56 protein-coding genes, 1 tRNA gene and 3 pseudogenes (1 of these 60 cut by a window edge) are annotated in these 55,482 nt (G+C 45.5%); 20 read left to right on the plus strand and 40 right to left on the minus strand.

Annotated features, from left to right (window positions below):
- The 8 genes from metH to NNC77_RS08140 form a co-directional block, all read left to right on the plus strand.
- On the plus strand, positions 1–761 hold the final stretch of the coding sequence (gene metH, locus NNC77_RS08105) for a methionine synthase (RefSeq protein WP_254970371.1). It extends 2,023 nt beyond the left edge of the window; only the last 761 of its 2,784 coding nucleotides appear in the window; its start codon lies beyond the left edge, outside the window; it ends in the stop codon at positions 759–761.
- Between the two features lie 35 nt (positions 762–796).
- Positions 797–1,417 carry an HAD family hydrolase gene (locus NNC77_RS08110; RefSeq protein WP_254970370.1) on the plus strand — a complete coding sequence of 207 codons (621 nt, stop codon included), beginning with the start codon at positions 797–799 and terminating at the stop codon, positions 1,415–1,417.
- A gap of 108 nt (positions 1,418–1,525) precedes the next feature.
- Positions 1,526–2,386: a type I methionyl aminopeptidase gene (gene map / locus NNC77_RS08115; protein ID WP_153073550.1), complete on the plus strand. Its 861-nt coding sequence runs from the start codon at positions 1,526–1,528 to the stop codon at positions 2,384–2,386.
- A 16-nt stretch (positions 2,387–2,402) separates the two neighbouring features.
- Entirely contained in the window at positions 2,403–3,428 is a 1,026-nt protein-coding gene (gene tsaD / locus NNC77_RS08120) for a tRNA (adenosine(37)-N6)-threonylcarbamoyltransferase complex transferase subunit TsaD (protein WP_117693676.1), read from the plus strand.
- Between the two features lie 5 nt (positions 3,429–3,433).
- Complete coding sequence (locus NNC77_RS08125; protein WP_118085826.1) at positions 3,434–3,946, plus strand: CinA family protein; 513 nt, start codon at positions 3,434–3,436, stop codon at positions 3,944–3,946.
- A gap of 147 nt (positions 3,947–4,093) precedes the next feature.
- Positions 4,094–4,357, plus strand: coding sequence for a 50S ribosomal protein L28 (gene rpmB, locus NNC77_RS08130; protein WP_006849044.1), 264 nt, complete (start codon positions 4,094–4,096; stop codon positions 4,355–4,357).
- A gap of 5 nt (positions 4,358–4,362) precedes the next feature.
- Complete coding sequence (rpmG, locus tag NNC77_RS08135) at positions 4,363–4,551, plus strand: 50S ribosomal protein L33 (RefSeq protein WP_006849045.1); 189 nt, start codon at positions 4,363–4,365, stop codon at positions 4,549–4,551.
- Positions 4,552–4,594: 43 nt separating this feature from the next.
- A complete protein-coding gene (locus NNC77_RS08140) occupies positions 4,595–4,753 on the plus strand; it encodes a DUF4295 domain-containing protein (RefSeq protein WP_006849046.1) in 159 nt (52 codons plus the stop codon).
- 204 nt (positions 4,754–4,957) lie between these two features.
- Here the strand turns inward: NNC77_RS08140 and hrpB are convergent, their stop codons facing one another.
- The 12 genes from hrpB to NNC77_RS08200 form a co-directional block, all read right to left on the minus strand.
- A complete protein-coding gene (gene hrpB, locus NNC77_RS08145) occupies positions 4,958–7,534 on the minus strand; it encodes an ATP-dependent helicase HrpB (RefSeq protein ID WP_254970369.1) in 2,577 nt (858 codons plus the stop codon).
- A 32-nt stretch (positions 7,535–7,566) separates the two neighbouring features.
- Positions 7,567–8,340 carry a hypothetical protein gene (locus tag NNC77_RS08150; protein ID WP_234564493.1) on the minus strand — a complete coding sequence of 258 codons (774 nt, stop codon included), beginning with the start codon at positions 8,338–8,340 and terminating at the stop codon, positions 7,567–7,569.
- A gap of 63 nt (positions 8,341–8,403) precedes the next feature.
- Positions 8,404–9,546, minus strand: a complete 1,143-nt coding sequence (locus NNC77_RS08155; RefSeq protein WP_217756359.1) for a glycosyltransferase family 2 protein — start codon at positions 9,544–9,546, stop codon at positions 8,404–8,406.
- Positions 9,547–9,621: 75 nt separating this feature from the next.
- Entirely contained in the window at positions 9,622–10,779 is a 1,158-nt protein-coding gene (gene lysA / locus NNC77_RS08160; RefSeq protein WP_254970368.1) for a diaminopimelate decarboxylase, read from the minus strand.
- Positions 10,780–10,918: 139 nt separating this feature from the next.
- On the minus strand, positions 10,919–12,241 hold the full coding sequence (locus NNC77_RS08165; RefSeq protein WP_117586361.1) for an aspartate kinase: 1,323 nt from the start codon (positions 12,239–12,241) through the stop codon (positions 10,919–10,921).
- A 27-nt stretch (positions 12,242–12,268) separates the two neighbouring features.
- Positions 12,269–12,985 carry a cell division ATP-binding protein FtsE gene (locus NNC77_RS08170; RefSeq protein WP_022121797.1) on the minus strand — a complete coding sequence of 239 codons (717 nt, stop codon included), beginning with the start codon at positions 12,983–12,985 and terminating at the stop codon, positions 12,269–12,271.
- A gap of 31 nt (positions 12,986–13,016) precedes the next feature.
- Positions 13,017–13,664: a bifunctional phosphoribosyl-AMP cyclohydrolase/phosphoribosyl-ATP diphosphatase HisIE gene (gene hisIE, locus NNC77_RS08175; RefSeq protein WP_117728361.1), complete on the minus strand. Its 648-nt coding sequence runs from the start codon at positions 13,662–13,664 to the stop codon at positions 13,017–13,019.
- A 61-nt stretch (positions 13,665–13,725) separates the two neighbouring features.
- Positions 13,726–14,505, minus strand: coding sequence for an imidazole glycerol phosphate synthase subunit HisF (gene hisF / locus NNC77_RS08180; RefSeq protein WP_118140298.1), 780 nt, complete (start codon positions 14,503–14,505; stop codon positions 13,726–13,728).
- 60 nt (positions 14,506–14,565) lie between these two features.
- Positions 14,566–15,282 (minus strand): 1-(5-phosphoribosyl)-5-[(5-phosphoribosylamino)methylideneamino]imidazole-4-carboxamide isomerase, encoded by a 717-nt coding sequence (gene hisA / locus NNC77_RS08185; protein WP_117728359.1) that lies wholly within the window; start codon positions 15,280–15,282, stop codon positions 14,566–14,568.
- Between the two features lie 16 nt (positions 15,283–15,298).
- Positions 15,299–15,937, minus strand: coding sequence for an imidazole glycerol phosphate synthase subunit HisH (hisH, locus tag NNC77_RS08190; RefSeq protein ID WP_117586359.1), 639 nt, complete (start codon positions 15,935–15,937; stop codon positions 15,299–15,301).
- A 229-nt stretch (positions 15,938–16,166) separates the two neighbouring features.
- Positions 16,167–16,703 (minus strand): FHA domain-containing protein, encoded by a 537-nt coding sequence (locus NNC77_RS08195; protein WP_006846465.1) that lies wholly within the window; start codon positions 16,701–16,703, stop codon positions 16,167–16,169.
- Between the two features lie 106 nt (positions 16,704–16,809).
- Positions 16,810–17,889 (minus strand): SPOR domain-containing protein, encoded by a 1,080-nt coding sequence (locus NNC77_RS08200; protein WP_437183279.1) that lies wholly within the window; start codon positions 17,887–17,889, stop codon positions 16,810–16,812.
- A gap of 178 nt (positions 17,890–18,067) precedes the next feature.
- Between NNC77_RS08200 and rfbC the strand changes: the two genes are divergently transcribed.
- Together rfbC and NNC77_RS08210 are read left to right on the plus strand one after the other, a co-directional pair.
- A complete protein-coding gene (rfbC, locus tag NNC77_RS08205; protein WP_254970366.1) occupies positions 18,068–18,622 on the plus strand; it encodes a dTDP-4-dehydrorhamnose 3,5-epimerase in 555 nt (184 codons plus the stop codon).
- Between the two features lie 45 nt (positions 18,623–18,667).
- Positions 18,668–19,471, plus strand: coding sequence for a DUF4738 domain-containing protein (locus NNC77_RS08210; RefSeq protein ID WP_117586356.1), 804 nt, complete (start codon positions 18,668–18,670; stop codon positions 19,469–19,471).
- Positions 19,472–19,589: 118 nt separating this feature from the next.
- Here NNC77_RS08210 and NNC77_RS08215 read toward each other — a convergent pair whose 3' ends face one another.
- The 5 genes from NNC77_RS08215 to NNC77_RS08235 all read right to left on the minus strand — a co-directional run bounded on the left by NNC77_RS08215 (position 19,590) and on the right by NNC77_RS08235 (position 25,790).
- Entirely contained in the window at positions 19,590–20,738 is a 1,149-nt protein-coding gene (locus tag NNC77_RS08215; protein WP_022121790.1) for a sodium ion-translocating decarboxylase subunit beta, read from the minus strand.
- A gap of 124 nt (positions 20,739–20,862) precedes the next feature.
- Positions 20,863–21,348 (minus strand): acetyl-CoA carboxylase biotin carboxyl carrier protein subunit, encoded by a 486-nt coding sequence (locus tag NNC77_RS08220; protein WP_022121789.1) that lies wholly within the window; start codon positions 21,346–21,348, stop codon positions 20,863–20,865.
- Between the two features lie 5 nt (positions 21,349–21,353).
- Entirely contained in the window at positions 21,354–22,382 is a 1,029-nt protein-coding gene (locus NNC77_RS08225; RefSeq protein WP_117728351.1) for an OadG family protein, read from the minus strand.
- A gap of 223 nt (positions 22,383–22,605) precedes the next feature.
- On the minus strand, positions 22,606–24,300 hold the full coding sequence (locus NNC77_RS08230; protein WP_117693730.1) for a putative transporter: 1,695 nt from the start codon (positions 24,298–24,300) through the stop codon (positions 22,606–22,608).
- A gap of 242 nt (positions 24,301–24,542) precedes the next feature.
- A complete protein-coding gene (locus NNC77_RS08235) occupies positions 24,543–25,790 on the minus strand; it encodes a phosphoglycerate kinase (RefSeq protein WP_022121786.1) in 1,248 nt (415 codons plus the stop codon).
- A gap of 324 nt (positions 25,791–26,114) precedes the next feature.
- Here NNC77_RS08235 and radA point away from each other — a divergent pair, with 324 nt between their 5' ends.
- The 3 genes from radA (at position 26,115) to NNC77_RS08250 (ending at position 29,499) form a co-directional block, all read left to right on the plus strand.
- Complete coding sequence (gene radA, locus NNC77_RS08240) at positions 26,115–27,599, plus strand: DNA repair protein RadA (protein WP_254970365.1); 1,485 nt, start codon at positions 26,115–26,117, stop codon at positions 27,597–27,599.
- 45 nt (positions 27,600–27,644) lie between these two features.
- Positions 27,645–28,298 (plus strand): 7-cyano-7-deazaguanine synthase QueC, encoded by a 654-nt coding sequence (gene queC / locus NNC77_RS08245; protein ID WP_022121784.1) that lies wholly within the window; start codon positions 27,645–27,647, stop codon positions 28,296–28,298.
- A 76-nt stretch (positions 28,299–28,374) separates the two neighbouring features.
- Positions 28,375–29,499 (plus strand): redoxin domain-containing protein, encoded by a 1,125-nt coding sequence (locus NNC77_RS08250; protein WP_254970364.1) that lies wholly within the window; start codon positions 28,375–28,377, stop codon positions 29,497–29,499.
- Between the two features lie 79 nt (positions 29,500–29,578).
- On the opposite strand, the gene NNC77_RS08255 is transcribed toward NNC77_RS08250, so the two are convergent.
- The 5 genes from NNC77_RS08255 to NNC77_RS08275 form a co-directional block, all read right to left on the minus strand.
- Positions 29,579–31,018, minus strand: coding sequence for an HU family DNA-binding protein (locus NNC77_RS08255; protein WP_254970363.1), 1,440 nt, complete (start codon positions 31,016–31,018; stop codon positions 29,579–29,581).
- Positions 31,015–31,305 carry an HU family DNA-binding protein gene (locus tag NNC77_RS08260; RefSeq protein WP_006846479.1) on the minus strand — a complete coding sequence of 97 codons (291 nt, stop codon included), beginning with the start codon at positions 31,303–31,305 and terminating at the stop codon, positions 31,015–31,017. Before NNC77_RS08260 ends, NNC77_RS08255 begins: the two co-directional genes overlap by 4 nt.
- A 57-nt stretch (positions 31,306–31,362) precedes the next feature.
- Positions 31,363–32,664 (minus strand): 30S ribosomal protein S12 methylthiotransferase RimO, encoded by a 1,302-nt coding sequence (rimO, locus tag NNC77_RS08265; RefSeq protein WP_022121781.1) that lies wholly within the window; start codon positions 32,662–32,664, stop codon positions 31,363–31,365.
- Between the two features lie 3 nt (positions 32,665–32,667).
- Positions 32,668–33,621: a signal recognition particle-docking protein FtsY gene (ftsY, locus tag NNC77_RS08270; protein ID WP_117728375.1), complete on the minus strand. Its 954-nt coding sequence runs from the start codon at positions 33,619–33,621 to the stop codon at positions 32,668–32,670.
- 245 nt (positions 33,622–33,866) lie between these two features.
- The gene (locus NNC77_RS08275; RefSeq protein WP_254970362.1) at positions 33,867–37,100 is read right to left on the minus strand and encodes a S41 family peptidase; all 3,234 of its coding nucleotides are present in this window, start codon (positions 37,098–37,100) and stop codon (positions 33,867–33,869) included.
- A 241-nt stretch (positions 37,101–37,341) separates the two neighbouring features.
- Here NNC77_RS08275 and NNC77_RS08280 point away from each other — a divergent pair.
- Together NNC77_RS08280 and rhuM are read left to right on the plus strand one after the other, a co-directional pair.
- Positions 37,342–37,416, plus strand: a tRNA-Arg gene (locus NNC77_RS08280).
- 366 nt (positions 37,417–37,782) lie between these two features.
- Positions 37,783–39,170, plus strand: a pseudogene (gene rhuM / locus NNC77_RS08285) (RhuM family protein).
- A gap of 317 nt (positions 39,171–39,487) precedes the next feature.
- Here rhuM and NNC77_RS08290 read toward each other — a convergent pair.
- From NNC77_RS08290 to NNC77_RS08305, 4 genes are all read right to left on the minus strand, one after another.
- Positions 39,488–39,937: a ribonuclease H gene (locus NNC77_RS08290; RefSeq protein WP_118417154.1), complete on the minus strand. Its 450-nt coding sequence runs from the start codon at positions 39,935–39,937 to the stop codon at positions 39,488–39,490.
- Positions 39,938–39,939: 2 nt separating this feature from the next.
- Positions 39,940–40,620 carry a DNA alkylation repair protein gene (locus tag NNC77_RS08295; protein ID WP_254970361.1) on the minus strand — a complete coding sequence of 227 codons (681 nt, stop codon included), beginning with the start codon at positions 40,618–40,620 and terminating at the stop codon, positions 39,940–39,942.
- A gap of 11 nt (positions 40,621–40,631) precedes the next feature.
- A complete protein-coding gene (locus tag NNC77_RS08300; protein WP_254970360.1) occupies positions 40,632–41,390 on the minus strand; it encodes a carboxymuconolactone decarboxylase family protein in 759 nt (252 codons plus the stop codon).
- 99 nt (positions 41,391–41,489) lie between these two features.
- A complete protein-coding gene (locus NNC77_RS08305) occupies positions 41,490–42,380 on the minus strand; it encodes a helix-turn-helix domain-containing protein (RefSeq protein WP_118417157.1) in 891 nt (296 codons plus the stop codon).
- A gap of 341 nt (positions 42,381–42,721) precedes the next feature.
- Here NNC77_RS08305 and NNC77_RS08310 point away from each other — a divergent pair, with 341 nt between their 5' ends.
- Positions 42,722–43,687: a glycoside hydrolase family 5 protein gene (locus NNC77_RS08310; protein ID WP_118417158.1), complete on the plus strand. Its 966-nt coding sequence runs from the start codon at positions 42,722–42,724 to the stop codon at positions 43,685–43,687.
- A 308-nt stretch (positions 43,688–43,995) separates the two neighbouring features.
- Here NNC77_RS08310 and NNC77_RS08315 read toward each other — a convergent pair.
- Positions 43,996–44,154, minus strand: a pseudogene (locus tag NNC77_RS08315) (thioredoxin family protein); the annotation flags it as partial.
- Positions 44,155–44,586: 432 nt separating this feature from the next.
- On the opposite strand from NNC77_RS08315, the pseudogene NNC77_RS08320 reads away from it, so the two are divergent.
- Positions 44,587–44,937 (plus strand): annotated as a pseudogene (locus NNC77_RS08320) (RhuM family protein); the annotation flags it as partial.
- A gap of 233 nt (positions 44,938–45,170) precedes the next feature.
- A complete protein-coding gene (locus NNC77_RS08325; RefSeq protein ID WP_118415273.1) occupies positions 45,171–45,914 on the plus strand; it encodes a DUF1349 domain-containing protein in 744 nt (247 codons plus the stop codon).
- Positions 45,915–45,922: 8 nt separating this feature from the next.
- On the opposite strand, the gene NNC77_RS08330 is transcribed toward NNC77_RS08325, so the two are convergent.
- Both NNC77_RS08330 and NNC77_RS16705 read right to left on the minus strand, forming a co-directional pair.
- Positions 45,923–46,681 carry a LuxR C-terminal-related transcriptional regulator gene (locus tag NNC77_RS08330; protein ID WP_118415275.1) on the minus strand — a complete coding sequence of 253 codons (759 nt, stop codon included), beginning with the start codon at positions 46,679–46,681 and terminating at the stop codon, positions 45,923–45,925.
- A 487-nt stretch (positions 46,682–47,168) separates the two neighbouring features.
- Positions 47,169–47,474: a hypothetical protein gene (locus NNC77_RS16705; RefSeq protein ID WP_301331569.1), complete on the minus strand. Its 306-nt coding sequence runs from the start codon at positions 47,472–47,474 to the stop codon at positions 47,169–47,171.
- Here NNC77_RS16705 and NNC77_RS16710 point away from each other — a divergent pair.
- Positions 47,424–47,549: a hypothetical protein gene (locus tag NNC77_RS16710; protein WP_006846497.1), complete on the plus strand. Its 126-nt coding sequence runs from the start codon at positions 47,424–47,426 to the stop codon at positions 47,547–47,549. The genes NNC77_RS16705 and NNC77_RS16710 overlap by 51 nt on opposite strands.
- 82 nt (positions 47,550–47,631) lie before the next feature.
- Here NNC77_RS16710 and NNC77_RS08340 read toward each other — a convergent pair whose 3' ends face one another.
- The 11 genes from NNC77_RS08340 to NNC77_RS08390 form a co-directional block, all read right to left on the minus strand.
- Positions 47,632–48,147 carry a pyridoxamine 5'-phosphate oxidase family protein gene (locus NNC77_RS08340; protein WP_118415279.1) on the minus strand — a complete coding sequence of 172 codons (516 nt, stop codon included), beginning with the start codon at positions 48,145–48,147 and terminating at the stop codon, positions 47,632–47,634.
- A gap of 2 nt (positions 48,148–48,149) precedes the next feature.
- Complete coding sequence (locus NNC77_RS08345; RefSeq protein WP_254970359.1) at positions 48,150–48,818, minus strand: AlkZ-related protein; 669 nt, start codon at positions 48,816–48,818, stop codon at positions 48,150–48,152.
- 177 nt (positions 48,819–48,995) lie between these two features.
- Positions 48,996–49,826 (minus strand): nucleotidyl transferase AbiEii/AbiGii toxin family protein, encoded by an 831-nt coding sequence (locus NNC77_RS08350; protein ID WP_117728317.1) that lies wholly within the window; start codon positions 49,824–49,826, stop codon positions 48,996–48,998.
- Positions 49,823–50,449, minus strand: a complete 627-nt coding sequence (locus NNC77_RS08355; RefSeq protein ID WP_117728316.1) for a type IV toxin-antitoxin system AbiEi family antitoxin domain-containing protein — start codon at positions 50,447–50,449, stop codon at positions 49,823–49,825. The genes NNC77_RS08350 and NNC77_RS08355 overlap by 4 nt, the downstream gene beginning before the upstream one ends.
- A 366-nt stretch (positions 50,450–50,815) precedes the next feature.
- Positions 50,816–51,556, minus strand: a complete 741-nt coding sequence (locus tag NNC77_RS08360) for a YczE/YyaS/YitT family protein (protein ID WP_235391223.1) — start codon at positions 51,554–51,556, stop codon at positions 50,816–50,818.
- Positions 51,557–51,796, minus strand: a complete 240-nt coding sequence (locus tag NNC77_RS08365; protein ID WP_134843386.1) for a hypothetical protein — start codon at positions 51,794–51,796, stop codon at positions 51,557–51,559.
- A 14-nt stretch (positions 51,797–51,810) separates the two neighbouring features.
- A complete protein-coding gene (locus NNC77_RS08370; protein WP_254970358.1) occupies positions 51,811–52,104 on the minus strand; it encodes a DUF1294 domain-containing protein in 294 nt (97 codons plus the stop codon).
- 39 nt (positions 52,105–52,143) lie between these two features.
- Positions 52,144–52,443, minus strand: coding sequence for a thioredoxin (trxA, locus tag NNC77_RS08375; RefSeq protein WP_117588276.1), 300 nt, complete (start codon positions 52,441–52,443; stop codon positions 52,144–52,146).
- 2 nt (positions 52,444–52,445) lie between these two features.
- A complete protein-coding gene (locus NNC77_RS08380) occupies positions 52,446–53,246 on the minus strand; it encodes a YqiA/YcfP family alpha/beta fold hydrolase (protein ID WP_254970357.1) in 801 nt (266 codons plus the stop codon).
- A 64-nt stretch (positions 53,247–53,310) separates the two neighbouring features.
- Entirely contained in the window at positions 53,311–53,988 is a 678-nt protein-coding gene (locus NNC77_RS08385) for an ATP-binding protein (protein WP_254970356.1), read from the minus strand.
- Positions 53,939–54,436: an AlbA family DNA-binding domain-containing protein gene (locus tag NNC77_RS08390; RefSeq protein WP_254970355.1), complete on the minus strand. Its 498-nt coding sequence runs from the start codon at positions 54,434–54,436 to the stop codon at positions 53,939–53,941. The genes NNC77_RS08385 and NNC77_RS08390 overlap by 50 nt, the downstream gene beginning before the upstream one ends.
- Positions 54,437–54,870: 434 nt before the next feature.
- On the opposite strand from NNC77_RS08390, the gene NNC77_RS08395 reads away from it, so the two are divergent.
- The coding region (locus tag NNC77_RS08395) for a Fic family protein (protein WP_254970354.1) at positions 54,871–55,482 on the plus strand (612 nt) is incomplete at its 3' end.

Raw genomic sequence — 55,482 nt, forward strand, 5'->3', positions numbered from 1 at the left:
AGTATGCGCTGCGCAAGGGAATCACCGATTTCCTGCAGCAGGATATTGACGAAGCACTTGCCAAATATCCTCATGCAGTAAACGTAATTGAGGGTCCTCTGATGGACGGCATGAACTTGGTTGGCGAACTTTTTGGAAAAGGCGAAATGTTCTTGCCGCAGGTTGTCAAGACGGCTCGCACGATGAAATCGGCAGTTTCTATCCTTCAGCCTCATATCGAGGCAGAAAAACAGGGTGGAGCAACAACTGCCGGCAAGATTCTGATGGCAACTGTGAAGGGCGATGTTCATGATATCGGAAAGAATATCGTCTGCGTGGTTATGTCATGTAACAATTACGAAATCATCGACTTAGGTGTGATGGTTCCAGCCGAACAGATTGTACAGAAAGCTATCGATGAAAAAGTAGATGCAATCGGTTTGAGCGGGCTTATCACCCCTTCGCTTGATGAAATGGTTCATGTGGCCCGGGAAATGCAGAAAGCTGGTTTGCGCATTCCTATCATGGTAGGTGGGGCAACGACGAGCGAACTGCATGTGGCTCTGAAGATTGCGCCTGAATATGACGGACCGGTTATCTGGGTGAAGGACGCATCGCTCAATGCCGGAATATGTGCCCGCTTCCTCAACGAGGCTGAATGCCCTAAGTTTGAGGCGGAACTGAGGGAACGCTACGAGAAACTTCGCCAGAACTATCACGAAGAGCAGGCTAAGATAGCCTCGCTCTCGGAGGCAAGAAAGAACAAACTGGAGCTGTTCTGACAAGATAAAGAATACAACGTTTTTAGGATAATTATATGATTAAAACTGTGATTTTTGATATGGGTGGTGTCATCATCACCCTCGACGAGAATGAGGCAGGCAAACGTTTCATTGAGTTGGGTATGAAGGAGTTTGCGGAGAAGATGGACCCTTATAAACAGGTTGGCTTAAACGGTCAGTTGGAAGAGGGCAAGATTTCCGAGGAGGAATACCGTCGGGAAGTGTGCAAGAAGATTGGCCGCGAGGTAACCTTCGAGGAACTGCAGCATTGCTGGCTGGGCTACATGAAGGAAATTCCAGAACGCAATCTGGTTACTCTCCGCAATCTTAAGAAGCAGGGCTACCGTGTAATCTTGCTCAGCAATACCAACCCTTATGTATCAGCCTGGGTAGACAGCGAGGCGTTCTCCGGCGACGGTCATCCTATCGGCGATTATTTCGATGCGATGTACCGTTCCTATGAGGCAAAGTATATGAAGCCGGATGAGAATTTCTTCCGTTATGTCCTTTCTCAGGAGAAGATTATGCCAGAGGAGTGTCTGTTTATTGATGATGGTCCCCGTAACTGCTGTGCAGCCTCAGAACTGGGACTGTTTACTTATTGTCCACAGAATGGCGAAGACTGGTGCGATAAGATTTACGAGCATTTGAAGTAATTATTTGTGGTGATTATTTGCACTAAAATGCAAATAATTGCCATTTTATTTTGTGCTCTGCAATAAAAAATGTACTTTTGCAGTCGCAAATATTAAATACATAATACAATGATTAAGAAGAAAAGATGGCATTGCTTGCCAGGTCAGCCTCTTACAGAGCTCGACAAGCAGGTAATGTTTTGGGAAAACAAGGGTAAACTTGTTCCTACCCGTGACTTGATTAAAACTCCAGAACAGATAGAAGGCATCCGCAAGAGTGGTGTCGTAAACACCGGTTGTCTTGATGCGGTAGCCGAGATGATCCGTCCGGGAATCAACACCCAGGAGATTGATGATCTCTGCATGCAGTATTGTAAGGATCATAATGCCATTCCTGCGTGTCTCAATTACGAAGGCTATCCTAAGAGCGTTTGTACCTCTATCAACGAAGTGGTTTGCCATGGTATTCCTAAGGAAGAGGATGTGCTCGAAGAGGGCGATATCATCAATGTGGACATGACAACCATCGTAGATGGCTATTACGCTGACGCCAGCCGTATGTTCATCGTTGGCGGCAAGACTACTCCTGAAAAGGAGCAGCTGGTTCGCGTAGCCAAGGAATGCCTGGAAATCGGTATGGAGGTTGCCAAGCCATACTCGTTTGTAGGTGATATCGGTCATGCTATCGAGAAGCATTGCAAGAAGTATGGTTATGGTGTGGTTCGCGATCTTTGCGGTCATGGCGTAGGTTGCCAGTTCCATGAAGAGCCTGAGGTTCTTCACTATGGTCATAGAGGCACGGGCATGCTGCTCGTTCCGGGCATGGTATTCACCATCGAGCCAATGATCAACATGGGCACCTGGCAGGTATTCCTCGATGCGGACGATCCGTACGGTTGGGAAGTAATCACCGGTGATGAGAAGCCATCTGCGCAGTGGGAGCACACGCTTGTGATGACAGAGACAGGTGTGGAGATTTTGACATATTAACGTTAAATGTTAAGAAATGAAGGATATATATATATTAGGTATAGAGAGCAGCTGCGATGATACCTCTGCCGCAGTGCTCAAGAATGGTGTGCTGCTGAGCAATGTTACCGCCTCTCAGGAGGTTCACAAGGCTTACGGCGGTGTTGTTCCGGAGTTGGCTTCCCGTGCCCACCAGCAGAATGTGGTTCCTGTCGTTGACCAGGCCATCGCGCGTGCCGGCATCAAGAAGGAAGATCTTTCTGCCGTAGCCTTCACCCGTGGTCCGGGTCTGATGGGTTCGCTCCTTGTGGGTGTAAGCTTTGCCAAGGGATTCGCCCGTTCGCTCAATATTCCGATGATTGATGTAAACCATCTGCAGGGTCATGTGATGGCTCATTTCATCAAGGAGAGCGATGATGACCAAAGTGCACCTCCATTCCCGTTCATCTGTCTTCTCGTGAGCGGTGGAAATTCGCAGATTGTAAAGGTGAATGCCTACAACGATATGGAAGTGCTGGGACAGACCATCGATGATGCGGCTGGCGAGGCTATTGACAAGTGCGCCAAGGTGCTGGAGTGGGGCTATCCTGGTGGTCCTGTCGTAGATAAGTATGCACGCCAGGGCAATCCGAAGGCTTTCAGTTTCTCTGAGCCTCATATTCCGGGTTTGAACTACAGTTTCTCAGGCTTCAAGACAAGTTTCCTCTACAGCTTGCGCAAATGGGTGGCTGCTGATCCTGACTTTGTTGAGAAGAACAAGTACGATCTGGCTGCCAGCATAGAGTTTACCATCGTTGATATTCTGATGAAGAAACTCCGCATGGCTGTCAAGCAGACCGGTATCAAGCATGTGGCTGTAGCTGGAGGTGTGAGTGCCAATAATGGTTTGCGCAACGCTTTCCGCGATCATGCCAAGCGCTTCGGCTGGACTATCTATATCCCTAAGTTCAGCTATACTACCGATAATGCAGCGATGATAGGCTGCGTGGGAACCTTCAAGTATCGTGATGGTGAGTTTGCAACCATCGACTTGCCAGCCTATAGTAAAGTAACATTTAAGTAAGAAATATGGAATTTGAAACAAAGATATTGAGCAAGGGCATCCAGGAGATGCTCTACAACAGTGACAAGACAGTAGGCACAGCAGAGAGCTGTACTGGCGGACGTATCGCCGAGGCGCTGATTTCTGTGCCAGGTGCCAGCAATTACTTCAAGGGTGGTGTAGTAAGCTACACCAACGAGGTAAAGGAGAATCTTTTGGGCGTGAGCCATGAGGTTCTTGAGGAGCAGACTGCCGTTTGCGAAGAAGTGGCTAGGGAGATGGTGCTCGGCACAATCAAGACCCTGAATGTAGACTTCGCCATTTCAGCAACGGGTGTGGCTGGTCCAACGGGTGGAACTCCAGCCATTCCTGTGGGCACAATCTATGTAGGTTATGGCGATAAGAACGATGTTCGCGTGGTAAAACTCACCGAAGATTTCGGACGCGACATCAACCTTGCAATTGCCACAAATACAGCGCTTAAAGGCATGCTCGAATTCTTGAAAGAACATGCTGAAGAACTTAAAAAAGAGGCTTAAATTGCTAATTTGAGGCTACTAAATATTAATAATCCTTAAAAGATAGCGTTCTTTTAGGGATTATTTTGTTATTACCAAATTATTTTGTAATTTTGCACTCTGTTTGGAATAGGTATCAATTAACGAATTACAAAATTAAAGATAGAAATGTCTAAGATTTGTCAAATTACAGGTAAGAAGGCACAGTTAGGTTGCAATGTGTCTCACTCAAAGCACCGTACAAAGAGAAGCTTTGATGTAAACCTCTTCAGCAAGAAATTCTACTATGTAGAAGAGGGTTGCTGGATCAGCCTCAAGATCAGTGCTGCTGGTCTTCGTCTTATTAATAAGGTAGGTCTCGATGCTGCTTTGAATCAGGCAGTAAAGAAGGGCTACGTAGATTGGAAGGACATTAAAGTTATAGGAGAATAAATATCATGGCAAAGAAAGCAAAAGGTAATAGAGTACAGGTTATCCTCGAGTGCACTGAACACAAGAACAGTGGTATGCCAGGTACAAGCCGTTACGTGACTACAAAGAATCGTAAGAACACTCCTGAGCGTCTTGAGTTGATGAAGTACAACCCAATCCTTAAGAAGATGACTCTTCACAAGGAGATTAAGTAAGCTTAGCTTACAAGTTTAATAATTTTATCAATTTAAATAGACTATGGCAAAGAAAGCGGTCGCTACCCTCCACGAAGGTAACATGGATGGTCGCGCATATACAAAGGTTATCAAGATGGTTAAGAGCCCTAAGACTGGTGCATACGTTTTCGATGAGAAGATGGTACCAAACGAGGCTGTTAAGGATTTCTTCAAGGATTAATTTCCTTGCAGATGATGCATCGTTGAATTTAGATTACATCAAAATTCAAATATAAAGATAAAGGTCGCTACCCAATTAGGGTAGCGACCTTTTTTCTTCTTTTTCTTTTCTAAGGTCAAGAAAACAGCTTTTGGCCTTTTACAATACTACTTGAAGCTTCTTTTATCGTCTCTTACGAATCTTCTTAGCGTTTGCTTCCTCTTATCATCGTTTGACACCTCTCACGGCCTGGCTCTCTAACGGATTCTCCGGCCAGAAATGCTTAGGGTATCGGCGCTTCAGTTCTTTGCGGACTTCGAAATAAGTGCCTTGCCAAAAACTTGCGAGATCCTGAGTAAGCTGAACGGGCTTGAAGCCGGGAGATAACAACTCAAGCAGAAGAGGCTGTTTGCCAGCATCGACAGTGGGAGTTGATGTCATTCCGAAACACTCCTGAAGCCGCACACTCAGAACCGGGGCTTCTGCTCCCTGGCGGTAATCGATGCGGATGTTGCTGCCCGATGGTACACGGATGTGGGTGGGAGCAAGGCGGTCTATCTCCTGCTGAAGCTCATAAGGAAGGATGTTCCAAAGGATTTCGCACAGGTTGAGTTTCTTCAGCTCTGTAACAGAAGTCTTCATCTTACCACCTTCTTCGAGATAGAAAGGGAGCCACGCTCGGGCTGTTGTCAGGAGATGCTCCGTTGAAAGGTCGGGAATCTCCAGTTCCGGATGCCACTCAGCTACTTGCGCCACGCGCTGTTGCAGACGATGAACCGATTCGTTCCAATCGAACATGCTGAGTCCGTCTTTTCTGGCAGCTTCGCAGATAATGTCTGAAACTGTCTCTCGGCTGGCATTCTGTATCGGCTTGCTGTCTATGACGAGTGCTCCTATCCGTGTTTCCTGTTGCATCTTTACTGCCAGCGCTTTGCTGTCCCATGAAATATTCTCGCAGGTTTGTGCCGGCAAGTTCTTCCAGTTGACGGGGGCTGAGAGAAATACTCTTCCTTTACGTCTCTGTGCGGGATTGGATGATGAGGTTGAAGCGAGGTTGAGTGATGCGATGGCAAGCCATTCGTTTGCTGCCATGCTGTCGCACGGGTCGATGAAAATCGTGTTGCCATTCGACATCTTGAAGTTGCCCGCATGGTCGGTGGCATGGGCGATGCGCTCAGGGTAGGCTAGGGCGATGAGATGGCCCACTTCCTCAGCATCAATTGGCTCGTTGTCTTCCCTGATACGCAGCATCTTCCTGTATTCCTGGGCAATCTGAGCGATACGGTTCCAACGTCCCAGATTCTTCTTGCAGCGTGCGGAACGTAGGATAGAAAGGCGGAGCGTCATGTCTGAATCCTCATTTTCGCCCATCGGGTCTTTCTCTTCCAGCAGAGCTGCAATGTCGCAGGCAAGGGCTTGGCTCGCCGGAGAATCGCTGCTGATCATCATCTTGGCAATGCGCGGATGACAAGGAAGTTGAGCCATTCTGCTGCCTTCTGCGGTGATGCTGCCACTGAGAGCGTGAGTATCATGATCAGGAGTGAGGGCGTTGAGCGACATAAGAAGTTGCTGTGCCAATACGAGGTTGCCCTTGGGAGGAAGGGTGAGCCAAGGCAGCAGTTCCGGTTTGTTTTCGCCGAAAGCTGCAATGTCGAGAACCATCGAAGAGAGATCTGCATCCAGTATTTCGGGCAGCCGCTGTTCTGGCATCAGATGTTCCGAGGTCTGTGTCCAAAGCCGGTAACATACGCCTGATGTTATTCTGCCCGCACGTCCCCTTCGTTGCACAGCCATGTCCTGGCTGATGCGAACGGTTTCGAGATGACTCAAGCCTGTACGGGCATCATAAACCAGTTTTCGGCAGAGTCCGGAATCCACAACGATTCGTACCCCTTCGATGGTGAGAGAAGTTTCGGCGATAGGAGTGGCCAGTACGATTTTTCGTTCACCCGGTTTGGAAGGAGCGATGGCGAGCCGCTGCTTTTCAGGCGAGAGGTTACCGTAGAGTGGATAGATTTCCGTTGAAGATAAGGCAGAACGAAGCAGTTCTTCGCATTTCATGATTTCTCCCTGTCCAGGCAGAAAGGCAAGAATGTCACCTTCCTGGTTTCTGAAAGCCTGACAGATAGTGGCTGCCATTTCCTGCGCTACCTGATATCTGTCGATGTCGTGGTCTGCATAAATGGTTTCTATCGGAAACATTCTGCCTTTACTCTCGATAAGCGGAGCCTGAAGTGCCTGGCAGATGATAGAAGCATCGATTGTTGCTGACATGATAATGAGCTTCAGGTCGGGGCGGATGATTTCCTGTGTTTGCCGGGCCAGCGCTAACGCCAGATCGGAATTGATGCTGCGCTCATGAAACTCATCAAAGATGAGGCACGAAACGCCTTCGAGTGTAGCATCATTGACCAGCATTCGGGTGAGAATGCCCTCAGTAAGGACTTCGATGCGTGTATCATCCGAAACCTTGCTTTCGAATCTTACCCGATAGCCGATGGTTTTGCCCACGGGTTCTCCCAGAATCTGTGCCATCCGTTCGGCAATCTGGCGAGCAGCCAGACGACGCGGTTCGAGCATCAGAATCTTACCCTGACTTTTAAGATGATCATGGATGAAACCTTCCAATGCCTGATCACTCATGCCCCGCAGAATGGTGAGCGGGAGAAGGGTAGATTTACCGGCTCCAGGAGGAGCTGTAATAACAAGGTTAGCCGACTCCATCAATGCTTCATTGACAGAGTCGGCTATCTGGTAAGCTGGCAGATGACCAGCCTGCTGTTCTATTCTATCTAAGTTCATTTCTTCTTATTTCGCAAACTTCAGAATCTTTTTTATTTCACAAATTTCAGAATCTCTTTACTCTTTCTGCCCTTTTTGGCAGGAATCGGCATGAAGCCTTCTGTGAGTCCTGTTTTATCTGTCATGGTCTGGAAAACGGAGGCGGCATAGGAAGAGAGTTTCTTCTCTGCCAGTTCTTGCTTGATAGCATCCTCATCATAATCATCAGCATAGAGGAGTGTGTGTAAATCGTCAAGATATTTTTGCGGAATGTTCTGATGCGGCATGCGGCTTTTTATCTGCATGATCTGTGCGATGATTGCCTGTTTGGTTTGGGCAGCGATGGCTTCTGCCTTTTGCTGCTCGAAGACTGCCAGCGTCTCCTCATCCGTCTCCTGCCAGTTTTGCATCATGGCTTCAGTGTTGGTAAGATGACTGTAGCCTGCATAGCGAATCAGGGCGATGCGCTTGTTCCAACCTTTCTTTTCCAGATAGTTTTTCTCCATAGGGGTAGTAGCTACTATGAGGTTGGCTTTGGCGTACATGGCTTTCTGATACATAGACTGTTGCAGTGAACGCTTCAAGTAAGGGTTCTTGCAGTTTCTCTCAGAAATATCACCTAGTGGACAAACGATGTAGGGAATGTCCATCTGCCTTGCTTTCTTGGCTATCTGGGCTCCCTGCCATGTCCATGCTCCTATAATCAACACAATGTCGGCATCAACCAGGTTGTTGGTGATGTCGAGCTGTTTATTCAAGGCTTCGATGTATGGAAGATACATCTTCAGCAACTTCTTATGGTTGGAAATGAACAAATATACTTTCATCGTTCTGTCGGTTATTTTTAACTGTTATTATTCAGATAGACTGTTACTTCCTTTTTACCCTGTTTAGAGTTTATGAGAAGTGAAATCGTTTTTGTCAGCCCGCCAATAGCGCAATTTGGTAGCCAGATTTCTCCAGATAATTCCATATTCGAAGAATGGCAGTTTGAACATCGCTATTCCGTCATCAAAGTGTTTGATGGCCTTGTTGGCTATCAGCATTCTCACGATGAACAGCAGGAGGAAACTGAAACCTGCGCATCCTGTAAGAATCCAATTCTTCATGAGGATAGAGTAGGCTGCAACGGCCAGTGTTGCTATCAGGCTGAGATGTGGCATGAGATGGTCAAAGAACATGAGGGTTCGCATGGAACCGGCTCTTTCCAAACTCTTGCGTGAAGCTTGCAGATAGAGGTGGGCATTGTGCCAGCTCTTGTTCGATGGTGCTTCGCGGATGAGCCATGCATCGCAATCCAGTTCTGTAGCTGTATCTCCACAATGTGCATACTTGTTGACGAGAAAATCGTATTCGCCGCGAACATATTCCAGGTTGCCCTGATAGCCCTGTTCCTTCATGAAATCGCTCTTGCGGAACGCTACGTTTGGCATGTGACTGCGATAGCCGTAGGTCTGTTGGGCACGGCGCAAAACATAGTAAGCCTTGCGGATGCTGTCGAAACGGCGTACGCTCTTGGTTTCCTCATCAAGGGCTACATATCCCAATACCAGATGGTTTGGGTCCTGGCATTGACGGACCATGGTTTGCAGCCACTTGTCGTTGCTTGGGCGGCAATTAGGTTCTGTCAGAATAATCCATTCATGTTTGGCTGCCTTCACACCCAGTGTAATCTGCAATTTCTTGCGGCTCATGTAGCGTGAACTCTCAGGAATATAAGTATAATACAGATGAGGGTTCTCGGCTGCTGTTCGCTTCAGAAAATCCTGCGTCTCGCCATCTGTACTCTGGCAGACTACGATTACCTGATAGTCGGCAGCGTACTGCTGACGCAGGAACATAGGGAGATTCCTCTCCAATTCAGCAAGATTATCGTGTGCGGTAATGAGTATACTGACAGGAGGTTGATTCTCTGCCGTTTCTGTCTTTTGAAAGCGCAACGAGCGCAGAAATGGATTTATCAGCGATCCGAGAACCGCCAATAAAACCACCACTGCGCCTGCTATTATAGTAGTTGTACTAATGATCATCATATTCTTTTTCTCGTAATATAGAAAGCTAGAGAAAGGAGAATCCTATAAACTCTTAACTTTTAACTTTCAGCTATATTAAAAGTCTTCTGTAATATACCCCTTTGGCAACTGGCGACAGTTATACTGGCTCGCCATGATCTCACCATAGGCTCCGGCTGAGCGGAGGGCGATGAGGTCGCCGCGATGGGCTTTGTTGATGTCGACAGCCTTGCCGAAGACATCGCTTGATTCGCAGATAGGACCTACTACGTCGTAAGTTTCTACAGGTTCATCGCTTGAGATGTTCTCAATCTTATGGTAAGCCTGATAGAGTGCTGGACGGATGAGGTCGGTCATTCCTGCATCCACAATGGCAAACTGCTTGGCTGTGCCCAGCTTGATGTAGAGTGTCTTGGTGATGAGAGAACCCATCTGACCCACTACGGCGCGACCCAACTCGAAGTGAAGCTTCTGACCATCGCGCAACTTCAGTTTCTTTGCGTATGTATCGAAATAATCCTTGAAATTAGGGATTGGCTGGCGGTTTGGATGATTGTAATCAATGCCCAGTCCGCCGCCCACATTGATGTTCTTCACAACGATGTGATGCGCTTCAAGCTGGTTCTGAAGTTCGTTGATACGGTTGCAGAGTGCCTCGAAATCACCCATATCGAGAATCTGGCTTCCGATGTGGAAGTGCAGTCCGAGGAACTGGATGTTCTTCATCTTGGCAGCCTCTTCGATTACGGCTTCCATGTCGCGCATGGCAATTCCGAACTTGTTTTCTGCCAGACCTGTTGTGATGTTAGCGTGCGTATGGGCACCGACATCCGGATTGATGCGGAAACAAACCTGCGCAATCTTATTCTGTTTTTCAGCCAGCTCGTTGATGATTTCCAACTCCGGAATGCTTTCTACATTGAAGCAGAAGATGCCTTTCTCCAATCCGAGGTTGATTTCCCAATCGCTTTTGCCTACACCAGCGTAAACAATCTTGCTGGCTGGAAAACCGGCTTTGATGGCTGCCTGAATTTCTCCTCCGCTCACACAGTCGGCTCCTAAACCAGCCTGACAGATGATATTGAGCACCTTAGGGTTGGCATTTGCCTTTACGGCATAGTGCACTTCAAATCCCTCGTGCTTGCCAGCCTCTTCATTGATGGTTTTCAATGTCTGGCGCAACACATTGGTGTCGTAATAGTAGAACGGAGTCTGTATCTCCTGAAACTTATCTATCGGAAATGTACCTTTCATTTCGCTTAATCTTAAATTAATACCTTATTATAGTTAAATCAGAATATCCAATTTATAGTAAATCAGAATATCCAACGAAGAGTGGACAGGAAGCATTACATACGAATTCTTCACTTTTCACTCTTCGTTTTCATTTGCATTACTTCTTCTCGAACAATACGTTGCTCAAGTTCTGCAATGCCTGCTTCTTATCTTTCTCTCTGATGAGGAATGAGATGTTGTAGTTAGAACCGCCATAAGAAATCATGCGTACAGGAATGTTCTTCATCGCATCGGTAGCGATGGTCTCGAAGCCAACGTTGCTCCAGTCCAAATCACCTACAACGCAGATGATGCACATATCAGAATCTACAGTTACTGTACCATATTTCTTCAGCTCGTTTACGATGTCGTTAAGATGAGAATCATTATCAATACTCATGCTGACACCCACCTCAGAAGTGGCAATCATATCAATTGGAGTCTGATAGCTCTCGAAGATTTCGAATACCTTGCGTAAGAAACCTGTAGCGAGCAACATGCGGCTACTCTTGATTTTGATGGCTGTGATGTTGTCCTTGGCAGCAACAGCCTTGATCTTGCCGCGTACGATGACATTGTCGATGATTGTACCGTCGGCCTTAGGATCCATGGTGTTCTTCAAGCGTACAGGGATGCCTGCATACTTAGCTGGCTGAACACAGGTAGGGTGGAGAATCTTGGCACCGAAGTAAGCCAACTCAGCAGCCTCCTCGAAGTTCAACTGGCGGACAGCTTCAGTGTGCTCTACGACACGAGGGTCGTTGTTGTGCATTCCGTCGATATCGGTCCAGATCTGAATTTCGTCAGCTGGGAGAGCTGCACCGATAAGAGATGCGGTGTAGTCGCTACCGCCACGCTGCAGATTGTCAACCTCGCCGTATGCGTTGCGGCAGATGAATCCCTGAGTGATGTAAATCTGATAGCCCTGGTTCTGCTCCATGATAGCAGCCAACTTCTCCTTGATGTACTGAGGATCCGGTTCTGCGTTCTTATCAGTGCGCATAAAGTCTAATGCGCTGAGCAATACGGCCTTTACACCCTGTTCCTTCAAGTAGTTTACAACCATGTTGGTGCTCATCATCTCGCCCTGAGCCACGATGCTCTTCTCCTCGAAAGAAGTGAAGAGGTCTTTGGTGAATGAGCGGAGATAGTTGAATTCGCCCTGCAAGAACTCACGAGTCGTATTTTTCATCTCCTCGGTAGAGTAGAGTTCTTCTACATGCTGCATGTATTTCTTCTCCAAGTTGTTGATTACCTCGTTGGCGCCCTCTGGATTCTTCTTGTAAAGATAGTCAGAGATCTCAACGAGAGAGTTTGTTGTACCGCTCATCGCAGACAATACGATGAAAGTTGGTTCACCTGATTCTGTAACCAAAGAGGCTACTCCCTTCATGCGCTCTGGTGAGCCTACAGAAGTACCTCCGAATTTCATTACCTTCATAGTCGTAATTTTATTTAATTATTTTACTTAATTATCTTCTCCATCCTCTGTGAGGTCGATGTGGTTGTACTCGTTGGTTACGTCGTAGAGCACACCTTCCTTACAGCGGTAAACGATGCCTGGGAATTTGTCGAGCATCGGGATGTTATGGGTTGTCATCACAACAGCTGTGCCTTGTTTGGTGATGTCTTTTAGCAGACTCACGATGTTGCTGGCAGTCTCTGGGTCGAGATTGCCTGTAGGCTCATCGGCGATGATGATTTTTGGATTATTGAGAATGGCGCGGGCGATGGCTACACGCTGCTGCTCACCACCTGAGAGCTCATGAGGCATCTTGTCGATTTTATCAATCATGCCTACTTCGTTGAGCACCTCTTCGATACGCTTTTCTCTGTCTTTTTTGTTTTTCCAGCCTGTTGCCTTGAGTACGAATTCAAAGTTCTTGCGAACGGTGCGGTCGTGTAGCAGCTGGAAATCCTGAAAGATGATTCCCAATTCCTTGCGCAGAGCCGGAATCTCCTTTCGCCTGATAGTTTTGAGGTCTCTGCCGAGAATTTCAGCCTTCTCGGTTTCGCCTTCTACAAGGTCTAGTTCGCAATAAAGTGTCTTTAATAGCGAACTTTTACCAGAGCCGACTTTTCCAATAAGGTAGGCGAATTCTCCTTCGTCAATATGGAAATTGATGTTTTGGAGCACGCACTTGTCGGCCTGATATATGCTGACGTTCTGATAATCTATTAACATCTTCTATTTTTTTCTCCTTAATGTTGGTTTATTATTTCATTTCGCCCTTACTCTTGGCAACGCGGCGTTTCTTATCCCATTCCGGATCGTGACGCATCTGAAGTTCTTTCACTACATCTTCTATTCTCAAGCCTTTGCTTGTGAGCAGTACGATGAGGTGATAGAGAAGGTCTGAACTCTCGTAAACGAGTTTCTCGTTGTTTCCGTTTGTGGCTTCGATAATGGTTTCAACAGCTTCTTCTCCAACCTTTTGTGCCATTTTGTTAACGCCTTTCTTGAAGAGGCTGGTAGTGTAGCTTCCCTCTGGCATTTCTTCGTGGCGCTTGTTGATGAAGTCCTGAAGCTCTGAGAGGAAGAGGATTGGGTTGAGTGTATTCTCTTCTGCCCAGCAGGTGTCTGTACCTTTGTGGCAGGTTGGACCATCTGGGTGAACCTTAACCAGCAAGGTGTCGTTATCGCAGTCGTTCTGAATGCTAACGAGATTCAGGAAGTTACCTGATGTTTCACCTTTTGTCCAGAGGCAGTTGCGTGAACGGCTCCAGAATGTTACCTTTTTGGTTGCTATTGTCTTATCGTATGCTTCCTGGTTCATGAAACCAAGCATCAAGACGTTCTTTGTAACTGCGTCTTGGATGATGGCAGGAACCAGTCCGCCTAATTTTTCGAAATCTATTTCCATTTTATCTTGTTTTTATTTTCTTACATTATTATATTCACGTGTCTCAGTATCCTTACGTGTTCTATATTCTCACGTTGATTCCTTCTTCTCTCAGGTATTTCTTGAGGTCAGGAATGGCAATCTCGCCAAAGTGGAACACGCTGGCTGCCAGGGCAGCATCTGCCTTGCCTTGGGTGAAAGCATCGCGGAAATGCTCCATCTTTCCAGCACCTCCTGAGGCGATGATAGGAATGCTTACTTCTTCAGCAAGACGGGCGAGGGCCTCGTTTGCGAATCCCTGTTTCACACCGTCATGATCCATACTGGTAAAGAGAATTTCACCGGCACCCCGGTCGGCCACTTCCTTAGCCCAGTCAAACAATCCTAGTTCCACCCGTTCTCTTCCGCCTTTTACATAACAGTGCCAGCCGTCAGAATCGAGACGTGCATCAATGGCGCATACGCAAACCTGTGAGCCATAATGGTTGGCAATTTCATCGATGAGCTCCGGATGTCGGATGGCAGCACTGTTGATGCTAACCTTGTCAGCTCCTGCGTTGAGCAGGCGGTCAACATCTTTGAGTTCGTTGATTCCACCTCCCACAGTAAATGGGATATTGATTTCGGCAGCCACACGGGTTACCATATCCGTAAAGGTTTTGCGCTCTTCGAAACTCGCTGTAATATCAAGGAATACGAGTTCATCGGCTCCAGCATCGCTATAAGCTTTTCCCAGTTCTACCGGGTCACCAGCGCTGCGAAGGTTTACGAAATTGGTTCCCTTTACCGTCTCGCCGTTCTTTACATCAAGACAAGGAACGATTCGTTTAGCTAATCCTTTGTTACTTTGAACTTTGACCATTGACCATTGAACTTTATGATTACTTAACTCCTAACTATAAACTTTTTGACTGTCAACTATTTAACTATTAACTAGTTTCTTAACATCGATTTTCCCTTCGTAGAAAGCTTTTCCAAATACTACGGCAGGAATTCCTGCAGTTTCCAATGCTTCGATGTCTTCGTTGCAACTCACTCCGCCTGAGGCGATAAGATGCAGTTGAGGATAGGCAGCCATTACTTCTTTGTAGAGTTCTATGGCAGGTCCCTGCAGCGTTCCGTCTTTGCTGATTTCTGTGCAGAGAACATAGCGTACTCCTTTATCGATGTACTTTTTCAGGAAAGGAAGGAGATCTTCAGAAGAATCTTCTTTCCATCCGTTGATAGAAATCTTTCCGTTTCTTACATCGGCTCCCAGAATCAGGCGGTCGGCTCCATACTTGTCTAGCCATTGCATGAAGAGTTCAGGATTGGTGACGGCAATACTGCCCACTGTAACCATGCTTGCTCCCGCAGCAAAAGCTTTCTCAATATCTTCTTCGGTCTTGATTCCGCCACCGAAATCTACCACGAGAGAGGTTTCTGTGGTAATAGCCTTCAACACCGCATCATTTACGATGTGCTTTGACTTGGCTCCATCGAGGTCTACTACATGAAGGCGTTTGAAGCCCATCTGCTCAAACTGTTTTGCAACCTCGGCAGGATTGTCATTGTAAACCTTCTTCTGGTCGTAATCGCCTTTGGTAAGACGAACACACTGGCCATTTATCAAGTCGATAGCTGGAATTAATTCTATCATATTAGTATTTCCTCTTTTATTTTATCTCTAAAAAGTTCTTTAAAATCTGTTCTCCCACTTTTCCGCTCTTTTCCGGATGGAACTGGCAGGTATAGAAATTGTCTTTGTGGAGCGATGCGCTATAAGGAAGAATGTATTCTGCCTTGGCAATGGTCTCCTCGCAGAGTGGCACATAATAACTATGTACGAAATAGGAGTAGGGATGAAGCAGCGCATCAGCGGTAGACTTGTCTGAGTCAGAATCCATTCTGTTTCCGAACCCCTTATAAAGGTCAGTCTTCAAATCATAGATTTCATTCCAGCCCATAGCAGGCACCTTGTCTTCGTGTTTCTGAGGCTGGAATCGCTTTACATCTACATCAAAGATTCCGATGCAATCTACGTCACCTTCTTCCGAATGGCGGCACAAGAGTTGCTGTCCTACACAAATGCCCAGGACGGGTTGCTTCAAGTTCTTGATTACTTGATCAAGCTGATGAGCCTTCAGATATTCCATTGCTTCTCTTGCCTGGCCTTGTCCAGGGAAGAGAACGCGGTCAGCCTTCTGGAGCATTTCTGCATCATCTGTAAGTACAGGTTCGATGCCTAAACGCTTCATGGCGTTGACTACGGAATAGATATTTCCGGCATTATATTTTACGATTGCTACATCCATAACCTAACGTAATTCATTTCTATTTCTTATATTCCGATGCAAAGGTACACATTTTCTTTTAATTTAAAGAAAATAAAAGCAAAAAGATTACGAAATATAGTAGATTTCTTTCAGAAAGTTAGAAATATGGCGGGATTTTACGTTTTCGTTAAGTGAAAAAGGAGCAATTGGATGTAAACCAACATCTAATTGCTCCTTTTGAAGTGTTTATTTTGATAATCGAAACTTCTTAGTTTTCTTCTTCACTGTCTGCTGTGCGGAGAATGATAGAAGTTGCTCCGATGGTGAACAGGGTTCCGTCTTCGATAACGCGGCGTTCTCTGTCGCCCAGAATTTCATTGTCAACGAAAGTTCCTGTATAACTTGGTCCATCACGGAGTACGTATTTCAATTTGCCTTTCTTGTCGCGGCTAACATTGATTACGCAATGGTTCATGTCAACGCTTGGGTCTACGGTTTCGATAGGGCAGTTGATTCCGCTGTTCTTCATGTAGCGGCCGATGATGTTGTCGCCTAACTGCAGCGGGATGACCTGTTTGTAAGCGAATACGTTCTCGATGACAACGATAGAACCGTATCCCTTCTCGTTGGCATTCTCGTCAAGTTTTTCCTCCTTGCGAGTTTCGCGGAGCTTGGAAACTCCCATTCGGATGCCAAACTGCTTATTGCAATTAGGACAAACGAAAACGAGACTCTGACCTGCCTGATACTTGGTCTCATCGAAGGTGATAAAATTATCGCATTTAGGACAACGTACTCTTTTCATATTCTTTTTCTTACTTTTCTGTCTTTATTATAATAATGTGTTGTAGAAGTTTCCGATACTCCTTGCTCTTTGTTCTAGCTATAAACTATAAACTCTTAACTATCAACTATTCTTTCACTTTCGTAATCCAGCCGTCAGTAAAAGCATCATAGTTGTGTAAACGGTTGAGAGCAGTATAAGCTTCGCCCTCGGTAGAGTATGTTCCGTATATAACTTTCACATTATTATCCGTAATCAACACCCTAGCTTCCTTGAATCCTTTGTTCTGGAGGAGTTCAGCATAGCAGGCTGCATTGCGCTTGGTAACACGACTTGCCAAAACGATGCTGTAGTAAGAAGAAGCTGTTTGCAATTCGTTGTCCTGAGCCATGTTGACAGACTTGGCAGGAATGCTCTCTTCTGCCTGTGATTCTGTACTAAGAACCAGTTCTTGAGGTTGAGCAACTTTATTGATCTCCTTAGGCATGATGCGGTTCAACATACCTGTGTCAATTTGGCTCTTCTGAACGGTTGGGGGTCCCAATGGAGAAGAGTAGGTGAAGAATGCAATGAGAGCGATGCAGGCTGCTGCAATATTGCGCAACCAGCTCTTCTTGATGCTGATGAATTCGGCATTTGATTCTTCTTCTTCTTCGTTAACGAACACAGAATTGTTGACAGAGAGTCTACTCTCCATCTTCTGGTTACTATCCTGATTCTTGACTTCGCTTTCTGTACGATTGTTTTCTACTGTCTTTGCTGGCATTTCAATGATTGAAGCAGCAGAATCTTCAGTCTTCTGAACCTCTTCTGCAGAAATCTGTGCGAGTGGGAGCATGTTTAAGCCGCCCAAACCATACAACTCAGGAGTAAGAATGCCCGCCTCGCATGGTTCGAAGGTATAATTTCCGTCTTCGTTCAATATGATGGTGCCAATATCATTCAGTTCAAATTTTCCTGAATTCTCCAGAGTCTGACGCATCTCTGTCACCTCATCAGCAATGCGGTTCAAAGCTTCCGGATAGCTGATGTCGTATGCTTCAACATACGAAAGTGCAAGGAGAGAATCGTTCATCTGGAGCTGTGGGTTAAAGCCAATAGTTCTCAGCGGTGGCAAAAACATGCTGTCTCTGCCATCGTAACGCGCATCTACATGATGAGCCATGAAGCCACCAAATCCTGGGACAATCACGCAATCGTTGCTCAAAAGTAGGATCTCTATATGTCTTTCTAGTCTATTCACGTTTGCAAAGGTAGTGATTTTTTCGGAAATGACCAACAGAAAATAGAGAAAATTTTCGATGAAATCATAAAAAGTCTAATTTGTTTTGTCGTTTCGGGAAAAAGTATTACCTTTGTGCCTAAAATAAATAAGGTATAAATCAATGAAATATACAGAGACAGAAATTGAAGGAGTCTGGCTGATAGAACCTCGGGTATTTGATGATGCTCGCGGCTATTTCTTTGAAGCATGGAAGCAGGCTGACTTTGATGCTCACGTTGGAGGGCATGTGGAGTTTGTGCAAGACAATGAATCTATGTCGGCTCGTGGTGTGCTCAGAGGTTTGCATTATCAGAAAGGTGAATTCTCGCAGGCTAAGTTGGTGCGTGTCATCAAAGGCCGCGTGCTGGATGTAGCTGTTGACTTGAGAAAGGGCAGTAAGACTTTCGGTAAATATGTAATGGTTGAACTGAGTGGAGAGAACAAACGACAGTTTTTCATTCCTCGCGGTTTTGCCCATGGTTTCCTGGTACTGAGTGACGAAGCCATCTTTACTTATAAAGTAGATAATGTTTATGCTCCTGATTACGAAGCCGGTATTCATTGGGATGATCCTACTATCGGAATAAAATGGCCTATTGAAGGAGTTGAGGTGCTTACGTCAGAAAAAGACAGAACCAAAGCAAAGTCTTTCGATGAGGCTGATTATTTCGAGTAGAATTGGCATCAGCTTTTACCGATTAATTTATTTAAAGAACTCATCATGAAAAAGATAGTTAATTTATGGCTGCTCAGTTGTATCTTGACTCTTGTTGCTTGTGGGCAGAAGGCCGAAAAGCAACAGGAAGTGAAGGAAGATACTGCGGCTAAGAAGATGTTGCAAGGCATTTGGCTGAACGATGACGATGAGGATGATGTGGCGTTCCGCGTAAAAGGCGATACGATTTATTATCCTGATTCAACCAGTCAGCCTGTCTACTTCTACATTGCTGGCGATACGCTTGTAATGAAGGGTGCTAATATTGCAAAATATCCGATCGTAAAACAGGCTGAGCATATTTTCCAGTTTAAAGTGCAGAATGGGGATGTGGTTAAGCTGGTGAAGACGGAAGATAAGTCTTATTTGCAGCAGTTCATCCACAACCATGCTTCCGTGGCGCTGAATCAGAATACGCTGATTAAACGTGATACGGTGGTTGTAAGGGGCGATGAGAAATATCATCTCTACGTACAGGTTAACCCAACAAGTTATAAGGTCTACAAGAGTTCTTATAATGATGATGGTGTTGAGGTAGACAATGTTTATTATGATAATATTGTGAACTTGCATGTTTATCATGGTGCCAACTGTCTGTTCTCTCGTGATTTTCATAAGAAGGATTTCGATAAGCAGGTTCCTGCTTCTTTCTTGGACCAGTCTATATTGAGCGACATCGTATTCAATAAGATAGATGAATCTGGCATTCATTATCTTGCTGTTCTGGCAATGCCTGACAGCAGTTTGAGTTATCAGGTTGAGGTTATCATTTCCTTTGAAGGAAAAATGAGAATGCGGGTTAAGAGCTAAAAAAGAAATAAAAAAGTCGCCCTGAAAGGGAAAGCATTGGATGTAAGATGCTTTTGTCCTTTCAGGGCGATTCTTTTTTATGTGCTTATCCTGGAGGGATAGCTTGGTGGCTCAACTTTTAATTGAAGAATCCCAGCAAAGCTCCGGCTGCAACGGCAGAACCGATGACTCCCGCAACGTTTGGTCCCATGGCGTGCATGAGAAGGAAATTGTGGCGGTCGTATTCCAGACCTAGGTTGTTGGAGATGCGTGCACTCATTGGTACGGCACTCACTCCGGCGTTTCCGATAAGTGGGTTCAGTTTCTTGCCTTTTGGCAAGAAGAGATTCATCAGCTTGACGAATAAGATTCCGCTTGCCGATGCGATGATGAAAGCAAGAGCACCGAGAGCAAAGATTTTGATGGTGTTTAATGTCAGAAACTCTGAAGCCTGGGTAGAACAGCCTACGGTCAGGCCGAGGAGGATAACGACAATATCATTCAAGCTGCTGCTTGCAGTCTTGGCGAGTCGGGTTGTCTTTCCACTCTCTTTCAGAAGATTTCCGAAGAACAGCATTCCTAATAATGGCAAACCGGATGGAACGATGAAGGTGGTGAGAAGCAGACCGATGATAGGGAAGAGAATCTTTTCGGTCTGTGAAACCTGACGTGCCGGTTTCATCTTGATGACGCGCTCTTTCTTGGTTGTAAGCAGTCGCATCAAAGGTGGTTGGATTACAGGCACCAGTGCCATGTAAGAGTAGGCGCAAACCGCAATGGCTCCCATGAGGTTCGGACTCAGTTTGCTGCTCAGGAAGATGGCGGTTGGTCCGTCTGCTCCTCCGATAATGGCAATGCCGGCTGCCTGGTTAGGTTCGAATCCCAGAGCCAGTGCAATCATGTAGGCGCCGAAGATTCCAAATTGGGCAGCGGCTCCAATCAGGATGAGCTTCGGGTTGGAAATGAGCGCAGAGAAGTCGGTCATGGCTCCAATGCCCAGGAATACGAGTGGCGGGTACCAGCCCTGTTTCACTCCCTGGTAGAAGATGTTCAGAACGGAGTTGTCTTCGTATAAACCTATTTCGAGTCCTGCATCGGCACGGAATGGAATGTTGCCAAGAATGATTCCCAATCCGATAGGAACCAGGAGCAGCGGCTCAAAATCTTTCTTGATGGCGAGCCAGATAAAGAGTGCTCCCACCAGTATCATGATGAGGTTTCCTGCCGAGGCGTTGGCAAAGCCCGTAAAGGTAAGAAACTCATTGAAGTTTTGTATGATGAAATCCATAATTTACTTTGAACTTTGAAAGTTAGACATTGATTTACTTTGAACTTTGAAAGTTGAACATTGAACTTTATGATTAGTCTTTTGATTGGAAGAGTAATCTTTAGCTTTTTGTCTAAACAGCTTATTACGCGATCGTAACAAGCGTGTCTCCTTCCATTACTGCGTCTCCCTTGTTCACGTTGATGCTGGTAATGGTTCCCGAAGTTTCTGCATCGATGTTGTTCTGCATCTTCATGGCTTCGAGAACGACAACAGTATCGCCTGTGTTCACCTTGTCACCGACTTTCACCTTGATTTCGTTGATAGTGCCAGGCAGAGGGGCTACCACTGGCTTGCCTGCAGCAGGAGTTGCCTGTTTGCTTGATGAAGCAGAATCAGAACTTGCTGCAGAACTTGAACCTGCAGCAGAACCTGCGCTTGCAACAGAGCTGGCAGAAATGTTGTTTTGTCCATCAGTTAACTTTACTTTCTGCTTACTGCTCTTAACCGGCTGTTTCATTTCCACTTCGAATGGAATTCCATTCACGGTTACATTGGCGATATTGCCTTCAATATCCTGTATTTCAACGACGTAATCTACGCCTTTAACCTTATATTCGTACTTTGCCATAGTTTCTATATTTTAACGTTGTTATTGTTGTTGTTGAATTTCGGAGCATTCCATCTGGTCTGTTTTGGCTTGATGGTGATAATGCCTGGTTCTACATCGTGAACATCTTCCAGATATTCCTGTAGTGCAAGGGAGATGACTGCCATGTAAATCTCCTTATCAATACCCTTGGTTTCTAAACCATCTTTCAGAATCACGTTGGTCTTATGACTGAGGTCTTGAGTAACCTCGATGGTCTTCTTTCCTGTCTTATATAATAAGGTGGCGTGCTTCTCAGTAGCACGGGCGATGCGCTGTTTATGTTTCATGTAGGCTCCGAAAACCCAGAACACGATGAAGAGGAGAGCAAGGCAGGCAAATACGATTCCCATTGAAAGTACGGCGATTCCTATTCCGTATGGGTCGCTTTTCTTCAATTGCTGGGCTTTACTCAAACCTGTGTTTTGAGGCAGATAGCCTGGAGTTACTGATCCGGCAATGGCTTTCTCCCATGTCTTGAAGTCCTTACTCAGTTCAAAACTCTCATCGGCAGCCAACACTGGTACGCTTACGGAGTCTATCAGGTCAACGGCATTTCCGTCATAGAGTGCTATCCAGTTGGGCATCTTTTCCTGTAGAATAAGATTGAGATGAAAAGGTCCCGAGTTGGAAGAATTCTTTGCCTTCCAATGTTGTCCGTTCCTGCCATCCTGGTACCAGGAACTGCTGTCGAAGATAACGATGCTCTTCTTGCCTCCCAGTGTGGTTCGTGGTTCATTGTTAGGCAATGGGCACATCAGCTGTCGGCGAGCTTCAGGCGACATTTTCTTGTCGAGAACCCTTCGGTCGGTGGTTAGGAACATACCACGCACATTATACGTGGTAAAGGAGGAATTGCTCAATTCCACCCATGGTTTGTGCTGCCCGTACTCATCTACAAGATTGGTACGGTTGTCGGTCATCACCTCCGTAATACGGATACTTTTGGCTCCTTGACTCCAAGCGGGCAAGGACGTGATGACTAGCATGGTTATCAGAAATCCCAATTTCTTCATACGCTTACTAACGTTTATAGGGTTATTGTTTCATATTTCGAAAAAATCTGCATCATATAGGAACGATAGCTGTTCCTAGTAGATTCATTAGGTTTGTTTCTTGTGCTCAAAGGTACGAAGAATTTCTGAAAAGACAACAAAAAAGGTGCACAAATTTTTGTCTTTGTGCACCTCTTTTATAATTTATAACTATTTCCAGTTGTTTTGTTAACTTTTGTAAGTCTTACGCTCCGCAGAAGAACAGCACCACTATCTGGGCTGTAAAGATACGGAGGAACATGCTCAATGGATAAACCGTAGAGTATCCTACAGCTGGAGCCTCCTTTGAGCAAGAAGCATTTGCATAAGCCAATGCAGGAGGGTCTGTGTAAGTACCGGCGAGCATACCCATGATGGTGAAGTAGTTGAATTTAAACTTCAGCCGGGCAATCGTACCGATGATGAGGATAGGAATAACGGTGATGAGGAAACCACATCCCACATATTTCAAACCGTCACCCTGTACTACTGTGTCCCAGAATCCGGCACCAGCCTTGATTCCCACACTCGCCAGGAAGAGTACAAGTCCTATTTCTCGCAGCATCATATTAGCCGAAGTCGTCGTATAAGTTACCAGCTTCATGCGATAGCCGAAACGGCCGATGAGGATGGCGATGATAAGCGGACCTCCAGCAATACCCAACTTCAAAGGCACCGGCATTCCCGGAATGGCAAATGGGAGAGAACCGAAGATAATACCTACCATAATGCCTACGAAGATAGTGGCAATGTTAGGCGCATCGAGGCGCTTTACAGAGTTACCCATGATTTCAGCCACACGGTTCACATTCTCTTCAGGACCTACAACCAGAATCTTATCACCTACGTGGAAGTGGTGGTTTCTGCCTGCAAAAATGTCCATTCCCTGACGGGAAATACGGGTTACGTTAACGCCGTATACGCTGGAGAAGTGCATCTTACCCAAGGTCTTACCGTTCATTTCCGGACGGGTAACGATGATACGGCGAGAAACAAAGTGCTGTACTTCATCCTTCTCGCGGTCCCATTCAGCTTCAACCTCTGGTCCGATAAAAGCCTTGATGGCTTCAGCATCAGCCTCTGCACATACAACGAGCAATTCGTCTCCAACCTCAAACTTAGTCTTGCTGTTAGGAATGCTCACCTCGCCATTGTGGAGCAGTCGTGAACATACAATGTCACGGTTCAAGAATTCTGAAACTTCTCTCAGCGTTCTGCCTGTAATATAAGCATTTTCCACGCGTAAGTGCATGTTGTGGGCCTTAGCGTGTGGGTTTGCAGCATCTTCTTCGTTAAGCTGTTCTTCCTCATCAGCAGTATTAATCTTACAGATGTACTTGATAAGGATAGTAGCACCGATAATGCCCACCACACCAAGAGGATAAGCACAAGCATAACCATTGGCAATACTTGGAGCACCATTAGGGAAGACGCTGAGCAAAGCCTCGTTGGCAGCACCAAGACCCGGAGTATTGGTAACCGCACCATAGAGAGTACCTACCATCATAGGCAAGTTGTTAGGGTTGCTCGTATCAAAGAAGAGATAATAGCAACCAAACATCACGAGGATGTTGAGCAGAATAGCGCTAGCCGAAAGCATGTTGAGCGTAACACCACCTTTCTTGAAACTCTCGAAGAAGCCAGGTCCTACCTGGAGACCAATCATGAAGACGAAGAGGATCAAGCCGAAGTCTTGCACGAATGTGAGAATTTCCTTTGGACCGGTGAAGCCAACGTGGCCAGCCAAAATACCTGCGAAGAGAACGAAGGTGACACCTAACGAAATGCCGCCAATCTTTATTTTTCCGAGGTAAACACCAATAGCTATCACGATAGCGTAGAGTAGGGCGATGTGAGCCACCGACTCGGTATTGGTGAAGAGATTAACAATCCAATCCATGTATTCGTTTTAAAATCAGAAAATTATATTCCTTGTAGTTTACCAAATAATTTTAGAATTTATGTTTTCTGTTGCTTGTTTTAATTGAAAGATACAGTTCTGTTTATAGAGAGAATCTGTAGATTATTAGGGATTCAGTTAAAACTGAAAATTGGAGGACATCACATAGGATGCCCTCCAACCTATTTTTTCTTGTAAAAAATCAAGCCCTTTTTGCAAATGGCTTTCTTTTTGACATGAGATTACTTCTCGATAGCTGCTACACCTGGCAATACCTTACCCTCGATAGCCTCGAGGAGAGCACCACCACCTGTAGAGATGTAAGATACCTGATCAGCCAAACCGAACTTGTTGATACAAGCTACAGAGTCACCACCACCGATGAGTGAGAATGCACCTTCCTTAGTAGCCTCAGCGATTGCGTCAGCAATAGCCTTAGAACCACCAGCGAAGTTGTCGAACTCGAATACACCTGCAGGACCGTTCCAGAGGATAGTCTTGGCACCCTTGATGGCAGCTGCGAAAGCCTTGCGAGTCTCAGGACCTGCGTCCATACCCTCCCAACCGTCAGGGATGTTGTTAGATGGGCAAACCTGAGTATTGCAATCGTTCTTGAAGTCGTCACCGCAGATAGAGTCTGTGCCGAGTACGAGGTTTACACCGTTCTCCTTAGCCTTCTTGATTACGTCGAGAGCAACGTCAAGCTTGTCATCCTCGCAGATAGACATACCGATCTTGCCGCCGAGAGCCTTAGAGAATGTATAAGTCATACCACCGCAGAGAATCAGGTTGTCAACCTTAGTCAACAGGTTCTCGATGATACCGATCTTAGTAGAAACCTTAGAACCACCCATGATAGCTGTGAATGGGCGCTTGATGTTGCCGAGAACTGCGTCAACAGCCTTAACTTCCTTCTCCATCAAGAAGCCGAGCATCTTGTGATCCTTGTCGAAAGAATCAGCGATGACAGCTGTAGAAGCGTGCTTGCGGTGAGCTGTACCGAATGCGTCCATTACATATACGTCAGCGTAAGAAGCCAACTTGGCAGCGAACTTCTTCTGACGCTCCTTCATCTCAGCCTTTGCAGCATCGAATTCTGGAGTACCCTTCTCTACGCCAACTGGCTTGCCTTCCTCTTCTGGATAGAAGCGGAGGTTCTCGAGCAAGAGAGCCTCACCTGGCTTCAAGGCAGCTGCCTCAGCATCAGCGTTACCGCAGTCCTTAGCGAACTTAACGTCTACGCCGAGAGCGTCTGATACGTTCTTAACAATCTGAGAGAGAGAAAGCTCTGGTTTAACCTTGCCCTTTGGCTTACCCATGTGGCTCATCATGATGAGCGCACCGCCGTCTGCAAGTACCTTCTTCAATGTAGGAAGGGCACCGCGGATACGAGTGTCGTCTGTTACATTACCATTTTCATCCAATGGCACGTTGAAGTCAACGCGCACGATTGCCTTGTGACCGGCAAAGTTAAAATCTTCAATTTTCATTTTACCTAAATTTTATTTAGTTTATGTACTAATTTATTGTTCTAAACCTTTCTGCTGGTTTCAAAAACCGAAGGCAAAGATACAAATTATATTTGAATCAGCAAAATATAGTAGCGGTTTTTATGATTTTTAGTAGATGAAATCGTCTGTTTGCTATATCGGGTTTGCAAAATTCGTGTTTTGCGCTTCCTTCTGCCTGATTTGTTAAACAAAATGGAGAGAAATGAAATATATTCTTAACAAATTACTTTTTTTTTGGATTTTTCGATAATAAATAGTACCTTTGTGCGCAGTTAAAACGTTATTACATATAAATGAGATAAAATGGCGAAAGATAAGATTGCTTTTGTGTGCAGCAATTGCGGACAGGAAAGTGCCAAATGGATGGGCAAATGTCCTAGCTGCGGACAATGGAATACATTTAAGGAAATTCGTATTGCTGCCGATTCCGGATCGCAGGCTGCGAAGAATGCCGGAATGACCATGCGTCATGGTGGGGCTGCCACGATGTTTGGCGGGCAGCACAGCGAGCATGACGCTGCGCCGATGAAGCTTCGCGATATTTCTGCGATTGATGAACCGCGCATCGATATGAGGGACGAGGAGCTGAATCGTGTGCTGGGTGGCGGAATGGTTCCTGGCAGCATTACGCTCCTGGGCGGTGAACCGGGAATCGGTAAGAGTACGCTCACCTTGCAGACTATTCTGAACATGACTGACCGCCGCATCCTGTATGTGAGCGGAGAGGAAAGTGCTCATCAGATTAAACTCCGTGCCGACCGATTGGCTAAAGGACAGGCGATGCTCAGAGAGGGTTCTTCTGCGGACACACAGAAAACGGTTTCTCTTTCATCAGAAGGAGCCTTTGATCATATTACGGTTCTCTGCGAAACGCAGTTGGAGAAAATCTTCAGTCATATTCAGGAAGTGGCTCCACAGCTGATAGTTATAGATTCTATCCAAACTGTTGCTACGGAAGAAGTAGACAGTTCGCCGGGTTCTGTTTCCCAAGTTCGCGAGTGTGCAGCCTCCCTGCTCCGATTTGCCAAGACGAGTGGTATTCCGGTTATTCTGATAGGACATATTAATAAGGAGGGAACGCTTGCCGGCCCAAAGATTCTGGAACACATCGTAGATACGGTGATTCAGTTTGAGGGCGACCAGCATTATATGTACCGCATCTTGAGAAGCATCAAAAACCGATTCGGAAGTACTTCTGAGTTGGGAATTTACGAGATGATGCAAGGCGGACTTCGACAGGTGAGCAATCCTTCAGAGTTGCTGCTTACTGAAGATCATGACGGGCTTTCGGGTGTTGCCATCAGCGCAGCCATCGAGGGTGTTCGTCCGTTCCTGGTAGAGACGCAGGCTTTGGTTTCAACAGCAGCCTATGGAACTCCGCAGCGTTCGGCAACGGGTTTTGACCAACGCCGTTTGAACATGCTCCTGGCGGTTCTAGAGAAACGTGTGGGGTTCAAGCTGATGCAGAAGGACGTGTTCCTGAATATTGCCGGAGGATTGAGAGTAACCGATCCAGCCATGGACTTGAGTGTGTTGGCAGCCGTATTGAGCAGCAATGTTGACACGCCTATCGAGCAAGGCTGGTGTATGGCAGGCGAGGTAGGTCTGAGCGGTGAAGTCCGTCCGGTGAGCCGCATCGAGCAGCGTATTGCTGAGGCTGAAAAACTGGGATTCCAGCACATTATCATCCCGAAATACAACAATCATGGTTTCGACCATAAGAAATATAAGATAGAAATTCATCCCGTAAGGAAGGTGGAAGAAGCATTCCGCTGCCTGTTCGGGTGAAGTAAAAAGTAATCATACAGTTCAAAGTTAAAAATTCAAAGTAAAATGAAGGATTCAGTAATCATTGTGAGCGGCGGCATGGATAGCATCACGCTGCTCTACGATAAGAAAGACGAGATTGCACTCGGCATTAGTTTTAACTATGGAAGTAATCATAACGAGCGTGAAATTCCTTTCGCCAAGATGCATTGTGAGCGTTTGGGAATCAAGCATATTACGATAGATTTGGGGTTCATGCATCAGTATTTCAAGAGTTCTCTTCTTGAAGGTGCCGATGCGATTCCTGAAGGTCATTATGCTGCTGATAATATGAAGAGTACGGTGGTTCCTTTCCGTAATGGAATCATGCTGAGCATTGCCATCGGCATTGCTGAGAGTAATAATCTGAAGAAAGTTTTCATCGCGAACCATGGTGGCGATCATACGATTTACCCAGACTGCCGTCCGGAGTTTATCAAGGCGATAGATGAGGCTGCTGAAGCAGGAACGTTCGTCGATGTGCGCGTGGTGGCTCCTTATACGAATATTACCAAAGGGCAGATTGCTGAGATAGGTAAGAAGTTGGGCATTGACTATGCTGAAACCTGGAGCTGCTATAAGGGCGGAGAGAAGCATTGTGGCAAATGCGGAACCTGCGTAGAGCGTAAGGAGGCTTTGGCCGAGGCGGGTATTGAGGATACTACTGAGTATGAAGAATAAGGATGGCGACGAACCAGGCGTTCTTCGTTCCCTATATATAATAAGGTGTAATCAGAATAAATATAATAAAAGAAAAATGAAAACAGCGATTTTATCTGCGGCGTTGATGCTTGCATCAACTGTTGCGATGGCTCAGAAGAGCAACTTCCAGTTGAAGGTGGATTTGAAGAATTTCAATTCCGATTCTGTACTTGTTTACAAGGGCAGAAATGTTAAGATGGATACGGTTTTGGTGAAGAATGGCAAGTTTACCTATTCTGCAAACCTTGATAAGGCAGCCGGATACGTTTTCCTCTCACCTGAAGCTTATCGTGGCGCAGGTCAGTTTATGTTCAATCTGCCTTGTGTTCCTGGCGAGAAGGCTGAAGTTAAGGGCGATGCAAAGACCCGCTTCGATATTTCGGGTTCTAAGTTCTATCAGCAGTATCATGAAGTAGATGTTCTGCTGGAGAATGCTAATAAGGAGTTGAGAGATTACGAAGCTTCCCTGAACCAGAGAATCAAGAATGGTGAGACCCAGCAGACCATCATGGCTGAATATGAGCAGAAGGCTCCTGCCCTGCAAAAGGCAAAGGACGATAAGATTTTCGATTTCGTAAAACAGCATCCTGATTATGAGGCTTGTGCTACTATCATAGAGCAGTTTGATGATGTCAGCAAGATGGAGAAACTGCTGGGCTTGCTCTCTGAGAATGTAAAGAACGGCAGAATGAAGGCTTTCTACCAGCCAATGATTGATATGGCTAAGAAGCGTGCTGAGGCTGAGGAGAAGGCAAAGAAGATGCAGGCTGCCGGTGTTGAGGCTCCTGACTTCACGCTGAAGGATATTAAAGGAAATGATTTCAAGCTTTCCAGCCTTCGCGGTAAGATTGTAGTTCTCGATTTCTGGGGTTCATGGTGCGGATGGTGCATCAAGGGAATGCCTAAGATGAAGGAGTATTACGAGAAGTACAAGGGTAAGTTTGAAATTCTTGGTGTAGATTGTAATGATACAGAGGCTAAGTGGAAGGCTGCTGTTGAGAAGCACCAGTTGCCATGGATTCATGTTTACAATCCGAAGGACAGCAAGGTTCTCAGCGATTACGCTGTTCAGGGTTTCCCTACAAAGATTGTGATTGATGCTAATGGTAAGATTATCAAGACCATCGTTGGCGAGGATCCTGCTTTCTACACTTTGCTTGATGAAGTGTTGGGCAAGTAATGTTACATAAAACAATGTCGCCCTGTAAGTGCAAAATTATATTTGCTCTTACAGGGCGATTTTTTGTTTGTTCAGTATTTTACTTCTTTTTCTTTTTCAATTCCAGTTTCGGAATCTTGATTTTCTGTCCGGCCTTTACGGTGCTTGTACCATTCAGGGCTTCTACGTAGCATTCCATGCCAGAACCTAAATAGCGGGTGCTGATCTGTTCGAGGGTCTGACCGGCGCCAACCGTAACGGTTTGGGCAACTCCTATGATTCGGTAAGCTCCCGTGCGTACGCGAGCATCCTTGTCATACTGGGATGATGCTATTTTCGAAGTAGCCTTTTCTTCGGCTTTATCTTTAGCCTTTTCTTTCGCTTCAGCCTTAGCTTTTGCTTCAGCCTGCTTAGCTTTTTCAGCGCTAGCACTTTCCTCATCCGATTTTTCAGCCAGTTTTACTGCTTCTGCAGTTTTAGCCATACGGATGCTGTCTTCCATCGCTTTCTGGCGGAGTTTCTGTTCCTGAGAGAGTGGGGCGGCAGCTGGTTTGGCTGGGACTTTCTTGGCTGGAGCCTGGTGATACTGGTTTAGCTGCATGGCTAGATGATCGCGCTGGGCAGTCATCTGACCATAGTTGAAGGCAAACCATCCCATTCCGCCAATCAAAGCTACTACGATGAGACAGACTGCAACAACCAGATAGCGAGGAATAACAATATGATGAGAATTGGGAGATTCTTCTTCCTCCTCTTCTTCTTCAGATTCATCTGATGCAGGTACTGCAGGTTCAACAACTGCTTTCAGGGCTTGCTGTTGCTGGGCTAATTCAAGCTTCTCTTGCTCCAGTCTTTCCTGCTCCAGCCTTTCCTGCTCCAGCCTTTCCTGCTCCAGCCTTTCCTGTTCCAGTCTTTCCTGTTCCAGTCTTTCTTGTTCCAGTCTTTCCTGCTCTTGCTTTTCTTTTTCAAGCTTTTCTTTCTGTATTCTTTCCTGCTCCAGTTGGGCTTGTTTTAATCTTTCCAGTTTAGCTTGTTCAATAGCAATTTGCTTTGCCAGTTCGTCTTCGGCTTCTTTTTCTTTTTCCTTTTCAGATCCGATTACGACAACCTCCGGATTTGGAGTTGCAGTTTTTTCTTCGTCCAGAAAATCGATTACTTGTGCAGGAGCATCTTCTGTCTGTTCTTCTCCAAACTTCTCATCTATTTCATCGAAATCTACGCCGTCATTTACCACCACCGTTTCAAATTGGGCGAATGGCTTGTTCACGATTTCTTTCAGGATGTTGTCAGGCGTGAAGGTGAGTTTGTCTCTGCCTTCAATGGTGAAGCGCTCGCCCGTGTTCACATTGATGCTTTCACGGTCTTTCGTGGCCTGTACCTTAAAGGTGCCCAGCCATTTTATCTTCACCTGCTTGTCGGCATCTAGTCCCTGGTTGCACACATCAAACATCTTCCGGATGAAGAGTTCTGCTTCCACCTGGCTCAGCCCGCTTTTATCTGCAAGCAGTTTTCCGAGTGTATTTAAACTGAATTTGCTCATTGCTCATCCCCTCCATTCTTTAGTTTTTCCTTGACCGAAGCAACCGGTCGGAAACCCAACACCAACTTAGGCGGCACCAGCTGGCGCTTCTTGGTAGTAGGATTAACCACCACTCGCTCCATGCGCTTCTTCACTTCGAAGGTGCCAAAATTGGGGATAGAGACAGCTTCTCCATCCTCAAACTCGGCAATCATAGCGTCTATCGCCTTGCGCACCAACTTTTGGGTGTCTTCCTGCGAATAGCCGGTTTGCTGAGCCAGTTCAGCGATGTATTCCTTATTGTTCATATTTATTTAATATGTAGTCAATTTTTCTAAAACTCCAGGCTATGGGAGAGAGAAAGATTATTTCACCACCTTGCCATAGAGGTCAAACTCTTCGCTTGCAGTAATTTCTACCTGGTAGAAACAGCCCACGCGCAGACGCTTCTCATCGGCACGGATCAGAACCTCAGGGTCTACTTCCGGAGAGCAGAACTCTGTTCGTCCGATGTAGTAATCGCCTTCCTTGCGGTCGATGATAACGGTCATGGTTTTGCCCACCTTATCTGCCTCAATCTCAGAGCTGATGTCTTGCTGCAGAATCATCAGTTCGTCCAGCCGGCGCTGTTTTACTTCGGCAGGCACATTGTCTTCGTAGTGGGTGGCGCTGTAGGTTCCTTCTTCCTCAGAGTAGGCAAAGGCGCCCATGCGCTCAAATCTCTGTTCGCGTACGAAGTCGAGGAGCTCGTGGAAATCCTCATCTGTCTCGCCTGGGAAACCAACCATCAGCGTAGTGCGGATGTGAATGCCTGGCACGCGTTCGCGGATAGCCTTCAACAGATTGATGGTTTCCTGCTTCGTTACGTGGCGATGCATGCTGGTGAGCATGTGGTCGCTGATGTGCTGGAGGGCAATGTCGAGATATTTGCATACGTTTGGCTTCTCGCGCATCACGTCCAGAAGATCCATAGGAAACTGGTTTGGATAAGCGTAATGCAGGCGAATCCATTTCACGCCCGGAATATCAGCCATCTCGCTGATGAGTTCGGTAATATGATGCTTGCCGTCAATATCTACGCCGTAGTAGGTGAGTTCCTGAGCGATAATCTGAAACTCCTTTACGCCTTCAGCTACCAGTTCGCGCACCTCCTGCAGAATCTCTTCCTTCGGACGGGAAACGTGCTTGCCGGTGATGATAGGAATGGCGCAGTAGGCACAGTGGCGGTTGCAGCCCTCAGCTATCTTGATGTAGGCATAATGGCGCGGTGTGGTGAGATGACGCTGGCCGTTGCAGGATGAAACTTCCGCCTTGCCGAGTTCCTGCAGAAGCTGCTTGTAGTTGAATTTGCCGTAGAACTTATCCACTTCGGGCATTTCTTCTTCCAGTTCCTTCTGGTAGCGCTGCGAGAGGCAGCCCATTACGTAGAGCTTTCTGAGTCGGCCTTCTTCCTTAGCCTGGATAAACTCCAGGATGGTGTCTATGCTTTCCTGCTTTGCATCCTCGATGAATCCGCACGTATTGATGACGGCTATCTCGCCCTGAGGGCGCTTGGAATCGTGAACACAATGGTAGCCGTTTGCCTCAAACTGCTTCATCAGCAACTCGCTGTCTACGAGATTCTTCGAGCAGCCCAGGGTAATAATATCTATCTGATTTTTCTTCATTTTCTAATTTTTAAAGAGCGAGTCTACGAATTCTGTCTTGTTGAAGAGCTGCAGATCTTCCATACCTTCGCCCAGTCCGATGTATTTTACAGGCACCTTGAGCTGGTCGCTGATGCCGATGACAACGCCGCCCTTAGCGGTTCCGTCGAGCTTGGTGATGGCGAGCGAGGAGATGTTGGTTACTGCAGAGAACTGCTTAGCCTGCTCGAATGCATTCTGCCCGGTACTTCCGTCGAGCACGAGCATTACCTCGTCTGGTGCCTCAGGCATTACCTTCTTCATCACTTCCTTTATTTTCTTGAGCTCATTCATCAGGTTCACCTTGTTGTGCAGTCGGCCTGCCGTATCGATGAGCACCACGTCGGCGCCGTTTGCCTTGGCGCTCTGCAGGGTGTCGAACGCCACGCTTGCCGGGTCGCTTCCCATCTGCTGTTTCACTACAGGCACACCCACGCGCTCGCCCCAGATGCAAATCTGCTCTACGGCAGCGGCACGGAAGGTGTCGGCAGCTCCCAGAACAACCTTCTTGCCAGCCTTCTTAAACTGGTAAGCCAGCTTGCCGATGGTGGTTGTCTTGCCCACGCCGTTTACGCCTACTACGAGGATAACGTAAGGCTTATGGTCGGCAGGGAGATCCCAGTCTGCCAGGTCATCGCTGTGATTCTCGGAGAGGAGAATGGCGATTTCCTCGCGCAGAATGCGGTTGAGCTCGCTGGTTGAAACATATTTATCGCGGGCCACACGTTCTTCGATGCGGCGGATAATCTTGACCGTGGTTTCTACACCTACATCTGAGGTGATGAGTACCTCTTCGAGATCGTCGAGCACATCATCATCGACGGTAGACTTTCCGGCAACGGCGCGCGCCAGTTTGCCGAACACACTCTCCTTGGTTTTTTCAAGTCCCTTATCGAGAGTTTCTTTCTTTTTGTTGCTGAATAATCCGAATAATCCCATAATCTTGTTTTTTATCTTCTGCAAAGATACTCATTTTTTTTTATTTTATGGCTTTTTCACTTGCTTTTTCGCCCTTTTCAAGAAAAAAAGTAAAGATTTAGAGGGTTTTATGTCATGACAGAAGGGTTTTCGCCGATATTGTGGGTTAATAAGGTTTAATAAATAATGTTGTCAGATACAAAAACAATTCGCCCTGCAAAGGGACAGAAGCGGTTTGGCTTCTGGACCCTTGCAGGGCGTTCTGTTTATTTCTTCATCATTTCCTTTACGGCTCTTTCGAGCTGGGTATCATGGCCATTGATGAAATCTTCCGGACTGTTGTAAACCTCGATGTCTGGGTTCAGCTGGGTGTTCTCGCCGAACACGCCACGCATGTCGCGGCAGCCTACCTGAGGAATACCGAATACCAGCGTGTTGTCCATCAGCGTTTCCCACCATACGGCTGTCATGGTTCCTGCTACAGGAGCACCAATCAGCTTGCCGATTCCGAGTTCCTTGTAAACCCATGGGAAACCATGACCATTGCTGTAATCATTCTCGCAGATCATGACGCAAGATGGCTTCACCCATTTGTTGAACGGATCGCGGCCAACGACCTTGCCGTGAGGCACAAACTCCTGATACTGCTTGCCGTTGAGCAGGGTGCAGAGATCATCGTGCAACCAGCCGCCACCATTATGGCGCTCGTCTACGATTACAGCGTCTCTGTTTCGGTTCTTGTCGCTCAGCAGTTCGCTGTAAACGGTGCGGAAACTCTCCGAATCCATCGCCTTAACGTGAACATAAGCGATGCGTCCGCCCGAAATGCTGTCAACGAAAGCGCGGTTGCGGTCTACCCATCGCTTGTAGAGCAGGTTGTTGAGTTTGCCCTGAGAGATAGCCTTCACCGTAACCTCCATCTTCTTGCCCTTGGCGTTTCTGATGCCGAGTCGTACATTCTTGCCAACCTTTCCGTCTAGCAATGGGAAGTAGTCCATTCCAGCTTTAATCTCCTCGCCGTCGATGCTCTCGATGATGCTGCCGGCTGTAACGCCCGTATTCTTCACATCGAAAGGACCACGCTTGATAATCTCCTGAATCTTCAGGCCGTCGCCCTGATACTGAGGGTCGAAGAAGACACCCAGATTGGCGGTGGTAAGCGCGCTGTTCGAAGCGTAGTAGCGGGCTCCTGTATGCGAAGCGTTCAGCTCGCCAAGCATTTCGCTCAACATCTCCTGGAAGTCGAAATTGTTGTTGATGTAAGGCAGGAACTTCTCATAGGTCTTGCGGTAACCTTCCCAGTCAACACCATGAATCTTAGGGTCGTAGAACTTGTCTTTCACCTGTCGCCATACGTGGTCGAAGAGATACTGGCGCTCCTCGGCTGGCTTATAGTTGAAGTTAGCCTCAAAGCTGATGTTCTTGGTGCTGAATCCGCTCAGATCCACCTTCTTGATGCTGCTTCCGTTGCAGATAAAGAGGTTCTTCACATCCTTGTCTGTCTGCAGGTTGCCCTGGCCTACGCCCTTCATCACGAGCTTGGTAGAGCCGTCCTTCAGGTCGTGCTGCCAGAGGTCGTAATCATCCTCGAAGGCTGCCTGGTAGTAGAGTTTGTCGCCGTCTTTAGAGAGGACAGCATCGCCCATGTGCGAAGAGTTTGCGGTGAGGCGTACGATTCTGTCGCGGCAGTTTTCGATGTCCAGCTCCAGTGGCTTCACTTTTTCCACCTCTATCTTTCCGGTCTTCTTCTGCTTTTCGTCAGCCTTCTTTTTGGCCTCTTCCTTCTTTTCGTCTTCCTTCTTTTCCTTTTCGTCCTTGTTGGCGTCAGCCAGTTCTATTTCTTCCTTGCTCATGTTGAAGCGGTTGTAGGCGTCCAGGTCGAAGAACATGATGTAGGCGTCGTCTTCAGCTCCCCAGCTTCCATGACTGCGGTAGCCGGCTCTGTCGCTCTGGAAGAGCATTGCCTTGCCGTCGAGCACCCATTTGCCGTTGCTGTCGCTGTAGCCGGAATTGGTCAGGTTGTGAACCTCTTTGCCGTCAGCCTTTACCAGCGCAATATCCTGGTTGTTCCAGCCGCCGTTGCCGATATAGGTTGAAAGGAGCCATTTGCTGTCTGGTGACCATTCGAAAGCGATGTCTCCATCGCTGTAAGAGTAGACGTATTTGCCATCGAGCACGGTGCGGATTTCCTTCGATTTCAGATTGACGATGCGGAGTGCAGCGCGGTCTTCGAAGAAAGCCACTTCCTTGCCGTCAGGAGAGTATTGAGGATACTGCGATGTAATGCCTGTTTTCACCAGCTGCTCTTCCTCGATATCGGTAGCGTAGGTGAAGTTCTTTTCTTTCTCGTTCTTGATCTTAGACAGGTAAATCTGCCATACGCCGTTGCGCTCGGCTGCATAGACCAGGGCTCTGCCGTCTGGCGAGAAGCTCAGGTCGCGCTCCTGCTGCGGTGTGTCGGTAATGCGCTTGGTAGTGGTGTATTCCACAGAAGTTACGTATACGTCGCCATGCATCACGAAAGCTACTTCCTTGGCGTCTGGCGAAACGGAAATCTCTGTTGCTCCCCAACTTTTAATCTGACGTACGAGGCTTGGAGCATCGTTATCTGTTGTAATGGAGATGTTCACCTTCTGAGGCTCTCCACCTTCTTTCACGGTATAGATTTCGCCATCATATCCGTAGCAGAGCAGGTCGGCGCTGGATGCAGTGAGGAATCTTACCGGATTGCCTTTGTGGTGGGTAATCTGCTTGTCGCTTGAACTGTTGAGGCTGCGGCGGTAGATATTGAATGTGCCGTCCTGTTCGCTCAGATAGAAGAATGATTTCTCGTCTGATGTCCATACTGGCGAGCGGTCTTCGCCGGCAAAGGTAGTCTGCTTGGCAAACTTTCCGTTACTCTTCAGCCAGATGTCGCGTGCGATAGGTGATTTCTGGTGTTTGCGCCAAGGGTCTTCGTATCCCTTTTTGTCGTGGTAGAGAATGTCGCCGTTCTTGGCGATGCTGATATTCTCCATGGTGAGGGTAGAGAAGAGTTCCGGTCTTCCGCCCTTGGTGCTTACCTTATATACTTGTGGAAATGTGTTGTCGCCGAAGATGATGCTCTGGGCTGTAGGCTGCAGACTGGCTGAGTAGAGCACATGGTCGTTGTCAGCAAAGGCGATAGGTGTTTCGCTGCCGCTGTTGGTAGTGAGTCGGGTAGGAGCACCGCCTTTTGCATCGATTACGAAGATGTCGAGACTTCCTTCGCGGTTAGACTGAAAGGCAATTTTCTTGCTGTCAGGGCTCCATACAGGATGCGAATCGAAGGCTGCATGGGTTGTGAGCTGTCGTGATTCACCGCCGTTGACAGAAACACTGTAGAGGTCGCCCTTATAAGCGAAGGCAATAGTTGTGCCATCGGGCGAGATGGCAGGGTAGCGCATCCAGAGCGGATGGTCTTCTGCGCTGGCAGAGAGTGCTGCCGAGAACAGAGCTACCGAAAAGATTAACTTTTTCATTTGCGTATGTTTTATGTTTCAATATGCGTTATAAAAATCTCTTTTTCTTTAGGAGCTAGAATGCTGTTCTTGCTTCGTACGGATGCAAAGGTAGTTATTTTTTGCGATATTTAAGCATAAAAAAAGAAAAAAGTGAGAAAAAGTTTGGTGTATTCAAAAAATATATGTACCTTTGCAGCCGCAAATAAGAAAAGTGGCTGATTGCGTTATTGGTTAGCTGTTTTGCGATTTGAAAAGTGTTGGTTCCGTAGCTCAGTTGGATTAGAGCAACAGCCTTCTAAGCTGTGGGTCTTGGGTTCGAACCCCAACGGAATCACAAAATAGGCAAAATGAAACTTATTTGTACAAAAATAGCGTGAGAGAACAATAGTAGTAAGTTACTTATTCATAGGTACTTATCTCTGTTGTTCTTTTTTTGTTTTTAAATATATTTTATCACTTATTCCTCTTTTATGTACTCTTTTTGTAAATAGCTGTTAATCAATATGTTATGAATTTGACGTGTTGAGAAATCATCCATGTGTGTTACAAATGTGTTATCAAAAAGCGCTAATGTCGGCTCTCGAATAAACACTACCATGTGAAGTGATAACGTTTTACAGCCGCCCGGCGCAAGTCCATAGGAGGTGATCATCGTGATAAGTACCTCGGTGCCTGTTTCCCTGATGATAATGTGCCTGACATGCGTCCGACATTCGAAGAAATTCGGAAAGTGGATGATAACGGGAAAGAATACTGGAGTTCACGCGAACTTTGTAATGCGATGGGCTATTCGGGATATTGGAAATTCCAGAATGTAATAGACAAAGCAATCAAGGTTGCCAGTGAAAAAGGTATGGATATAGATGACCAATTCAACCACGTGGTTGAAATGGTTAAGCTGGGTAGTGGATCGTTTCGCAAGGTCGAAGCTTTCCATCTATCCCGTATGGCCTGTATGATTATTTCTGAGAATGCTGATTCAAGGAAGTTATTGGTGAAGCAGGCAAGAGCCTATTTTTCTCAATCCGTATCTACAACCGAACTTATGCGGAACTCACTGGAATCCAATATCTTACTGTATAAAACTGCACAGGGTGAGACTCGCATTGAAGTGATTTTCAACAACGAAACTTTTTGGATGTCACAGAAAAAGATGGCTGCTTTATTTGGTGTTGATAGAGCAACTATCACTTATCATATTTCTCAGATTTATGAGTCTGGTGAATTGCAAAGAGAGGCAACTTGTAGAAAAATTCAACAAGTTCAACTGGAGGGAGAGCGTGATGTTGAGCGTGCTCCATTGTTCTACAATCTTGATGTTATCATCGCTGTTGGTTATCGAGTGAACAGCTATCAGGCAACCCAATTCCGTATATGGGCAACTTCTGTATTGAAGGAGTTCATCATTAAGGGTTATGTCTTGGATGATGAACGTCTGAAACAAGGTAAGCACTTCGGCAAGGATTATTTTGACGATTTGCTGGAACGTATCCGTGAAATCCGCACTTCTGAACGCAGATACTACCAGAAGATAACTGATATTTATGCAGAGTGTAGTGCAGATTATGATGCAAAGGCTGAAAGTACCAAACTCTTCTATAAGATGGTGCAGAATATGATGCACCTGGCGGTTACCAATCATACGGCAGCCGAGATCGTCTATGAGCGAGCTGATGCGGAAATGCCTCACATGGGCTTGACTACATGGAAGAAAGCACCGGATGGAAGAGTTCAGAAATCTGATACGATATGGCAAAGAACTATCTTTCTGATGAAGAATTGTCTCAGCTCAACGCAATAACAACAAGTTTCCTGGATCTCGCAGAATCTCGTGCAAGACGACACATTGTTACTACGATGGAGGATTGGAAGAATCGCCTGAAGCTGTTGCTTGAAACTATGGACTATGATGCTAAGAGTAGTGCAGGTAAGGTTTTGCAAGAAGAAGCCAGAGAAAAGGCTTATTCTGCGTATGAGAAATATAAGGTTATTCAAGATCGTTCCTATATCTCGGATTTCGACCGATTCAATAGTGGAAATGATGATGATACTCCATTGCTTCCATTTGACATTGATCCAAAAGAATAGGGGTTGAGTATGGCGCTTGAATTATGTCATAGTAGTACTGTCTTATCTTATATAAGAAAATTAACGCAATGAAATGCTCCAAAAAACATATAAGATGAAAATGTAAAAAGTTACGGAAAATGTGAATTATCTCCGTAACTTTTTACATAAACCGCTCACTTTTGGTGTTATTGAGTTTCCCTCAGTTCTTCTATGAGCTTTTCAAGAATATAATCATCGCTCATTAGCTGTAAACTATATTTGGGGTCAGACATCTTGAATAACCGGAAATCCTTAATGACCTTAATGACCGTGACCTTAATGACCGGAAAAAGCCTCTAAACATTCATTTGTTTTTTCTGATGAAACTCCTTTCTTGTCTTAGCCATAGCTTCCGTAGCCCTATCGTGGGTCTCTATCAGCAATGGACTCTTGTGATATTGCACAATCTTGACTCCAACAGAGTTGTGCCTTTTCTTTTCCTCGATGCATTGAATGATCAAGTCTGGATTGGCAGACTTTGAGGTTGGAGTCTTGTCAAAGTTCTGAATATAGGCAGCATTGGTCAGGAAGAGAATGTCGGAACCTTCCGGTATTTCCTGCATTACCTTCACCATGAGGGTTAGCATCATGCGGAACTCAGTGGTGTGTAGGTCGCTGATTACATCACGAATGATGATGTTGCTGTTATGCTCAATTACTACGGCAGCACCACCAGCTCGCTCTTTATGGCCATAATCACATGAGCCACCTATCCAAACGTAATATGTAGAAGTATCTTGTGTCATAATTATTTTATCTTCAATGTCCGCAGATATTCCTTCTGCTCGGGCGTGATTCTGTAGCTCTCGATGGCCTTCTGGATGGTCTTGTTGTGCGTCCAGGGAGCAAGGCGGTTTTGCTCGATGTAGGGAATCGCCTGGTCCCATTGCTTGGCAAGGGCGGTGGCGAAGAACCAGGCTACCATCATCTTTACGTAATACTCTTCGCTCCTTACTGATGCTGGAATTTCAAGATATTCTGCCTTGAAGTCTTTATCCAGGTAATGAGACATAAGTGTCTCTATTCCAAAGCGACAAGTATAAACGTGTGATGATTTACTCCAAGTCTTGATCTTCGCCAATAGTTCCTCTTTGTGTTTGGCAAACACCTTCGGAGACATGATGTCGCAAACAGCCCAGTTATCCACGAAAGGCAGGAATTTCTCTGTAAGACGAATGCATTCCTCGTAGTCCTTCACCTCGGAAATGAGGAGACCATGGAGCATATTCTCATCGTAGTACTGGTGAGGAAGCTGATGAAGGAATTCCTTGCATTCTGCTTCCTTTGTAAATTCTTTTGCGAACTTGCGAAGCACAGGCACACGAATGCCTATGAAACTCTCCATAGGCACTCCCGGTGTCAGTTTGGCCTGGAAAGCAGCATACTGCTTATCCTGCATGGCGAACAGTCTTTCTTGAAGTGAAGTCATAAATCTTATTGTTATTTTAACTTATCATATTCCTCATCGGTCACAGGCTCCAGCCACTCGTTGGAGCTGTTCTCGCCAGGTATTTCAAAGGCGAGGTGGGCAAACCAGCTGTCTCTTGCTGCACCGTGCCAATGCTTCACGTTGGCAGGAATGTGGATGACTGTGCCTGGGAGAATCTCCTGTGCAGGCTTGCCTTCTTCCTTATACCAGCCTCGTCCGGCTACGCCTACCAGCATTTGCCCGCCGCCCTTTGTGGCGTGGTGCGTATGCCAGTTGTTACGGCAACCAGGCTCAAAGGTTACGTTTAAGAAAGGTATCTGACTGTCGGATATTTGTGCCAGATAACTGTTGCCCTTGAAGTACTTGGCATAAGCGGTGTTAGGCTCACCGATAGGGAAAATCATCTCGCGCTGGAATGCAGCTTTCGCATCGTCGCCTTTTACATCCTCGCTCCACACTTCCTTAGCCAGATTGAATGCTGCCCAGGCTTTTGGCCAGCCGGCGTAGAAGGCGATGTGGGTGATGATCTCTGCCGCTTCCGTGCGAGTAATTCCATTGTTCTTTGCTGACTGCAGGTGATATTTCAGCGAGCTGTCGGTGATTCCTTGACTGATGAGCGAAGTGATGGTTACCAAACTGCGGTCACGCAATGAAAGCAGGTCATTGCGGCTCCATACTTCTCCGAAGAGGATGTCGTCGTTGAGGTGAGCGAACTCTGGGGCAAACTCACCCAGTTGGGTGCGCCCTGCTGTCTGTACTATTTTCTTCATTGTATCATTTTTTTAATTCTTCTCCATATTTTCAAATTCTTCTCCAGGAAACATCTTCGATGTAAAAAAAACAGTTATTCTATATATGCTTCATTATATTTAAGCAGTCTTGCGGTACTCGCTTGGAGTCTTTCCCGTCTGTGCCTTGAAAAAGCGGACGAAGTGCTGAGAATATTCAAAGCCGAGGCGCTGGCTGACTTGCGTAATGGTTAAGGTTTCATCTACAAGTAGTTGGCGGGCTGCTGAAAGTAGTCGGTCGTTGATCATACTCTTAGCGGTTTTGCCAGTCTCTGTCTTGACTAATTCACCGAAATATTTGGTAGAATAGCAGCATTTGTCGGCAAAGTAGGCTACGGTAGGCAGCCCTTCATGCTCCGCTTTCCGGGCAATGTATTCATCGAGCAGAGAGATGAACTTCTTTACCACCGAATGATTAATCTCCTCGCGAGTGATGAACTGGCGGTCGTAGAAGCGCAGACAGTAGTTCAGCAGCAACTCGATGTTAGAAACGATGAGTTCACGCGAATGCCTATCTATAGGATGCTCGAGTTCCTGTCCAATCATTGAGAGTACATCACGGAAGATGTTTACCTCGGCAGCGGATAAATGTAGTGCTTCGTTGCTTGTATAGTCGAAGAACTCATAGCGGGAGATGTTCTTGCCAAGCTGGGTGCGGTTGAGCAGCTCGGGATGGAAAATCAATACCGTATATTTGGCTATCGGAACTCCTGGAATGGGTTCTACTTTAATCGATTGTCCCGGAGCAAACGAGGTGACGGTCATCTCGTCAAAGTCATATTCTGTTCTGCCGTATGACAATTTACATCCCTTGTTTTCCTTCAGGAAGAGGGCGTAAAGTCCGTAATGGTGCACAGCCTCCTGTATAGGAGAGGTGTTCTCTACACGCGCAATGCTTACCAGAGGATGAAGTGTTTTCACCCCTATGAAGTCATTGAACTCCTGTATGGTATTAAAGAATAATTCCTTCATAATCCTATGCTTTAAATTTCTAAAACGTTCTAATTCATTTTTTACGGGTACAAAGATACGCACATTATCTATATTTCTTTATACCTGAAATTCGGAAAGTATTACCAGTAATGTGGATAAGCGATGCTCACTCCCATATTGGCGAAATATATCTGCAAAAATACAAAAAATAATCAGAAAAGTGATTATGTGGATGGATTTTGTTTGCAGGGCTAACTTGATTTAACCTTTATTCAAGCTTCGCAAGTGAATAGTTACTTTTTTATTTTTTACTTCTGTATCTTTTGAAGGTCTAAATATTGTTAGTACGACAAATAATATAAAAAAGAAACAATAGCATTATGAGAAGATTATTTATAAGTCTGATGTTGACTTTGACAGCATTTATCGTTAACGCCCAACCTTCTGCCATCGCTCCATGCGATTATCAGCAGATGCTGAAGAAGGGAATCGATGTTGATTGGTGGGGAAGAAGTGAGAAAAATAAATATGGTGCCTATTCGGAGACGGCAGTTAAGAGATTTGCACAGCAAGGTATCAAGCATGTAAGATTCCGTTTGCATCATTATCATTTTACAGATGAGGATTTCAAGAGACTGTTTTCGCAGATAAATACCTGCATGCAGTATGAGCTGATTCCGATTATAGCCTTCTCAGCCAAGCCTTACAAGGAGAATCCGAATGCTGGGGAGCATGAGAAAGTAGTAGAGTGGTGGAAGAGAATGGCAGAAAAATGTAAGAATCTCTCACCATTGGTTTCGTTTAATCTGATTGTAGAGCCTTCGGGTCAAGTAAAAAAAGATGTGGCGGAACTCAACTCCCTTTATGAGGATTGTGTTACGGCTATTCGCAAGACTAATCCTAAGCGAATCGTCTTTATAGCACCTCCGAAACTGTCTCATCCAGAAGGTCTTAAAGATTTGAAGATTCCTTCGATGGGAAATGGTTATCTGATGGCTGAATGGCATTTCTATGCTGCTGGTCCCAGCAAGTCAAACGACAAAAAACGCTGGATTACTGGCACGGCAGAGGAAAAGCAAAAGATAAAGAAAAGCATCAAGGTGGCAGTTGATTGGCAAAAGGAAACTGGTATTTACACCTGGGTTGGGGCTTGGATGCCTGGCGCTTATAACAAAGACGATAATTACAGTGTAAAAGAACAGACTGAATTTGCATCATTCATGACCCAGCAGCTTGATAAACATGGAGTTCCTTTCGCCATTAATGCCGATCATCATTTTTATGATTATAAGGCTGAACAATGGATTCCCAAATATAAAGATTTGTTGAATACAATATTTATGTGATATTTAAATGAATCTTTTTCGTAAAGAGCGGCCTTCAGGTCGCTCTTTTGAATCAGCTCCATCATGCCTGTTGCTGAATATATTTCAGGAAAATTCATGTTCATTTATTTTATCCTTTGTACTTAAACACTTTCACCATATCCTTGTCGCCACCCCCTTCCAATAAATCCCATTCTTTTTAATGCTCATATACTAAGTTATTTATTTTGTTATTAATTCATGTGCAAATACGCCATCAGCGCAATCTGTATCAGCAGAATATGTAATGTATTTATGCTCATTTTCCTATTTTACTCCTTTATTCTGTTCTTGTCCACATCCACCTTGATGATTCGGATGCGGTCGCCCAACACACTCTTCACCTGTTCCAGAATGGGGTACATCGCCTTACAAGGTTGGCACCAGGTAGCAAAGAAATCGACCAGAACAAGCTGGCCACTGTTTATTACATTATTGAATGTCTCCATAATTATTTGTCTATTATCTGAATAAATCTGCCATCGTCAGCTGGCATTGGATGTCATCAGAATAGCCGCCCGGCGCAAGTCCATAGGAGGTGATCATCGTGATGAGTACCGTTTTCTCGGTGCCTGTTTCCCTAATGAAGGTCTCCCTTCGGTTGCGGATGCGGTTGTCCTCTTCTTCTGTAATAACGTAAGGGACGCTGGATTATTGCATTGTCTTGATAAGTGCTAAAATTAATATATTCTGACATGTTTCTTTCTTTTTGCATAAATAACATTAAAAATCATACTTCTTATAAATGATTAGTGGCGATTTCATCTTTTTTTGTATTTTTGCTATTCAATATTGTTGAACGTCAATACAAAAGAAACGGAAAAGATATGGATGAGAATAATGTGCCTGACATGCGTCCGACATTCTAAGAAATTCGGAAAATGGATGATAACGGGAAAGAATATTGGAACTCACGTGATCTTTGTAATGCGATGGGCTATTCGGGATATTGGAAATTCCAGAATGTAATAGACAAAGCAATCAAGGTTGCCAGTGAAAAAGGTATGGATATAGATGACCATTTCAACCACGTGGTTGAAATGGTTAAGCTGGGTAGTGGATCGTTTCGTAAGGTCGAAGCTTTCCATCTATCACGTATGGCGTGTATGATCATTTCTGAGAATGCTGATTCAAGGAAGCTGTTAGTGAAGCAGGCAAGAGCCTATTTTTCTCAATCCGTATCTATAACAGAACTTATGCAGAAATCCCTGGAATCCAATGTCTTACGATTCCACTTTATGAAGAAATCTATCTGCATAAAGACCGGACATATTGGAAGCAGTTGGAGCAAGAGGCTGCGAAAATGGCGCAGGAGGCTCAATGCAAGTATGTGGACAATAAAAAATACGCACATTCTCCAAAAGAGTTCTACAGCCGTGCGTCATCTTCAATTGGTTATAAATGACTATTGTCAGAACTGCAGATAATACGTACCTTTGCAGCGCGAATTAAAACAATAAATAATATGACATTTAAATCATTTTTACCAATGGCTGCCTTATGCGTGCTAGCATCGTGCAGCAACTCTTCAAAGCAGGAGAAAGCAGACAGTTCTTCAGCTGATTCTGTTCAGACACCTGTCATGAGTTTTCAGAATTGTGACCTCACGCTTGGCGGTATTCACTTCACCAAGATGCTTAATGAAGCCGACAAGCAGGTGAGCGAGAAGGCTGGTGTCATCACTTTCGTTGCTCCTGAGAAAACCGATTTGTTCATCGACCCCAACGATGCAAAGCTGACCGCCAATACGGCAAAGGTGCTTTTTACGGAGGTTGACAACACCAAGCCCTTTACATTCTCTGCCAAAATGAAGCCGGGCTTTACTCCTGATGGACTCTATAATGCAGCAGATATTGTTGTGATGGCCAACGACACACTCTATCAGAAATTCTGCTTCGAACAGGATGAACGAGGCAAGCACCGTGTGGTGACCGTGCGCACCGTGGGGACGAGCGATGATAACAACCATGAGGTTGTGAATCAGAATTTTATCTATTATAAGATAAGTTCTGACACAAGAACCATCGCTTCCTATTATTCGTTGGATGGCAAGGAATGGCAGATGGTTCGCCTTTACCGCAACAACTATCCCAAGAACCTGAAGGTGGGCATCAGTTCTCAGGCTCCTCAAAAAGGAGTATGTGTGAGTGAATTCTCAGAGTTGCGCCTATCAACCGAGACGGTGGGTGACTTCCGAATGGGAGAGTAGAAACCGAGTCAGAGTAATCCCATCACATGTGCCAGTTTGCATGCTTCGATGGCACGATCTACCTTCAGTTTCTGGAGAATGTTCTGGCGATGGCGGTTCACGGTGTTGATGCTGATGCAGAGATTGTCTGAAATCTCTTTCGACAGCAGTCCCTGGTCGATAAGACGGAGCACTTCCATCTCCCGTTTAGAAAGTATATTTTCGTAATCCTTATGCGTCAATATCCGCACCTCTCCGGTTCGGGTATTGGCGAATTTTGCTTTCCTGTCCTCATCAGTTGCCAGCGTATAGATGCAGGCGCAGAGCAGCAGGCAACCGTTCTTATCGGTGGCAAGCGGAATCATTCGATGCTTCACCCAGCGGTATTCTCCGCAGGCATCTTTTACCCGCAGGTAGTTGCAGAGCACATAATCACGATAGTGCTGGGGGGTAGAGTTGCCGGCGATGTAGCGAAGGAAGGCAATCTCTTCTGCATGGCGCCTGCTGAGATCATCGGGATGGCAACGGTCGAAGATGAAATTCTCGTAAAGCGAAGGCAGCTGGCTGACCCGTTCCTCCGGCGAAATGCCCAGCACGTCGGCCACTCCGCCGAAGTAGCAGTAACTGCAGTTTCTGCGGTTGTCTCCCATCGAGACCACTGCATTCTCTGCCAGGGCGTATGTCCGGGCTATCATCTTACATTCTGTAAGCATCTGTTCTTCATCGCTTTCCGTATCAAACGCCTGCGAGAGATACAGTTGCTCTATTGGTTCGAAATTCTTGTCCATATTTTCTTCATGCGCTATTCATTAGATGCTTGTGCGCCTATAATCCAGGAGGATAAGCCATGCTCAATCCCCATATTGGCGCAATATATCTGCAAAAATACAAAAAATATTCAGAAAAACTGATTATATGGATTAATTTTGTTTGCAGGGCGAACTTGATTTAACCTTATTTTATAAGATAGAGGGATGCTGAGGGATGTCTTGAGTGCCTGGGGATATTTTGAAAACAGAAATCCTTAATGACCTTAATGACCGTGACCTTAATGACCGGAAAACGACCCTAAACATTTATTTGTTTTTCTGATGAAACTGCTTTCTTGTCTTAACCATTGCTTCCGTAGCCCTATCGTGGGTTTCTATCAGCAATGGGCTCTTGTGATATTGCACAATCTTGACTCCGACTGAGTTGTGCCTTTTCTTTTCCTCGATGCATTGAATAATCAAGTCTGGATTTGCCGACTTTGATGTTGGAGCCTTGTCAAAGTTCTCAACCTATTACATTCCTCTTCCTCAGCAGCTCGCGAGCTTTGCCTGATATTTCCATGTCGTTGAGGGGATATCCCAGTCTCAAACACTCGAATATCGCTTCGGTCGCTATTTGCCTGTATTTTTTGCTCACGTTCATAAGATACTGCAGAGCTGTTTGACCGCTAACTAAATATATAGTCGATAATTTTTCTTCCAAATTCTCCATCTTAATGATTTTTATGCAAATGTTCAGATTCTCCTGCATTCGTTCCTTATGAACAGTCTTCGGGATGATGATTACATCGCTCTGCAACAGCCAGTGCAAGGCTACCTGTGCAGCAGTCTTGCCGTATTTCTCGCCTATCTGGGTGAGGGTAGGGTTGGATCAGGTTCTACCTGATAAACACCATAACCCAGTTGTGGCATTTCCACGCCATTGCTTAACTTTATCTTCTTCATAATCAATATGTTTTAAAGTTCGTTTATTCCATTCTGCCATATTTCATTTCCACGCCCTCCTTATCATACTGCTTGCGCTTGCCGGTTGGTGGCTCAGTAAGCGTGATGCGGACAACTGCCGTGCGTGATAGGGAACGGGCGATGCTCTCGTCGAAAGCATCCATGTGTTGAGGAAGGAAACGTTCACTGATTAGTCGGAGACCATGAATCTTCTCTGCATCCTCGGTCACGATTTCTGCCTTGCCGAATGCAATGGCTGATTTGAATTGCAGGGTGAAACTGCCGTCTTTCGGACCAACCGTAGGCGCACAACGGGTTACGGCTGAAAGGCAAACCTCGGGATGAGTCTTGATGGCCTCCAACTTCTTGCCTTCCAAGGCACCATGAAAATACCAGTTCACATCATCATCAGATGCGAGCGAAAGAGGTAAACCGTAAGGATTGCCGTCTTCGTCAATGAAACTTACAGTTATATACGGAGCCTTGTGCATTACTTCCAATGCCCACCCACTATCCATTGCTCTTGATTCCTTTCTCATTTTTATCCTATTAATTTGATAATCTGTTTATCCGAAGCATCAGGCAGGATTTCTTTCAGATGCTCGAAAATCCTCTGGTAAGATTCCAGGGGAGTTCGGTTGCATTGGCAAGCCTCTTTGCCATAGAGATCTTCGGGAGTATTGAGCAGCGACCATCCCCAGCCATATTCATGGTTATGCTTGTCACGAGGATAGATGAAATCCTCGGTCACGATGTAAGTCGCCATTTCCAGTCGGGTGAGATAACCGTCAAACTTGCTTCTCATTCCCTTGCCCGTAAAACCGCAGGCAGCCCGAAGTTCTCTTGTGATGAGACTACCGGTAGATTGAAGCGTGCTGAGAATGGCTCCTTCTATCGATTCTTCATCCGGACAGGGGTATTTGCTTCTTCTGTAGTTGCAGAAGTCCGGCCACCATTCCTGGCTGATGAATCCCGCTTTCTTGTTGAAGAACTTTCCGTACATACATGGCATTTCCTGCACAATTTCGCCCTTCCATTTCCACAATGGCCAATCCCAACCACCTTCTGGAAGTTTTACGTAACCGCAGTCTTCCGCCACAATGTCTTCGGCAGAGAAGCCTTCAATGCCACTATCAAGGAGAGGGAGGAAGCCGATCTGCTGAATCAGTTCCATCATGCCTGTTGCTGAATATATTTCTGGAAAATTCATGTTCATTTATTTTTATCCTTTGTACTTAAACACTTTAACCATATCCTTGTCACCACCCACAAGCTGGCTGCATCTGTTCAGCATTCCGGTGTCGGAGAAACCGCATTTCACCATGACCTTTCCTGATGTTGGGTTTCCGGTGAAATGATCTGCCCGGATGTTTTCTAAATGTTTCTTTCATTCAAATCTGATCATTTTTGCAAGTTCCATAAAATAGTCATTCGACCAAATATCTAACTCTTTGGGATTCCTGACAAAAGGCAACACATCTGCCTTTATTTGATTCATGTCTGCCATGGCAAGTCTTTCATTCAGTTTTTGAAGGAACGTCTCCTTGTCAAGCTCTTCGTGATTGAACTGCAAGGCTCTTTCGCACAAGTGAGTAAAGTCAAGAGGAACATTGTGGCGAACATACCATTCGAAGTCATACCAATCACGTCCCTTAACTCTGTTCTTCCAGGCACGATACACCAGTGCATGCATCTTTCCTGCAAAGAGGGCTGGCAAAGTGAAACATCGTGTCATGAAAGATTGGGGGAGCAGAAGCAACTTCTGTTCTGTTTGAAATTTCAAAGGAGGTTGAGTATCAACTTCAATCTTGATCTTGACAGATTTCTCAGTTTGGAATGTAATGTCATATACATCTGTGTTGTCTTTCAGAAAGGCAGACTCCACTTTTCCAAAGTTCTTTTTGTCCTTCTTTCTGATTTCAACCTCTCTACCCACCATAGCGAATTGGTCAATGATGGGCTGAAAATAATGTGTAAAATCAAAGTTTTCATTCGGAGCAAGCAGGGAAAAATCCATATCCTCAGAGAAACGATGCAATCCATGGAATATACGCAGACATGTTCCACCATAGAAAGCTGCCTCGTTGAAAAAGCCACCATTGTAAAGACCAGAAAGAATAATCTGCTGGTTGACCTCAAAGATAGCATTGCGCTTTTGCAGCTCGGTCGTTATGTCATAGCTCGAAAGCATTTGATTGAATATCTCGTTTGTGTTCATTTCCTTAAATATTTAATTAGAGTTTCTATGGATTTAGACTTTTTTCCAACCTGAGCATATCGTTCAAATATACTTATGTCCATATTTCTGAAATCATCTATTTCCATTCGGATGTCCTCCTCCAGATAGTTCTCTACATCCTTCTGGTAACGTAAATTAACCTTCGGAGAATTTGCGATTAAGTCACAGAGCGCTTTTTCTGGTGTTGCCATCAGAAAGGCGTAACTCTGCATGTTGATGCTTGTAATCCCTATTGAAAAGGCTTCTCTTGACATGTTCTTATACTCAAAACGCCCGACAGGAGTATCAAAACTACGGGAGTGCTTTAGTGTCATAGACTGAGTAGTGTAAACAGCTTCTGGTATTAATCCATAATAACGTAATGCTGTCTGCATTGACACATACGAAGGGGCATAAAGATGATTGGCTATCAGTTCTGTGGATAGAGCAACACGAGACACATTTGGGGCTACCACATAAAGCCCCTTCTTGAGTCGGATAATTTTATGAGCCGCCTCAAGACTGCGTACTTTCTGATTCCCTGCTTCAATATTTGTAAACAATGAAGCTATAGCTGAAGTACTGACGGGTATGTTACCTATATGTTCTAAATCCATTATCATGGTGCAAAAATAGTAAAAATTGGAATAGAAAACGAACTTTTATTTGTTTTTCTATTCTATTTTTGACTATTTTAACAAGTCGCTTAGTCAGACCGTTAAACATTGATGCAGAAATCAGACTACATACTCCGAGTCTGAATAGTGCTCCTATTCCATAGCTTTCTCATTGCTCACATCAGAATTGCATCTTCGGCTGAGCCTTGCCAGATAGGATAATGTACTCCATCTGGTTCAAACAACTTCTTTTGAAGATGTGAACAGAGATTTATTTTTATCCTTTGTACTTAAACACTTTAACCATATCCTTGTCACCACCCACAAGCTAAAATTCTTTCTGTTTCCATTTTTATTCATATTTAGAAAAACTTACATCTGTCTTCTTATGTATCGTGCCAGTCCGTAAACATATCTTCGGCAACCTGGACGATAGTGGAGCAGGCGGTCGAACCATGCAAGATGTTTGTTGAATAGGCGAACTGTAACACCTACATAGACCATGGCGAAGAGCGTTCCGATGCCCACGATCTCCCATTTCCATGAACCGAGAAGCAGGAAACAGAACAAGACGGCCAAGACCACGAGCGTGATGTCCACCCGAATCTTGGCTTTAGGGAAAGGCCAGCCGGTAACCTTGTGAATGGCGATGGAAATGCCCTCGCCAGGCATGGTTACTGAGCCGCACTTCACCTCCATGGCAATTCCGAAACCGAGGATGGTGCAACCGGCAATCTGCACAAGGGCATTGACCAGGATATTTTCTGAAACCATCCACTGTGTAAGCACCATATTGAGGTCTATGAACATTCCGAAGATAAAGCCGATAGCGAGCTGGAAGAGTTGCACCCACTCGAAGTTTCTTCTCAGAATCAGAATCTGCAGTACCACGAAGATCGCATTCATCATGATGGTGTAGCCGCCGATAGTCCATCCTGGGATGTAATCAAGCATCTTACCTGCCGAAGCCATCACGTAAGGGATGGTGGAAATAACGCTTGAACCTAACTGACTTCGCACACATGTTGCGACTCCGAAAGTCATTACATAGAGCGATACGAGCAGCAGAATATGCTGCCATACAAAAGATATAACTTCTTCTTTCTTAATCATTTATATTATTTTCTTAATCAATTCGTTCAGTTTATCCTCTCTGATAATCTTCGGCTGAGCCTTGCCAGCGAGAATGAGAATCTTCTTGCCGTTACGATAGATATGAAGCTGTCGTGAGCGAACCGCGGCAGTCAACTCCTCATCGTTCTGCATGGCTTGCCAGATAGGATAATATACTCCCTCAGGTTCAAACAACTTCTTTTGAAGATGCGAGCAGAGGTTTGTTGTATCAATTGTCATTGCCATAATTTTCTTCAAACTATTTGTTTCCAAAGATTCATGTGCAAATACGCCATCAGCGCAATCTGTATCAGCAGAATGGCAGGAATGCCGTATTTGAATTTCTTGTGCATCGTCTTATGGTGCCAGACTTTTATTCCCATCCATGCCCCGACGCTTCCTCCAATGACAGCCAGCAATAAAAGCGTTACTTCCGGAATGCGCCATTTGGCTTTCTTTGCCTTGTACTTATCAATGCCATACACGATGAATGTAACAACATTGACGGCCAGGAGATAGTAGGCGAGGTAACTATGTAATGTATTCATGCTCATTTTCCTATTTTACTCCTTTATTCTTTTCATCTGTTATGTCAAGAATGGATCAAGCGTAGCCAGCAGTTCGGCTTTATCTACCACACCGCTTGTGCGCCACAATACTTCTCCGTTTCGGAAAAGCATCAGGGTAGGCACGGATTGGATGCGGTATTGGCTTGCTGTTACGCCGTACTTGTCCACATCCACCTTGATGATTCGGATGCGGTCGCCCAATACACTCTTCACCTGCTCCAGAATGGGGTGCATCGCCTTGCAAGGTTGGCACCAGGTAGCAAAGAAATCGACCAGAACAAGCTGGCCACTGTTTATTACATTATTAAATGTCTCCATAATTATCTGTCTATTTCCGTGAAACGATTGAAAGTTCTGCCGTCCCTTGTTACTTTCCCGAAGAACATATCTTCCGGTCTTACCCAATAGGCTTTGTCTCCATAGAGAGCCTGATAAACCACCATGCGCTCCTGAGTCTCGGAGTCGAAGGCAGAATGGATGAACTTGTATTTACCGCCCTTAAAGTGCTGGAAATATCTTTCTTCCTTTGTAGAAAACTCCATCAGCATTTTCTGGGCAAGGGGAGCGTACCAGGTCTTCACCTCCTGCTCTGTTGGCGTGTGACCGCCAGGGAAATGGAAGGCTTGATTGTAATGCTGCAGGAAGAGAGGGGAGAAGTGAGCCAGGGTGTCCTGCTCACCAAAAAGTCCCCACACACGATCCTTATAATAGGGGTTGCAATGGTCAAACTGCACGGCTTCCAGTTCCGCAAACTCCTCAATCAGCGCCTCGTCAATCACCAGCAGCTGATTTCCGTCCCTTCTCGGTGCCTTGTATTCATGCTCTCCGATTCGCTCCTTCAGAAACTCCGTCATCATGAAATACGGATTGCCGAGCAGGGCAGGAATGCCCACCACCGGAGCCAGCATCTGGGCGAGGAAAGAGCCGCAGCTGTTGCCCAGAAGCAAGTCGGGCTGCTCCCGGTCGATGATGGAGCGAATCTCCTTCAGTGCCTCCTTGGGGTGCAAAGGGAGGTCGGGAGTCAGCACCACCGCCGTCCCCTCAAACGCCTCTTTCAAGGCTCTCGCCATCGGACAGCTGCCCGTGGCGAAGAATCCGTGTAGGAAAAGTATTTTCTTCATTCTTATAAATTATTGTCTGTACCTTTATGTAGCAAATTGGATGGATGCAGGATTAGTTTTTGTTTCATTCCTTTTTCCTTACTTCCCAATGACCGCTATAGCCGCTACCTACATACACAATATGAGGCATTTTGGCGATACGACGCTTGATAGTTATAATGCTTTTCCCTGATAGTTGAGCCAGTTCACCTGTTGTTATCTTAGGATAAACAGCTACTTGATATTCTATCCATTTATCTAAGTCATCGCTTTGAGTGCCATCTTGGGTGCCACCTTGAGTATCACCTTGAGTATCACCTTGAGTATCATCTTGAGTATCATCTTGAGGGACACCTTCGTTTTCCACAAAGTTTACCTCAATATCAGGATGAGATTCCTGCCAAGCTAAGATCATATTGGGGAACGTGACAGTAAACTGAGCACGGTCGGAGAAGAAGGTTGGGAGCATCTTTTCTTCAAAGTAAGGAAGAGCTTTAATCGGTTTGATGATTTTGCCCATGCCCGAACCTTTACGCTCCATATAACCCAACTGAGCAAAGATATCTGCGATAACCGGATTGCGTCTGACAGAAGGAATGTCTTCTAAGTTCATCGTCTGGATAAGTCTTCCTTCTGGCATGGAACCTGGAGAATATATCACCATACGGTCATCGTACATATCTACATGAACCTCGCTACCCTGGATAAGATAGTCACGATGTGCCAATGCATTCACTACAACTTCCATCACACAACGTTCCATATATTGAGGAATCTCGATGCGCTGCATCGAATGAAGAGTTGCGACCTCTTAATACCAGACGCTTATGTTCGGTACTATCAGCCACAACCGATTCGTTGCCAATGCGCACAAAGGTTTCAAGAACGCTGTCGCCTATATAATAATAAGGTGTATCTTCGCCTCCATGCACATGAAGAATGAGCAATTCCTTGTCTTCTACACGCTCTATCTTCAAGTCGATTTGCGGCATAGGATCAATGCGCTCCTTAATTTTCTGGCTGATAAATTCGGCATCAGTCTTGGCATCGGTCAACCCTATGATAGTATCGTCATCGGCAATACCAAACAATAGGCAACCGCCACTGCCATTGGCAAAGGCGCTGACGCTCTTCAGCCAACTTTTCACTTTACGGCGTTCCACTTCCTGCTTCTTATCGTATTCAGTAGTCTCACCTATATATTTTGCCATGTCCATATTTACTTAATTTTTGATTATTCATTATGCGCCTGTAATCTAGGAGGATAAGCCATGCTCAACTCCCATATCAGCGCAATATATCTGCAAAAATACAAAAAATATTCAGAAAAGTGATTATATGGATGGATTTTGTTTGCAGGGCGAACTTGATTTAACCTTATTTTATAAGATAGAGGGATATTTTGATAATCTGAAATCCTTAATGACCTTAATGACCGTGACCTTAATGACCGGATTTAGGTATTGGAAAATGAAAATGGCCGATAATGAATTTGACACTTCATGACCTCTTAAAACAAAAAGGCGTAAGGTATGGTAGATATAATCTTAGTAAAATGCAGAGTAATTTGCATTTTTCTTCATAATCATTCGTGTTTCTAACATATTTTACCTATCTTTGTGCCTTAAAAAATAGAAGTTGCAAAATGGAAAAGTATGTGTTAGAATTACAGGCTGTACTAGACAAATATAGAAGTCTTGGTATTTCGCAGCAGATAGATTACGATAAGTTCTATCTGTATTCCATCATTACACACTCTACTGCCATAGAAGGTTCTACTGTGACGGAAATAGAGAATCAATTGCTCTTTGATGAAGGTATTTCTGCTAAAGGTAAACCCTTGGTAGAGCAGTTGATGAATCTTGATTTGAAGCATGCCTATGAGCAATCCATTCGATGGGCGAAGGAGCACAAACCTTTTTCTGTAGAAATGCTTAAGCAATTGTCTGCATTGGTGATGAAGAATACCGGCAGCGTTTATAGCACGCTTCAGGGGGAATTCGATTCTTCTAAAGGTGACCTCCGTCTATTAGGTGTCACAGCGGGAGCTGGTGGACGTTCCTATATGAACTTTCTGAAGGTTCCTGCAAGGTTGGCTGATTTCTGCAATGAGATAAACCGCAGGCGTGAATTGCTTCTTGAAAACCCGAGTGAAATGGATGCATATTTGTTGAGCTTCGATGCTCATAACATCCTTGTCAGCATCCATCCTTGGGTGGATGGAAATGGCAGAATGTCGCGTCTCATCATGAATCAC

Source organism: Segatella copri, from assembly GCF_024330485.1.
GTDB classification, from domain to species: Bacteria; Bacteroidota; Bacteroidia; order Bacteroidales; family Bacteroidaceae; genus Prevotella; species Prevotella copri_L.

What these genes read in the sequence shown, in the direction of transcription:
- NNC77_RS08110 (WP_254970370.1), top strand. Translation starts at nt 797, where the DNA reads ATGATTAAAACTGTGATTTTTGATATGGGTGGTGTCATCATCACCCTC.
- map (WP_153073550.1), top strand. Translation starts at nt 1,526, where the DNA reads ATGATTAAGAAGAAAAGATGGCATTGCTTGCCAGGTCAGCCTCTTACA.
- tsaD (WP_117693676.1), top strand. Translation starts at nt 2,403, where the DNA reads ATGAAGGATATATATATATTAGGTATAGAGAGCAGCTGCGATGATACC.
- NNC77_RS08125 (WP_118085826.1), top strand. Translation starts at nt 3,434, where the DNA reads ATGGAATTTGAAACAAAGATATTGAGCAAGGGCATCCAGGAGATGCTC.
- rpmB (WP_006849044.1), top strand. Translation starts at nt 4,094, where the DNA reads ATGTCTAAGATTTGTCAAATTACAGGTAAGAAGGCACAGTTAGGTTGC.
- rpmG (WP_006849045.1), top strand. Translation starts at nt 4,363, where the DNA reads ATGGCAAAGAAAGCAAAAGGTAATAGAGTACAGGTTATCCTCGAGTGC.
- NNC77_RS08140 (WP_006849046.1), top strand. Translation starts at nt 4,595, where the DNA reads ATGGCAAAGAAAGCGGTCGCTACCCTCCACGAAGGTAACATGGATGGT.
- hrpB (WP_254970369.1), bottom strand. Translation starts at nt 7,534, where the DNA reads ATGAACTTAGATAGAATAGAACAGCAGGCTGGTCATCTGCCAGCTTAC.
- NNC77_RS08150 (WP_234564493.1), bottom strand. Translation starts at nt 8,340, where the DNA reads ATGAAAGTATATTTGTTCATTTCCAACCATAAGAAGTTGCTGAAGATG.
- NNC77_RS08155 (WP_217756359.1), bottom strand. Translation starts at nt 9,546, where the DNA reads ATGATGATCATTAGTACAACTACTATAATAGCAGGCGCAGTGGTGGTT.
- lysA (WP_254970368.1), bottom strand. Translation starts at nt 10,779, where the DNA reads ATGAAAGGTACATTTCCGATAGATAAGTTTCAGGAGATACAGACTCCG.
- NNC77_RS08165 (WP_117586361.1), bottom strand. Translation starts at nt 12,241, where the DNA reads ATGAAGGTAATGAAATTCGGAGGTACTTCTGTAGGCTCACCAGAGCGC.
- NNC77_RS08170 (WP_022121797.1), bottom strand. Translation starts at nt 12,985, where the DNA reads ATGTTAATAGATTATCAGAACGTCAGCATATATCAGGCCGACAAGTGC.
- hisIE (WP_117728361.1), bottom strand. Translation starts at nt 13,664, where the DNA reads ATGGAAATAGATTTCGAAAAATTAGGCGGACTGGTTCCTGCCATCATC.
- hisF (WP_118140298.1), bottom strand. Translation starts at nt 14,505, where the DNA reads ATGGTCAAAGTTCAAAGTAACAAAGGATTAGCTAAACGAATCGTTCCT.
- hisA (WP_117728359.1), bottom strand. Translation starts at nt 15,282, where the DNA reads ATGATAGAATTAATTCCAGCTATCGACTTGATAAATGGCCAGTGTGTT.
- hisH (WP_117586359.1), bottom strand. Translation starts at nt 15,937, where the DNA reads ATGGATGTAGCAATCGTAAAATATAATGCCGGAAATATCTATTCCGTA.
- NNC77_RS08195 (WP_006846465.1), bottom strand. Translation starts at nt 16,703, where the DNA reads ATGAAAAGAGTACGTTGTCCTAAATGCGATAATTTTATCACCTTCGAT.
- rfbC (WP_254970366.1), top strand. Translation starts at nt 18,068, where the DNA reads ATGAAATATACAGAGACAGAAATTGAAGGAGTCTGGCTGATAGAACCT.
- NNC77_RS08210 (WP_117586356.1), top strand. Translation starts at nt 18,668, where the DNA reads ATGAAAAAGATAGTTAATTTATGGCTGCTCAGTTGTATCTTGACTCTT.
- NNC77_RS08215 (WP_022121790.1), bottom strand. Translation starts at nt 20,738, where the DNA reads ATGGATTTCATCATACAAAACTTCAATGAGTTTCTTACCTTTACGGGC.
- NNC77_RS08220 (WP_022121789.1), bottom strand. Translation starts at nt 21,348, where the DNA reads ATGGCAAAGTACGAATATAAGGTTAAAGGCGTAGATTACGTCGTTGAA.
- NNC77_RS08225 (WP_117728351.1), bottom strand. Translation starts at nt 22,382, where the DNA reads ATGAAGAAATTGGGATTTCTGATAACCATGCTAGTCATCACGTCCTTG.
- NNC77_RS08230 (WP_117693730.1), bottom strand. Translation starts at nt 24,300, where the DNA reads ATGGATTGGATTGTTAATCTCTTCACCAATACCGAGTCGGTGGCTCAC.
- NNC77_RS08235 (WP_022121786.1), bottom strand. Translation starts at nt 25,790, where the DNA reads ATGAAAATTGAAGATTTTAACTTTGCCGGTCACAAGGCAATCGTGCGC.
- radA (WP_254970365.1), top strand. Translation starts at nt 26,115, where the DNA reads ATGGCGAAAGATAAGATTGCTTTTGTGTGCAGCAATTGCGGACAGGAA.
- queC (WP_022121784.1), top strand. Translation starts at nt 27,645, where the DNA reads ATGAAGGATTCAGTAATCATTGTGAGCGGCGGCATGGATAGCATCACG.
- NNC77_RS08250 (WP_254970364.1), top strand. Translation starts at nt 28,375, where the DNA reads ATGAAAACAGCGATTTTATCTGCGGCGTTGATGCTTGCATCAACTGTT.
- NNC77_RS08255 (WP_254970363.1), bottom strand. Translation starts at nt 31,018, where the DNA reads ATGAGCAAATTCAGTTTAAATACACTCGGAAAACTGCTTGCAGATAAA.
- NNC77_RS08260 (WP_006846479.1), bottom strand. Translation starts at nt 31,305, where the DNA reads ATGAACAATAAGGAATACATCGCTGAACTGGCTCAGCAAACCGGCTAT.
- rimO (WP_022121781.1), bottom strand. Translation starts at nt 32,664, where the DNA reads ATGAAGAAAAATCAGATAGATATTATTACCCTGGGCTGCTCGAAGAAT.
- ftsY (WP_117728375.1), bottom strand. Translation starts at nt 33,621, where the DNA reads ATGGGATTATTCGGATTATTCAGCAACAAAAAGAAAGAAACTCTCGAT.
- NNC77_RS08275 (WP_254970362.1), bottom strand. Translation starts at nt 37,100, where the DNA reads ATGAAAAAGTTAATCTTTTCGGTAGCTCTGTTCTCGGCAGCACTCTCT.
- NNC77_RS08290 (WP_118417154.1), bottom strand. Translation starts at nt 39,937, where the DNA reads ATGACACAAGATACTTCTACATATTACGTTTGGATAGGTGGCTCATGT.
- NNC77_RS08295 (WP_254970361.1), bottom strand. Translation starts at nt 40,620, where the DNA reads ATGACTTCACTTCAAGAAAGACTGTTCGCCATGCAGGATAAGCAGTAT.
- NNC77_RS08300 (WP_254970360.1), bottom strand. Translation starts at nt 41,390, where the DNA reads ATGAAGAAAATAGTACAGACAGCAGGGCGCACCCAACTGGGTGAGTTT.
- NNC77_RS08305 (WP_118417157.1), bottom strand. Translation starts at nt 42,380, where the DNA reads ATGAAGGAATTATTCTTTAATACCATACAGGAGTTCAATGACTTCATA.
- NNC77_RS08310 (WP_118417158.1), top strand. Translation starts at nt 42,722, where the DNA reads ATGAGAAGATTATTTATAAGTCTGATGTTGACTTTGACAGCATTTATC.
- NNC77_RS08325 (WP_118415273.1), top strand. Translation starts at nt 45,171, where the DNA reads ATGACATTTAAATCATTTTTACCAATGGCTGCCTTATGCGTGCTAGCA.
- NNC77_RS08330 (WP_118415275.1), bottom strand. Translation starts at nt 46,681, where the DNA reads ATGGACAAGAATTTCGAACCAATAGAGCAACTGTATCTCTCGCAGGCG.
- NNC77_RS16710 (WP_006846497.1), top strand. Translation starts at nt 47,424, where the DNA reads ATGAACAGTCTTCGGGATGATGATTACATCGCTCTGCAACAGCCAGTG.
- NNC77_RS08340 (WP_118415279.1), bottom strand. Translation starts at nt 48,147, where the DNA reads ATGAGAAAGGAATCAAGAGCAATGGATAGTGGGTGGGCATTGGAAGTA.
- NNC77_RS08345 (WP_254970359.1), bottom strand. Translation starts at nt 48,818, where the DNA reads ATGAATTTTCCAGAAATATATTCAGCAACAGGCATGATGGAACTGATT.
- NNC77_RS08350 (WP_117728317.1), bottom strand. Translation starts at nt 49,826, where the DNA reads ATGAACACAAACGAGATATTCAATCAAATGCTTTCGAGCTATGACATA.
- NNC77_RS08355 (WP_117728316.1), bottom strand. Translation starts at nt 50,449, where the DNA reads ATGATAATGGATTTAGAACATATAGGTAACATACCCGTCAGTACTTCA.
- NNC77_RS08360 (WP_235391223.1), bottom strand. Translation starts at nt 51,556, where the DNA reads ATGATTAAGAAAGAAGAAGTTATATCTTTTGTATGGCAGCATATTCTG.
- NNC77_RS08365 (WP_134843386.1), bottom strand. Translation starts at nt 51,796, where the DNA reads ATGACAATTGATACAACAAACCTCTGCTCGCATCTTCAAAAGAAGTTG.
- NNC77_RS08370 (WP_254970358.1), bottom strand. Translation starts at nt 52,104, where the DNA reads ATGAATACATTACATAGTTACCTCGCCTACTATCTCCTGGCCGTCAAT.
- trxA (WP_117588276.1), bottom strand. Translation starts at nt 52,443, where the DNA reads ATGGAGACATTTAATAATGTAATAAACAGTGGCCAGCTTGTTCTGGTC.
- NNC77_RS08380 (WP_254970357.1), bottom strand. Translation starts at nt 53,246, where the DNA reads ATGAAGAAAATACTTTTCCTACACGGATTCTTCGCCACGGGCAGCTGT.
- NNC77_RS08385 (WP_254970356.1), bottom strand. Translation starts at nt 53,988, where the DNA reads ATGGAACGTTGTGTGATGGAAGTTGTAGTGAATGCATTGGCACATCGT.
- NNC77_RS08390 (WP_254970355.1), bottom strand. Translation starts at nt 54,436, where the DNA reads ATGGCAAAATATATAGGTGAGACTACTGAATACGATAAGAAGCAGGAA.